Origin of the sequence: Brevundimonas sp. (genome assembly GCF_041919755.1) — a bacterium.
In the GTDB taxonomy this organism is placed as follows: Bacteria; Pseudomonadota; Alphaproteobacteria; order Caulobacterales; family Caulobacteraceae; genus Brevundimonas.
Window position 1 is genome coordinate 57,672 of record NZ_JAYRTD010000011.1, and the last position, 50,969, is coordinate 108,640.

Genomic DNA, 50,969 nt, shown 5'->3' on the forward strand with positions numbered 1-50,969 from the left:
CCTGCTGCTTGAGCCCCACATCGCCAACACTGGCGTCAATGACCTCGGACAGGTCTCCCGTGATCGGCTCCATGCTTATGAAGGCTCAACGCACCTCGTCCTCAGATCTGACGCGCCTTTCGAAATGGCCACCGTCGGGTTCGTTGGCACCTCCGACGCCCTGACTGACCTGAAGGCTCACTCGCGGATCAATAACGCCTATGCCTCGACTGGCACCAGCACCGGCAATCTGATGCTGGCGGGGGCCTTGCCCGCCATCCGCGCAGGCCAAACCCTGAGCCGCGACTTCATTGTCGGCTTCGGGGACAGCGAAGTGACAGCCAGCGCAGCCGGTGAAGCCACTGTGGTAACCGGCCTCGACACCGTCCTGGCCAACTTCAACGGCGAAGGCTCCGCTGTCGGCTGGGAGGACTATATCGCCTCGCTGACAGACCTGCCGCGCATCGCCGAACAGTCCACCGACGGTGGCAAGCTGGCCTACGCCTCGGCCCTGATGCTGAAGGTGCAGGAGGATCGCACCCATGCCGGGGCTCTGATCGCCAGCCTGTCCAACCCCTGGGGCGACACGGTCGACGCGACCAACCCCTCGACGGGCTACAAGGCCGTATGGCCGCGCGACTTCTATCAGGTGGCCATGGCCATGCTGGCGCTGGGCGACACCGAGACACCGCTCGCCGCCTTCCGCTACCTGCCGCAGGTGCAGGTCCGGGCCGACACACCTGGCAATACAGGGGCCACGGGCTGGTTCCTGCAGAAGACCTGGGTCGACGGCACCATCGAATGGGTTGCCGTCCAGCTGGATCAGACCGCCATGCCCATCATGCTGGGCTACAAGCTCTGGAAGGCCGGTCTGGTCTCCGACGCCGAAATGGCCGGCATGTACACCCGCATGATCAAGCCCGCCGCCGACTTCCTGGTCGAGGGGGGGCAGCTGGGGCTGAACTGGAACGACCGCACCGTCACCCCGCCCTGGACCCAGCAGGAGCGGTGGGAAGAGCAGGAAGGCTATTCTCCCTCCACCACCGCCGCCGTGGTCGCGGGTCTGGTCACCGCCGCCGAGATCGCGCGTGCGTCCGGCGACACCACATCCGCCGAACGCTATCTGGCCACGGCCGACGACTACGCGGGCAAGATCGAAAGCCGCATGTTCACGACCGAGGGCTCGCTCGGCGACGGCAAATACTTCGTGCGCATCACCCGAAACGAGGATCCCAACGACCGCGCCCCCATCGGCGAGGCCAATGCCCAGCAAGGATTGCCAGAGGATCAGATCGTCGACGGCGGCTTCCTGGAGCTGGTCCGCTATGGCGTGCGGCCGGCCGATGCGTCCTCAATCGACGCCACCCTACCCGAATATGACGACCAGACGCGCGAGGATCGGCTGCGCGTCCGCTATGACCTGAACGGCGTCCCGGCCTGGCGGCGTTACGGCAACGACGGCTATGGCGAGAATGTCGAGACCGGCAACGGCTATGGCGTCGGCGGCATGACCCCCGGCCAGCGCGGCCGGGTCTGGCCCTTCTTCACCGGCGAGCGCGGGCACTATGACCTGGCCCTCGCCCTGCAGTCTGGCGCGCAGGATACGACGGCCATCCGCGACACCTATGTCCGCGGCATGGAATCCTTCGCCAACGGCGGCCTCCTGCTACCGGAACAGGTTTGGGACGGCGTCGGCAATCCCACGGACTATGACTATCAGCCTGGTCAGGGCACCAACTCGGCCACGCCGCTGGCCTGGACCCATGCGGAATACATCAAGCTGCTGCGCTCGCTCGCCGACCGCAAGGTCTGGGACCGCTACGATCCCGTAGCCGAGCGCTACAGCGCGAAGTAAATCTCCCTCCCCTTCAAGGGGAGGGATGTCGGCGCAAAGCGACGACAGGGTGGGGTGTGTTCAGCCGGAGCAAGACCGTGCTGCGGCTCCCCACCCGCCTTCGCCTTCGCCTCAACCACGCTCGCCATAAGGGGAGGGACAGGCCGATCAGTGACTGTCGTGGCCGTGGGTGTCGCTCTCGGTCGCCGTCGCCGACACCGCCTCGCCGTCCGCGCCCGAGAACCAGAAGGGCTGACGCGGCCGCTGGCGCGGAGCGACCTCGTTCATGCCGCTGTCGTACACGCGCCCGTTGGCGATGGTGTAGGCGATGGCCGTGGTGTTGCGGATGTTGTCCAGCGGATTTTCGTTCAGCACCACCATGTCGGCCAGCTTGCCGACCTCCAGAGAGCCCAGGTCGCGGTCCAGACCCAGACCCTTCGCCCCGTTCAGCGTGCCGGCGCGGATGACCTCCAGCGGGGCCATGCCGCCCTGGGCGAGGCTCCACATCTCCCAGTGCGCGGCCAGGCCTTCGCGCTGGCCATGAGCCCCGATCTGGACGTTGACGCCCTCGTTGGCCAAGCGTGTCGCCTCGCGCGCCACGGAGATGTGGTTCCACTCATTGTCGGGAGCAGTCACCGGACGACGCGCCCGGGCGTCCAGCTGACGGCGCGGGACATACTGGGTCAGGATCGGATCGTTCCAGACCTGGCTTTCCTGATACCAGTAGTTTTCGCCATAGCTGCCGCCATAGGCCACGACGATGGTCGGGTTGTAGGAAACGTTCGTCTGACGCCACAGCTGGTGCACGTCGTCATACAGCCGGGCCAGCGGGATCGAATGCTCGATCGTGGTGTGGCCGTCGATGATCATCGACATATTGTGTTGGTACAGCGACCCGCCTTCCGGCACGACGGACATGTTCAGCTGGCGCGCCGCCTCGATGATCTGCTGGCGCTGATCGCGGCGGGGCTGGTTGTAGCTCTTGACGCTCCACGCCCCGGCCGCCTGCATGCGACGCAGCGTGGACAGGGCGTCGTCCAGGCTGTCGATCTTGGCCGTCGCTCCGCTGGTCGCGCCATAGAGGATAGTGCCGGTCGAAAAGATGCGCGGAGCTACCACCCGCCCGGCCCGCGCCAGTTCGCTGTGGGCGAAGATTTCGCTGGTGTCGGCCGAGGGGTTGTGGATCGTCGTCACTCCAAAGGCCAACGACGCATAGTTGATCCAGCTCTGCTCCGGGATGATCTCGTCGGTGCCCATGGCCCCGTGCCAGTGGCCGTCGATGATGCCGGGCATGATGGTCTTGCCCGCCATGTCCATGACCGGCACGCCCGCCGGGACGGGGGTAGAAGCCGCCGGGCCGATGGCCTCGATCCGGTTGCCGTCGACGATGACGACCCCGTTCTCGATCACCTCGGTGCCGTTCATGGTGATCAGTCGCGCCCCGGTCAGGGCCATCCGTCCTTGCGGTTTGTCGGCGTCGGCGGTGAAGCCGATGTCGATGCCGCGCTCGTCCGGCTTGGGCAGTTCGTCCGGTGCGCCGTCCACGAAGGTGAAGGCCTGGTTCAGGTCGCGGCTGAACAGCTCCGATCCCAGCGACCATTGCAGCCGCTGTGAATCGCCCGACCAGCTCAGCCACTCGCCGGAATCGCGCGTGACGCGCGCCTGGGGCAGTGCCTTGCCATCCGTGCTGACCGCGATCGGGCGGCCCGCCGCCACGAAGGGCGCAACATAGGCATTGAACCGCTCGGTCCAGCCGATCCAGCGACCGTCCGGCGAGATCGCGAACTCATTGGCCCATTCCGACGTCAGGTGGGTCCGCTGGTCGGCACCGTCCATATTGACGGAGATCAACGTGCGCTTGTCGCCGTCGCGCCCGGTTAGGACCAGCCGCTCGCCGTCCGCCCCGAACTGCGGGCCGACACCCTCGTCCGTGATGCGCACGGCCTCCCCGCCCGAGGTCGCCACGCGATAGATGCCCGGATCACGGCTCCACAGCGCGCTGGTCAGACCGCCGCCATCGACGGTGCGATAGACGATGGTGCGCCCGTCCGGAGAGAAGGTCGGCTCGACAAAGTGGCCGGGATTCTGCGTCACCACGCGCCCCTCGCCGCCATTGGCCGACACCACGCGAACCGTGCCCAGTTCCTGATCGTCCCAGGTCGTATAGACCACCGACCGCCCGTCGCGGGACCACGCCGGATAAAGCTCGAAATGGTCTGACTGGCGCGTCAAGCGACGCGGCGTGCCCGTCGGCAGGTCGCGGATCCACAGATTGCCCAGGGCCTCGAACACCACGCGCGAGCCGTCCGGCGACGGCTTGGCCCAGCGGATCATCTTCACATCGAACTGGTCGGGAGCCACGTCCACGACGGTGCGCACCGGCTCCTGGATGCGGCGCGTGTCAGCCACATGGAAGGGGATGTCTGACACGGTGCCCGAGGCGACCTCGACCCGCTGGATCCGGCCGTCAGCCCAGAAGACGATGGAGCGGTTGTCGGGCGTCCAGCTGATCGCCGGATAGACACCGTGGATGGCCCAGGTCTCCTGAAGATCGCGATCAAGGCCAGAGAAGACCGGCGTCTCTCGCCCGGACTCGATGTCCATCACGTACAGGACTGACTGGTACCGAACCCGCCGGATGAAGGCCAGCGAGCGACCGTCCGGCGACGGTGTCGGGCGGATCGAACCGCCGGGGCCGGTCACGTAGGGCTCGATCTCGCCCGTTTCGCGGTCCAGGCGACGGATGATGTAGATCTGGCCGTTGACGTCCTTGGAGTATTCGAAGGTGTTGCCCGGTGTGGCGTCGTCGCTGAAATAGACATAGCGGCCGTCCGGCGAGAAGGCGGGCTCGCCCGTGTCCTTCTGGGGCGTGCGGCGCTCGGTCATCTGGACGCCGCCACCGCCCGAGCGGTGATACATCCACAGCTCGCCGGCCCCCAACGACCGGGCCGAGGTAAAATGCTTGCGCCCGATGACGAACTCGCCGTCCGGCGACCACTCCGGCTGGTTCAACAGACGGAAAGTCTCCTTGGACACCTGGGTCGGGTTCGATCCGTCGGCGTCCATGATCCAGATGTTGTCACCGCCCGCCCGATCCGAGGTGAAGGCGATGTGACGCCCATCCGGCGACCATTTCGGCTGCATGTCCCAGGCGATGCCGCTGGCGATAGCTCGCGCCTCCCCGCCCCCGATCGGCATTACATAGATGTCGCCCAGCAGGTCAAAGACCACGGTCTGGCCATCCGGGCTGACGTCCAGCGACATCCAGGTGCCGCGCGTCACGTCGATGGAGATGTCGCGCGACGGTCCGGGCGGGGCCTGCACGTCCCACTTGGCGTCGTCAGCCTTGTCGACATCCGCCGTCGAAGCAGCGGCGGCCGTCGCGTCCTGGACCGGCTGCGCTTCAGCAGGGGGCGGGTTCTGAGCCCACGCCGGTGCGACAAAGGACAAGGAGGCCGCCGTGGCCAGGAGCAGGCGCTTCATTCTGGTTCTTCCCCATGGATCGGGGCGTCTCCGCTCGCAATGAAACGATGCCGCGCCCTCGAACGCACAAAAGAGCATCCTTGCCCGAATGGAGTCCAGTCGGAACACGGATGATGGCCGGCCGATCAGGGCTTGCTCCGGACATCGCGCGATGCCTAACTTCGCTCGCCAAAGCCAATCGTCGGAGTCGTTCGCGCGTGAAGTCCTGTCTGGGTATCCTTCTGGCCGGTCTGATCGCGGCCCCGGCCTGGGCGCAGTCTCCTCCCATCTTCAATCCAGGCGCACCCGGCGCGCCTTCACGCATCGTTAGCGCCGCCGAAGCCGTGGCCCTGAGCCGTACGACCTTCACGCCCGGCGACGTCCAGTTCATGCAGCACATGGTCGTCCACCACGGCCAGGCGGTCGAGATGGTGGGCCTGCTGCGCGAAAAGGGCACAAATGCCAAGGTCAAGCTGATCGGCGAACGTATCGCCCTCAGCCAGGAGGCCGAGATCGAGCTGATGCGCAACTGGCTGGCCGATCGCGGCCAGGCCCAGACCATGACCGACATGCATGCAGGCCATGCGGGCATGAACCACGCCGCTCATGCGGGACACGCGATGGCCGCGTCCGACACGCCGATCATGCCCGGCATGCTGTCGCCCGACCAAATGCAGACCCTGGCGGCCGCGAACGGCCCAGAGTTCGACCGCCTGTTTCTCCAAGGCATGATCCAGCACCATCAGGGTGCGCTGGATATGGTCGACGACCTGTTGGCCCAGCCGAATGCGGCCCAGGATCCGATGCTGTCGGACTTCGCCTCGTCCGTCGTCGCCGATCAGTCGGCGGAAATCCTGCGCATGCAATCCCTTCTGTCCGATCTCTGACGTCACCTGTTCGAAAGCGCCGCCATGACCCTCCGCCGCCCCCTGCTCTCCTCCGCCGCCGCCCTGTGTCTGTTGATGGGAGCTAGCGCGGCATCTGCACAGGCTCCGGCCGCTGCGTCTCCCCAGACGGTTCAGGCCGATGCGCGGACCGCACTGACCGGCGGGCTTCGCGACGCTGCCGAAGCCGCCTCCGGTCTGACGCTGGAACACAGCCTGGCCCCGCCGCCCGGCTTCTTCGATCCCGAGGCCCTCGTCGCCATGCCGGCCAACGAGGAAGAAGCCCGCGCCTTTGCCGCCCGCATGCGCGACAATCCCCCGCGCTACGGTCCTCTGTCGCTGGCCAACACCGACATGGCCATTTCCAACGGCAAGCTGTTCGTCGGCAATTTCAACGGCTTCAACGCCTACGATATTAGTCAGGGTGAGCCGAAACTGGTCATGTCCGTCGTCTGCCCCGGCGGTCAGGGCGACGTCTCCGTGCACGGCAATCTGCTGTTCATGTCGGTCGAACAGAATCGCGCCCGACTGGACTGCGGCACGACCGAGGCGACGGGCGACGTCAATGCCGAACGTTTCCGCGGCATCCGCATCTTCGACATCTCCGACCTGAACGCCCCGCGCCAGATCGCGGCGGTCCAGACCTGCCGCGGCTCGCACACCCACACCCTGGTACCGGACCCCAGCGACACCAATGTCCTGTACATCTACAACTCCGCGACTTCGGGCGTGCGCAAGACCGACGAGCTGGGCATCTGCACCGATGGTCAGCCGGACACCAATCCCGAAACGGCCCTCTATTCCATCGACGTCATCAAGGTGCCGCTGAACGCGCCCGAGACCGCGGCCATCGTCAACCGCCCGCGCATCTTCGCCGACCGCGAGACGGGGCGGATCGCCGGCCTGTGGCAGGGCGGACGCGCGGGCGTCTCCAGCCAGCGCACGGCCCAGACCAACCACTGCCATGACATCACCGTCTATCCCGAACTGGGCCTGGCGGCGGGGGCCTGCAGCGGCAACGGCATCCTGCTGGATATCTCCGATCCCCAGAACCCGGCCCGGATCGACGAGCTGTTCGATCCCGACATGGCTTATTGGCACTCGGCCAACTTCAGCAACAGCGGCGACAAGGTCGTCTTCACCGACGAATGGGGCGGTGGCACCAGCGCCCGCTGCCGGGCCGAAGACCCGGCCAACTGGGGGGCCAATCTGGTCGCCAATCTGAAGGATCGCCAGCTGGAGGGTCAGAGCTTTCACAAACTGCCCTCGGTGCAGGGCCGCACCGAGAATTGCGTCGCGCACAACGGTTCGCTGATTCCCGTTCCTGGCCGCGATCTGATGGTTCAGGCCTGGTACCAGGGCGGCATCTCGATCATGGACTTCACCGACGCCAGCCGGCCCGTCGAGATCGCCTATTTCGACCGCGGGCCGATCAACCCTGAGCGCCTGGTCGTCGGCGGTTCCTGGTCGGCCTACTGGTTCAACGGCCGTATCTATTCCAGCGAGATTGCGCGCGGCCTTGATGTCCTGAAACTGGTTCCCAGCGACCAGTTGTCTGCCGCCGAGATCGCCGTGGCCGAGGCCGTGATGATCGCCGAGAACAACCCCCAGACCCAGACCCGCATCACCTGGCAGGACAGCCCCGAGGTGGCTCAGGTCTATATCGACCAACTGGCCCGCTCTACGGCCGTTGACGCCGCCTTGCTGGCCCAGGCCCGCACCGCCGTCGATCAGTGGAAGGCCGGCGGCACCTCGGCATCATCGGCCGAAACGATCGCGGCCCTGACGGCTGCTGCCGAGAAGGCTTCGGCTCCCGATGCCGCGCGCATGACGGCCCTGGCTGGCCTGCTGCAACGGCGCAGCGCCTGAGGCCACACGACCGCTCACGCGGCGATGACGATATCGCGTTCGCGGCGCTGGAACCGACCGTTCCAGCGCCCGTTCTCCGCGCCTGTATCGGAGAAAGTGCGCGTGTTTTCATACTTCTGCATCGTCAACACCCCGGGTCGGCCGGACAGCGAGATCAGTGTCCTCGCCGCCGATGACGACACCTCTGCGCGTTTGGCCATGGCCGATCTGGCCGCCCAGTGGCCAGGTTACGAAACCATCTGCCTGTACCAGGGCGAGCGCCCCGTGGCCGTACTGGGTAACCCCCGCATGGGCCTGGCGGCCGACGGTCTGGAGCTCAGCGTCGCGGCCTAGAGCGGCCCTCTGAATATGAACCACGCCCCGGCGATGATCAGGGCAAACCCGACCGCATGGTTCATGGTCAGCTTTTCGCCAAGGAAGCTGACGGAAAAGACGGCGAAGACGATCAGGGTGATCACCTCCTGCATCGTCTTCAGCTCCGCCGTCGAATAGACCGCATGGCCGATGCGGTTGGCCGGCACCGCTAGACAGTATTCGAACAGCGCAATGCCCCAGCTGACGATGACCACCAGCCACAGGGGCTTCGACCCGAACTTCAAGTGTCCGTACCAGGCAAAGGTCATGAAGATGTTCGACGCGACCAGCATCAGGACCGGCGCGATGTGGGCGAATGACAGCGGCATGAAAACCCCGGCTTGCGTTAGAGCCCTTGCGCCATCATAAGGACCGCCGCGTCAAGCGGACGCCGGCTTAGCTCAGTTGGTAGAGCGCCAGTTTTGTAAACTGGATGTCGCGGGTTCGATTCCTGCAGCCGGCACCATCGCCCCCGCTTCGACGACCCGACCCTGAGGCCGGATCGTCGAAAGTCAGAAGCTTCAGCGTCTACTGAATCGACCGCTCCTCGACCGGCAGGCCCAGCGCCTCCAGCTGAGGCCGCACGACCGAGGCATCCCCCACGACGACCCAGACGAACTGATCGGGCTTGATGATCCGGCGCGCCTCGGCATCCAGCTGTTCAGCGGTCAAGGCACGGGTGCGGCTGGCCAGGGTGGCCTGATAGTCGTCCGGACGACCGTACAGAGCGTTGGAACGCAGAGCCCCCAGGATGGCGCCCGACGTCTCGAACCCGCCCGCCAGAGAACGGGTGTTGCCGTTGATCGTCCGCTCCAGCTCCGAAGGCGTGACGCCGTCGGTCTGCAGGAAGCGGTCGTACTGGGCGATCAGGGCCGCGATCGACTCGCCCGTGCGGTTGGCCTGAACCGGAGCGTTCACGATATAGGGCACGCGATGCTCCAGCGGCGTCACCCCGCCCCGTACGCCATAGGACCAGCCCTTGGTTTCGCGCAGGTCGGAGTTGATGCGGGATAGAAAGTCCGAACCCAGGGTTACATTGGCCGCATTGAGCGCCAGCAGATCGTCCGTCCCCGACACCGGCAGCACGGCCCCGCCATAGATCAGCGACTGAGGCGACTGCGGGCGGTCGATCAGGACCACGCGGCTGGTCGTGGCCGGAACGGTCGCGGCGAACTCCTTGGTGCCCTTCGGTGCCGAAGGGGCCCGCCAGTCGCCGAAGGCCGCTTCCAGCTGCGGCGTCACCTGCGAGAGCGGAAGATCCGATACGACGAAGATCGTCGCATTATCCGGCCGGACCCAGGCGGCATGTGTGGCGACCAGATCATCGCGCGTCAGGGCCGTCAGGCTGGCCTCATCGCCCGAGCCGGTGAAAGACCGACCATAGGGGCTGTCCGCGCCATAGATCAGCGGTGGCAGGGCGCGCGCAGCGATGGCCCCCGGGTTGGTCCGCTCGCTGGCCAGGCCCGACAGGCGTGACGCGCGGATTCGCTCCACTTCCGACGGGGCAAATGCCGGGTTACGCACGACATCGGCCAGCAGCGTCAGCGACGGCGTCAGATTGGCGGTGACGACGGACAGGTCCGCCGAAGTCCGGTCCATCGACGCCCCGACGTTGATCGAGGCTCCGAGACGCTCCTCCTCCTCGGCCAGCTGATTGGCGTCGCGGCTGGTGGTGCCTTCGTCCAGAAGGTCCAGCATCATGGCCTGGGCACCCAGACGATCGGCGCTGTCGGCCGCGTAGCCTGCGTCGAAGTCGATCCCCACGCGCGTCACAGGAACGGTATCGACCTGGGCGTAGACGACCTTGACCCCGTTCGACAGGGTTGTGCGCTCGACGGCCGGGAACTCCAGGTCGGGCACCTGGCCGATCGTCGGCATCGGATCGCGGGCCACGCGCTGGATTTCAGTGGCTGGTACGGGCGTCGCGCCTGAAGGCGTCGCGGCGGCCTCGACATAGGCTTCGCGCTCGCCGGGCGCGATGGTCATGTCGAAGACCGGACGCGTCAGCCAGCGCTGCATGGCCGTCTTCACCTCGGCCGGCGTGACCGATGCGTAGGTCGCCAGTTCTTTCTTGTAGAAGTCGGGATCGCCCGCATACAGCTGACCCTCGGCCAGGACGTTGGCCTTGCCGTTGACCTGTTCCAGGCCCTGAATGCGGCTGGAAACATAACGTGTGGCGACGCGCGCGACCTCTTCCTCGGTCGGACCGTTGGCGATGAAGTCGGCGACGATGGCGTCCAGACGACGTCCCACCTCGGCGGCATCCTGGCCCGGCTTCACATCCACGGAAATGTCGAAGATGCCGACCCGGTGGAACTCCGACATCGAAGCCGACGCCGAAACGGCCGACTGCTCGCCACGGACCAGTTGATTGTCCAGCCGCGAGGACGCCAGCCCGCCCAGCACGGACGCCGCGACCGACAGGGGCACGGCATCGTCACTCAGCATGCCGGGCACGGCCCAGCTGCGGGTCAGGCGGGTATTGGCCACACGGTCATGCATCGTGGCCACGATCGGCGCGGCCAGGGTCGGCACGTCGGCTTCAGCCGGCGTGTTCACCGGACCGCGCGGAATCTTGCCGAAGTACCGATCCACCAGGGTCCGCGCCGTGGCCTCGTCGATGTCACCTGACAGAACGACAATGGCATTGTTCGGGCCGTACTTGTCTCGAAACCAGTTGCGCACCGTCTCCAGGCTGGCTGCATCAAGATCGGCCATCGAGCCGATGGTGGAGTGGCGATACGGATGGCCCTCGGGGAACAGCGCTTCCAGCTGGGCATATTCGAAGAGGCCGTAGGGCTGGTTGTCGCCTTGGCGCTTCTCGTTCTGAACGACGCCGCGCTGAAGGTCGAGCACCTCCTGATCGACCTCGCCCAGCAGATAGCCCATGCGGTCGCTTTCCAGGAACAGGGCCTGTTCCAGCGCCGGGGTCGGCACGGTCTGGAAATAGTTGGTGCGGTCGAACCAGGTCGTGCCGTTCAGGTTCGACGGCCCCAGATTGCGCATCCGCCCAAGATAGCTGCCGGGTGCATTCTCCGACCCGCCGAACATCAGGTGTTCGAACAGATGGGCGAACCCGGTCGACCCGGCCGGCTCGTCTTTGGAGCCGACATTGTACCAGACCGACAGCGCCACCACCGGTGCCTTGCGGTCTTCGTGAACGATGACGGTCAGGCCATTGTCCAGCTGGAATCGCTTCCAAGGAATATCGACCTCCGACACCAGTTCGGTGACCGGAGCAGCACGCAGTTGTGCGGCTTGGCTCGCGGCGCTTTCCGCCGGTGCGGCTGCACTCTGGGCAATGGCTGCAGCAGGCGAAATAACGGCCAGAATGGCGGCGACGGAGACGGCACGAAGACGCATGGGACAGTCCTTCAAAAGCGGGTCAGGGACCTTACCCAGCCGAACGCGAGACGCAATCGCTTAGCGTCTGTTTTACCGACCGATGTTCAGCTTCAGGGCCTAACCGCCACCCAAGGCCAGCGCTACGCGATAGGTCACGAGAGCCGCGAGATAGGCCAAGGTGAACATGTAGACGATCATGGCCCAGGTCCATTTCAGCGAGTTGGTCTCGCGTCGCACCACGCCCAGGGTCGCCACGCACTGAGGCGCGAAGATGTACCAGGCCAGGAAGGCCAGGCCCGTGGCCAGCGACCACTGCGCCGCCAGGGTGACGCCCAGCAGGCTGGTCGCGCTCTCCGGATCGGCAACGGCATAGACGGTCCCCAGGGCGGCCACGGCTACCTCACGCGCGGCCATACCGGGGATCAGGGCGATGACCATCTGCCAGTTGAAGCCGATGGGGGCGAAGATGGGCTCCAGCGCCTTGCCGATCATCCCAGCGAAGGAATAGTCGATGGCCGGACCGGTCGCGCCCTCGGGCGGATAGGGGAAAGTCGACAGGGCCCAGACGATGATCATCAGCGGCAGGATGATCCGCCCCGCCCGCTCGATGAAGATGCGGGCGCGAAGCCACAGATTGAACATCACGCTCTTGATGTCCGGCAGCTTGTAGGCAGGCAGCTCCATCATGAAGGGCTCGACCGCGCCGCGCCAGAAGATGCGACGGATGACGAAGGACACGACCAGCGCGCTGAGAATCCCGGCCACATAGAGGCCGAACATGACCAGGCCTTGCAGGCTCAGGAAGCCCCACACCGTGTCGTTCGGAATGAAGGCCCCGATGATCAGGGTGTAGACCGGTATCCGCGCCGAACAGGTCATCAGCGGCGCGACCATGATGGTCGTCAGGCGGTCGCGCTTGTTGTCGATCACCCGCGCCGCCATCACGCCCGGAATGGCGCAGGCCACGCTGGACAGCAGGGGGATGAAGGCCCGGCCATGAAGGCCGGCAAATCCCATGATCCGGTCCAGCAGGAAGGCCGCCCGAGCCATATAGCCCAGGTCCTCCAGCACGATGATGAACAGGAACAGGATCAGGATCTGCGGCAGGAAGACCAGCACGCTGCCCACGCCGGAGATCAGTCCGTCAACGATCAGGCTCTGCCAGATGGTATCGGGCATGATGGTCGCGACCCAGGCCCCCAGTCCACCCAGCAAACCCTCGATCCCGTCCATCAACGGCGTGGCCCAGGTGAAGACTGCCTGGAACATCACGAACAGCAGGGCTGTCAGAATCACCAGGCCCGCCACGGGGTGCAGCAGGACGGTATCGATCCGGCCCGTCAGCGTATCCGGTTGCTCCGGCGGCCTGACATAGGCCTTCATGATACGCTCGGCCTCGCGGGCATTGGCGCGCAGGCCAGAGGCATCGGGCGCGGACCAGGCGTTCTGGCCGGGCGTGGCCTTGCCCAGCGTCTCCTCGATAGCCGCCACCAGTTCGGAAATGCCCCGGCGACGCGTGGCGGTCGTCGTCACCACCGGAACGCCCAGCTCTCGCGACAGACCTTTCAGATCGATCCGCAGGCCCTGACGTTGGGCGATGTCATACATGTTGACGGCCAGGATCATGGGCCGTCCCACGGCCTTCAGCTCCAGCGCCAGACGCAGGACCAGCCGCAGATTGGTCGCATCGGCGACGCAGACCACTACGTCCGGTTCGGCCTCCCCGACCAGCTTGCCCAGGACGGCGTCGCGCGTGACCTCCTCATCCGGGCTGCGTGCGCGCAGGGAATAGGTGCCGGGCAGGTCCAGCACGGACAGGGTCCGGCCGCTGGTCGCGCGGATCAGGCCTTCCTTGCGCTCGACCGTCACGCCCGCATAGTTGGCCACCTTCTGGTGCGCCCCGGTCAGGGCGTTGAACAGCGCCGTCTTGCCACTGTTGGGATTTCCGACCAGCGCGATCCGCGCCGCACGCACCGCCATATCCATCAGGCGGCCACCGCGTTGTCGAGCTGAACGGTAATGCTCGCGGCCTCGTGCCGACGCAGGGCGACACGCATGTCATCGACCTTCATGGCGATGGGGTCGCGTCCGAACAGGCCCTCGTGCAACAGCTCCACAGTCGCGCCCTCCACGAAGCCCAGCTCCAACAGACGACGCTCCAGCTCCAGCGCATGGTCCTGATGATGGCAATGTTCGCCGACCTTGATGATCACGCCGCGGTCGCCCGGACGGGCCTGACTGAGTCTTGAAGGTTGGGACATGAACGCTCTGATCGACGGGGACGCTGACGCGCCTTCAGTTGACAGTGATTATCAGGCGCGATGGGGCCACGTCCACCCCGACGCGGTGCCGCAGGTGCTTGTCGGTTCGCACGGTTGCGGTATCACCGACACATCGCCCCGGAGCCCGCCATGAACCGACCCCACACTGTCCTGATCATCAGCGGCTTGGCCCTCACGACTGTGATCCTCGGTGCCTGCGGGCAGGAGGCGTCCCAGGAAGCGCCTCGCCCTTCCCGCCCCGCTCTGACGGCGGAGCAGAAGACGGCCCTGCTCGCCACCCTGCCCGCGCCCTACAACGCTGCCGATCTCGCCAATGGCCAGCGCGTCTTCGCCCGCTGCCGCTCCTGCCACACGATCACCGAAGGCGGGCCGAACATGACGGGCCCGAACCTGTACGGCGTCTTCGGTCGAGCGGCCGGTGCGGCCGAAGGCTACAACTATTCCACCGCCGTCAAACAGGCGGGCTTCGTCTGGGACGCGGATCATCTGAACAACTGGCTGGAAAACCCGCGCACCTTCCTGAAGGGCACGAAGATGAGCTTTGCGGGCATTCCCGACGCCACCGACCGCCGTGACGTCATCGCCTTCCTGAAGGTGGAGACGGGCTATGCGCCCGCCCCCGCTTCGGTGACTGCGCCTACTCCGCCGGAGCCGGCGACGCGCCCCTGACCTCTTCCGCCTCCCACGCCTCAATCCGGCGGGCCGTATATTCCGGCGACTTGGTAAAGCGCGCCAACACCCCATAGATCACTGGCACGACGAACAGGGTCAGGACGGTGGCAAAGATGGCACCCGAGAAGATCACCACGCCGATAGTCTGACGGCTTCCCGCGCCCGCACCCTGCCACAGCGCCAGAGGCAGGGCGCCGAAGGCGGTGGCGATGGACGTCATGATGATGGGCCGCAGACGCAGGGTCGACGATTCTATGATCGCCTCCGCGATCGACCTCCCCTGATCGCGCAGCTGATTGGCGAACTCCACAATCAGAATGCCGTTCTTGGCCGCGATCCCGATCAGGATGATCAGCCCGATCTGGGAATAGATATTCAGGCTGGAGCCCGCCATCACCAGACCGAACAGACCGCCCGCCGCCGCCAGGGGCACGGTCAGCATGATTACCGCCGGCGTGATCCAGCTCTCGAACTGGGCCGCCAGCACCAGGAACACCAGCAACAGCGCCAGGCCAAAGGCCGCGGCGACGGCGCCGCCCGCCTCCTGCTGATCGCGTGCCGCCCCGCCCCACTGGGTCGCGACAACGCCCTGCGGCTGTTCGCTGGCGACGCGGTCGAGGAACTCGGTCGCATCCGCGATGGTGGTGCCGGGGTTCAGGTCCGCCGAGAGGCTGATGGAGCGCTGGCGGTCCAGGCGACGGCGGTCGGGCGTATCGCCCGAGGTCTGGGTCGTGACGACGGCGGACAGGGGCACCAACTGGCCACTGCCGGTCGCGACATACAGGCTTTCCAGATCCTCGACCGTCCGGCGGTTGTCGCGCTCGGTCTGAAGGATGACGTCATACTCCTGCCCGCCGCGCAGATAGGTGGTGGCGCGCCGCGAGCCGAACATGGTCTCGAGCGTGCGCCCGATCGCCTGGGACGACACGCCCAGCGCCGCCGCCTTCTCCGGATCGACGTCGACCAGCAGACGCGGCGAGTTCGGCTCATAGTTCAGGCGCGGGCGCGAGAAGCCTGGGTTTTCCAGCGACGCGGCCAGCACGGGCTGCAGCCAGTTGTAGATGTCCTGATATTCCGACCCCGTCACGATCATCTCGACCGAGTTGGAGTTGCCGCCGCCGCGCTGGAAGGCACCCGGCACGCTGGCGTTGACCTGGGCGTCGGTCTGGCTGCGCAGCTTGCCGTTCAGTTCCTGGGCGATCTCGTCGGCGGAGCGGTCGCGCTCGGACCAGTCGGCCAAGGTCAGGTTGGCGTTTCCGGAGTTGAAGCTGCCGCCACCAAAGCCGGGGGCGGAGATCAGATAGCTGTCCGCCTCGCCGTTCGCCCGGTACTCCGCCAGGATCGGCTCAAGGCCCAGCATGATGCGGCGGGTGTAGTCGAAACCGGCGCCTTCCGGGCCCTGCACGCGAATCTGCACCCGGCCCCGATCCTCCGGCGGCACCAGTTCATTCGGCAGGGTCAGGAACATGGCCGCGGCCCCACCGCCGACCAGCAAGATGACGCCCACCACGCCGACCACGGCGATCCGCTTGCCCAGCAGGGCCTGAAGCGAGTTGCCATAGGAATTCTTCAGCTTCTCCATGGCCCAGTCGACGCGCCGGGCCACCCAGCCGCCTGTCGTGACGGGCCGCAGGATCTTGGACGCCATCATCGGCGAAAGCGTCAGAGCCAGGAAGGCCGAGAAGGCCACGGCCGCGGCGATGGCGGCCGCCAGCTCCACAAACAGCCGCCCCACATACCCCGGCAGGAACAGCAGGGGCGCGAACACGGCCAGCAGCACGATGGTGGTGGCGATGACGGCAAAGAACACCTGACGCGCGCCACGCTCGGCCGCGACCAGCGGCGGCTCGCCATGGTCCAGGCGGCGCTGGATGTTCTCGGTCACCACGATGGCGTCATCGACCACCAGGCCGATGGCCAGCACCAAGGCCAGCAGGGTCAGCAGGTTCAGCGAGAAGCCCAGCGGGGCCAGAACGATGAAGGTGGCCAGCAGGCAGATCGGGGCCACCACCGAAGGGATCAACGCGGCCCGGAACGAGCCCAGGAAGACGAAGTTGACCAGGGCCACCAGCGCCATGGAGATGCCGATGGTGATCCACACCTCATCGATGGCGTGCGAGGTGAAGACCGAGTTGTCCGATCCGACGACCAACTCGGTGCCCTCAGGCAGGCTGGCGCGCACGCTGTCCAGCAGTTCGGTCACGCCGTCGGAAATGGCCAGGTCATTGGACTGCGCCTGACGGGTGATCGCCAGACCGATCTGGTCTAGACCGTTGCCGCGGAACAGGCGGCGATCCTCTTCGGGCGCTTCCTCTACACGAGCGATGTCGCCAAGGCGGGTGACATAGGCCCCCGTGCCCTGGATAGCCGTCGAGGCCCCGCTGGGCAGGGCCGTCGCGGTCGAGGCGGCGTTGGCCGTACCGCCCGTCGTCGTCCCCGTCCCGGTCGCGGATCCGCGCGTACCTATCGGCAGCTGACGGAAGTCCTCGGCCAGGGCATAGGTCCGCGCCACACGAACGGTATAATTCTTCTCGCCGGATTCCAGCGACCCGGCCGGCAGTTCGACGTTCTGCGTCGTCAGGGCGGTCTCGACATCGGTGACAGTAAGGCCACGGGCCGCCAGAGCCGCGGCATCCAGCCAGATGCGCATCGAATAGCGCTGCTCGCCATAGATCTGCACCTGGGCGACGCCGGGCACGGTCGCCAGCTGGTCGATCAGATAGCGGTCGGCATAGTCCGTCAGCTCCAGCCGGTTCATCGACGTGGAGCGCAGGAACAGGATCATGATCGGCTGGCTGTCCGAGTCGGCCTTGGCCACTTCCGGCGGCTCGGCCTGATCCGGCAGTTGCCCCACGACCCGGCTGACCCGGTCGCGCACATCGTTGGCGGCGTCATCGATGTTGCGATCCAGCGCGAACTCGATGGAGACGCTGGAACGCCCGTCGCGGCTGGTCGAGTTGATGCGTTCGACGCCCTGAAGGCCGGCGATCTGCTGCTCGATCGGCTCGGTGATGCGACTTTCTATGACCTCGGCCGACGCCCCGGCATAGCTGGTATTGACCGACACGATGGGCGGATCGACGTCCGGCAGTTCCCGCACGGGCAAAAAGAAGAAGGCCGCCGCTCCGATCACGCACAGCACGATCGCCGCCACCGCCGCGAAGACGGGGCGGCGGACCGCCATGTCGGACAACATCATCGCGCGGCTCCCTGCGGTGCGGCGGCGGCACCCTGACGCGCCCCTCCGCGCTGGCCTCCTGCCCCGGCCACCCGAATGGGAGCATTGGGCTGGATACGGTTCAGACCCGAGGCGACGATACGGTCGCCCGCATTCAGGCCGGACAGGATTTCGACGAAGCCACCCTCGACGGCCCCCGCCTCGACCTCGACCCGCTGGGCCGTGGAGCCGTTCTCGCCGCGCGCGATGCGATAGACGAAGGCCCCCTCGCCTTCATACTGAACGGCCGCTTCCGGCGCGGCGACCGAGGTGCGCTGGCCCTGCTGGACCGCGACCCTCACGGCCATGCCGGGGCGGATACGCCCGCCGGGATTGGGGATTTCCGCCCGCGCCGTCACCGAGCGGGTCTGCTCGTTCACCCGCGTGTCGATCAGGGCGATCCGGCCGTTGAAGGTCTCGTCGCCATAGGCGTCGATGGTGGCCGTGATCGGCACACCGGGTCGCAGGACAGACAGATACCGCTCCGGAATCGGGAAATCGACGCGGACCACGTCGATGTCGTCTAGCGTCGCGATGATCCCGCCCGGATTGACCAGGGTGCCCGCCGTCACCGTGCTGAGGCCCAGCACGCCGGCAAAGGGCGCGCGGATCGTCCGATCGCCCTGACGCGCCTGCGCCGCCGCCAGCGCCGCCTGTGCCGTGGCCAGTTCGGTCTCGTATTGCTCGACCATCATGGGCGAGGCGAAGCCGCGATCGCTGAGCGTCTTGTAGCGATTGTACATGGACCGCGCCTGATCGACCTGGGCGCGCGCCTCGCCGACGCCCGCATCTTCCTCGCGGGCCTGCAACTGGACCAGAGGGGTTCCCGCCGCGACCCGCTGGCCGTCGGTGAACAGGACGCGGGTGATCAGTTCGCTGGTGGAAGAGGTGATATTGACTGACCTCCGACCGCGGGCCACGCCCAGCACGCGGATCTGGTCGCTGAACGGACGCTGGGCCACGACGGCCTCGGACACCGTCTGACCTCGTCCACCGCCCGGACCGCCCGGCCCACCCGCCTTCTCGTCACCGGCAAAGGCCATGCGCAGGACGACGGCCAGAACCATCAGAGCCAGCAACACACCGGCGGCGATCAGGAAGAAGTGGCGTTTGATCACGCGTCAGGCTCTCCGGCGGTCAGTGGGCATGCCGACTTAGCGGCTTTCGCCGTCGACGCAACTCAATGAGATGTAACGCGGACTGTTCCGGTTTCCGTCGCAGAAATGACTGAGTAAAAACGCCGCGCTCAGAACCGCCGCCACAGCCCCACTATAGGGCCGCTCGCTGCAGGCGTCTCCCGGCCCAGCACCGTCTGACGCCAGCCCGCCTGCAGGCTCCACTGGCCCATGTCGCGGACGACCGAGGTTTCGACCGACAGCCACTGCGCCCCGTCGTCGTCAGTCCGGCCGCCGAAAGCCTGGGCCAGCAGCATCCAGTTGCGGCCATAGCGCGAACCCGCCGTGGCATCGATCCGCGTCTCGTCCGGCAGGCCCTGACGCATCCGCCGCGCCACCTGCACATCCACGAACGAACTGCGCGGGCTGAACCGCCTGCCGTTGCCGTCGAACGACCGACCGACCGAGGCCCGGACCTCCCAGTCCTGATCGCCTACGCCCGGCGCGGCATAGCCCGCGTTGCGCCCCTCGCCCCCATCGGCATAGCCGCCGTACAGGCTGACCGAGGTCCGGTCGTCGCGCCAGACGCGCCAGGTCACCCCGACCTCCAGCGGCCCGCGCCCTTCGTAGTCCACGAATGCGTCCTCGCCCGACTGCCAGTCGCCCTTGAACTGAAACGTCAGCGTGTCCGTCAGCCCATATTCGATGAAGGCGCCCAGGGCCGTGTCGCGCCGGTCCGCCGGCAGATCGACCGGGTTACCATCAGGGTCGAACCCCTGATCGGCCCGCATCTCCTCGAATTTGACGATGATCTGACCCTGGCCCTTCGGCTGGGTCCACGGACCGGCCAGACACGGCGTCGCCACCGCAAGGGCTGCGACCCCGATCCATAGCCCCCCGGCCGATGTCACGCGTCGTAGCCCGGCGACTTTCGATCCAGCATCCGCAGGGCTCCGGGCCAGGCCAGAGACGAGATGAAGCCGATCCCCTTGCCCTGTTCCTTCGTCTCTTCCTGCGCGGCGTCGGGGGCCATCAGGACATGGTCGCGTCCCCCCGATAGTGCCGCCACCTGCTGGGCGCAGGCCCGCTCCAGGAAGAACATCCCGACCCAGGCCGCCGCCGCCGTCTGGCCCACTGCCAGAGTGCCGTGGTTGCGCAGCAGCATCAGGGGCTTGTCGCCCAGGTCGGCGACCAGTCGCTCGCGCTCGTCGTGGTTCAGCGCCAGGCCTTCATAGCCGTGATAGGCCACCTGATGCTGCAACAGGCAGGCATTCTGGCCGATGGGCAGCAGCCCTTCCGCCTGCGCGGCCACGCCCACGCCCGCCACCGTATGCAGGTGGATGACGAACTTGGCATCGTCTCGCGCGCCGTGGATGGCCGAATGGATGGTGAAGCCCGCTGGATTGATGAAGCTGGTCGTGTCCTGAACGATGTTGCCGTCCAGATCGACCTTCACCAGCGACGAGGCCGTGATCTCCTCGAAATACCAGCCATATGGGTTGATCAGGAAGTGATGCTCCGGCCCGGGCACCCGCGCCGAAATGTGGGTGAAGATCATGTCGTCCCAGCCATGCAGGGCGACCAGACGATACAGCGCCGCCAGCTCGACGCGGGTCTGCCACTCCTCTGCGGACACCCGGGATTTCAGGGACTGGACGGCGGTTCCATCGGCCATGACAGCGTTTCCTTATCGACGTTCAACCCACGGTCGCCTTCATCCTGCGCGGCGTCAAGATTCAGCTCTCGTTAACCCTGTCTTAGCTTGGCCGGTCTAGGCTGGAGGGGCCGAATTGTCCGGCGTGACGGAGACGTGCGTGACCGTCCTGCCCCTCATGCGTACCGAGCCCGGTTCGCCCCTGCCCGACCTGGTGGCGCTTGCCCGCAACCCCAGCGTCGATGCGCGACAACGCCTGCTCATGGGCGTGCTGACCCTGTGCGAGACGCAAGGGGCCAGCGAGGAATCGGCCAAGGCCTTCGGCGACATCTTCCTGACCGTCGCCGGTCAGATCGAGCGCGACATCCGCAAGGTTCTGGCCACCCGCCTGGCCCAGGCCGACTGGGCCCCGCGTTCCGTCGTCAATGTGCTGATGATGGATGAGATCGACATCGCGCGCCCGCTACTGGCCGCCAGTCCCGTGCTTCAGGACGAAGACATGATGCGCGTCCTGCTTGAAGCCACGTTGGACCATCAGATCGAGGTCGCCCTTCGGCCCAGGCTGAGCGGCCGCGTGTCCGATGCCATCATCAACCGCGGCGAGCCTGCTACCCTGACCGCGCTCGCCTCCAACCGCACCGCCCAGATCAGTGGCGAGGGCGTGCGTCGTCTGGTCGAGCATTCCCGTCGCATCGCCGCCCTGCGTCTGCCGCTGACGCGCCACCCCGGCCTGACAGAGACCCTGGCTGAGCAGATGTACCAGTGGGTGGGCACGGCCCTGCGCCAGTCCATCGCGGCGCGGTTCGAGATCGACGAAGCGCGCTTGGCCGGTGTTGTCGACCAGGCGACGACCGAGGCCATGGCCCCCTCCCCGCCCGCCCCCGCGCCCGACAGTCCTGAGCGTAACGAGATGGAACGCCGCCTGATCGACAAGCTGCATGCGGCCGGACAGCTGAAGCCCGGCTATCTGGTGCGGGCCATACGCGAGAAGCGTCTGGGCCTCTTCCTGCACGGCCTGGCCGCACTCAGCGGCCTGCCCGCAGCCGACATCCGCAAGGCCTTGGCCGACAACAGTGCCGAGGCGCTCTACTATGCCTGTGCCGCCATCGGCATGGACCGCGCCGTCTTCCCCGCCATTTTGGCCGAAATCCGCCATCTGAACGACGGCATGCCGGCCGGCGACGGCGGTTCGGTCTGGCATCGCGGCCAGCTATCGCCTGCGTCCGCCCTGCGGTCGTTCCGCGTTCTGATCCCGGCCTGACGGTTTGAGCGTTTGACTCGCGCGTCCCGCTCGGCTTGCGTAGGGTCGTGAGCCAGCCCGACCTCCAGATCGCCTTCACCGCCTCCGACCGCCCGGAGGCCCAGGCCGCATGTGAGCGGCTGAAAGGACTGTATGGCGGCGTCGATCCCGCCGTGGCCGACGTCATCGTGGCCCTGGGCGGCGACGGCTTCATGCTGGAGACCCTGCACGCCAATCTGGAGCGTCGCACTCCCGTGTTCGGCATGAACCGCGGCTCAGTCGGCTTTCTTATGAACGACTATGAGGAGTCGGGCCTGCGCGAACGGCTGGCCATGGCCGGTCGCGCCGTCATCCACCCGCTTCAGATGGACGCCTGGACCGAAGCCGGTCAGGTCCACAGCGGCCTGGCCATCAACGAGGTGTCCCTGCTGCGTCAGACCCGCCAGAGCGCCAAGCTGCGCATCAGCGTGGACGGTCGCGTCCGGCTGGACGAACTGGCCTGCGACGGTTGTCTTGTGGCCACAGCCGCAGGATCGACGGCCTACAACCTGTCCGCCCATGGTCCCATCATCCCTCTGGACGCGCCCATTCTGGCCCTGACGCCGATCAGCGCCTTTCGCCCCCGCCGCTGGCGCGGTGCCCTGCTGCCGCACACCGCCAAGGTCCGCTTCGAGGTGCTGGAGCCGGACAAGCGGCCAGTCAGCGCCACCGCGGACAGTTTCGAGGTCCGGCGCGTGGCGGCGGTCGAGGTGCGCGAACGCCGCGACATCGCCCTGACCATGCTGTTCGACGCCGGGCGGTCCTTCGAGGAACGGGTTCTGGCCGAGCAGTTCACGGCCTGAGCCGCCCGTGCACGGGTTCTTAAACCTGTCCGGCGACACTGGGATTTCCTCCCAGGAGTTTCGATGTGTCCAATCCGGCCCAGATTTTCACCCCACCCAATACGCTGCGCATGAAGGTCGGCGGCGGATTCGGCGGCATCGACGCGGGAGCCATCGCCAAGGCCGAAGAAGCGCTGAAAGCCATGTCGGCACAGTTCGGCCAGTGGCTGCAGGACGAAATCGTCAAGCTGGACGCGGCCCAGGCCGCCATCCGCACCCAGGGCCTAACCCAGGAAACGGCCGAGGGGCTGTATTTCCGCGCCCATGACCTGAAGGGGCTGGGCTCGACCTATCAGTATCCGATCGTGACCCGCATGGCCGGCTCGCTGTGCAAGCTGCTGGACGATCCGACGAAGCGGACCGAGGCCCCCATCGTCCTGCTGGACGCCCACATCGACGCCATCAAGGCCGTGGTTCGCGACGAAATCCAGACCGACGAGCATCCAGTCGGGCGCGAACTGGCCGAAACGCTGGAAGCGCGCGTCGCCGAGCTTCAGGGCTAGTCAGCTTCGGCGCGACTCAGGCCGCCGCCGCACCCTTGGGCTGTACCGTAGCCGGCGTCTGATCCAGTCGCTCCAGCAGATAGGCCATGTCCTCGCGCGGGGCATGCGGACGCTGGGTCAGGTATCGCTCCAGCATCTGCTGGCGGAACAGGTCGCCGGATGTATCGACGCCTTCGGCCTGCACGGTCCGCCACGTATCGACACCGGCCCGGAACGCCTGGAACAGACGCGGCGGCAGGCCCGCCCGGTCGTAGATGGCCTTTAGCCCCAGCGGCCCGGCATCGTGGATCATAAGGGCCGCCCGGGAATGCGGCGCACCAGCCAGCTCGGCAATGCCATGCTCGAACAGCGCCATCTGACCCCTTGCCAAGGCCCGCAGCAACAGTGACGCCGTCAGCACCCTCCGTGCGTTCAGCCCGGCGACGAATGCGCCCAGGTCCGCCTGCCCCATCGCCTGATCGACCAGATCGATGGTGGCCCGCTCGCGCGCGAAATTCGCAAGGCGGATCGCCGTCTCCGGGGCTACGGCGTGGCGTGCGACCAGATGCTCGCGCACGGCATCCGAGGCCAGCTCGACCAGACGCTCGGTCACGCTGAGCGGCAGCACCTGACGATAGGCCAGGGCCGTCACGATCTCCGGTGATCCGCTGAACCGATCGACGCAGCGCCCCAGGGCGGCCTCGGCGATGTCGGCATTGTCGTTGGACGCCAGGGCCCGCACCGCCTGTTCGCTGCCGGTCTCAGCCAGAACGGAAGCCACGTCACGGCCGACGCGCGGGCGTGACGCCACCGCCACCTGCCGCACCGACGATCCGGCCCGCACGATCTCGATCAGGTCATCGTCGGTAAAGGCGGGCGAGAAGTGGATGATCGGCAGGGCCACGCTGTCGACGTCCGCCGCCAGCCGCCGCGCCACATCGTGCGGAATCAGGTCCGAGGCCTTCAGCGTCACCGCCATGGCTCGACGCACCAGCTCTGCGGCATCTTCGGCCAGCAGCCGCAGGATCTTCTGGGCCGCCGCCCGCCCCTCGTCATCCAGCTCGGCCTTGTCCATGCTGCGGCACAGCTTGTGCGCGGCGGCGGCGCGTTCGTCCTCGTCCGTCGCCTTGATCAGGCGGCGGATGTCGACTTCGGTCAGGCGGGCGCGATAGGCGGTCATGGGATTGCGCTTTGCATGCAGGCGTTCGCGGCGAGCATCAACCCATTACGGTTAATACCGGTTTACCATCGCCGGATGGCCGATCAGGCGCGCTTGCCTTCGGGACTGAAGGCCCCGCCGAAGCCCGTGCTGGCCCCGCCCTGCCCGTCCTGGCCCAGCAGCAGGGCCAGCAGGCTCTGATCCTGCTTCAGCCGGTCCAGCCGCGCCGCCAGCATCTGGTCGCGCTCGGACAGGTCCGGCACCTTCTGGCTCGAGGAGACCGAGCCGGCGTCGGCGGCGGGTGCGCCCGATCCGGCCGACCGCTGCAGATTGGCATGGACCTCGGCCACCGTCGTCGGGCGACCGCCGCGATAGAAGAGCGAGCGATTGGCGGCCGCCGCCTGCGGAAAGATCGAGGCTGCACTGGCCCCCGGTCGCGTCGCCATGGCCTCCATCAGCTGCGCCGCGCCCGCTGGCCCCAAAAAGTGGGCCGCATACAGATCCCCCGCCCCCGGCTCGCGTCCCGTGCGGCCGCGCAGATAGGCGGCGTTCTGGGCCGTCAGTTCCGCCGCCATGGTCGATGCCGCCTGGGCATCGAACCGCAGGTCCAGCACGACATTGCGCGCCGAGCCCCGCACCTGCCAGCGCCCGTCGTTGCCGCGGTAGATCAGGTCGGCATACTGGCCATATCCATGCTTGGCCCCATGCTGCTTCACCGTGGCCAGCCAGGTCTGCTCGATGAACTGGAACAGCCCTGATGCCGTCGAGGTCGGTGCCTTCGCCGCCGGGTTCATGGAGCTTTCGCGCCGCGCCGTGCGCAGCAGGAAATCCGCGTCCACGCCGGTCGCACTGGAGGCACGGCGAATGGCCGCCTCCACACCGCCGGATGAGGGAATCGCTCCTACCGTCATGGATATCAGGCTGGGGTTTCGTGGTTAATCAAACCCTAATGTGTCGCCCGCGCTCCACAGGCGAACATTGTTCGAGGCCCAGCGATCTTCGCCGTAAACTTGCCGCAAGGTCAGCGCTGCATTCGCTCGTGGGTTGCTGTGGGGACGGCGATAGACAGGGAGTTACGGCCATGATGATCAGAACCGCGGGCGGCCCACACGGTGTCAGCCCCCTCGACTTCAACGAACGACGCAGGCCGGGCCTGTCCCGGACCAGCTGGATGGTGATCGGCGTCGTCGCCCTGGCCCACATCGGGGTCGGAGTGGCGCTCTATAATCAGCGTTTCGAGCTGCAGCTGGCTCCGACACCGGAGACGCCCCCGACAGTCATCACCTTGGAAAACCTGCCCAAGCCCAAGCCGGTCGAGCCGCCAAAGCCACAGCCCAATCCAGCGGCCCCCAACCCGGTCGTCAACAAGACGCCGCTGCCGACGCAGCCGACGGAGACCATCACGGTTCCGGCGATAGATCCCAAGCCGACCACCGGGACCACCCTGACCTTCAATGAGCCGGTGATTGACCCAAGCCCTAACCAGCCCCCAGCCATCCAGCCTCAGCCGGAGCCCCCGGCCGTCATCTCGCGCCCGAACTGGATCCGCCAGCCGACGGGCGAACAGCTTGCCCGTGCCTTCCCGGACCGGGCGCTGCAACGCGGTGTAGCGGGATCGGCATCCCTGAACTGCCTGGTGGAGAGCAGCGGGCGGGTCACCGATTGCCGGATCACGGGTGAAACGCCGGGGGGCTATGGCTTCGGCCGCGCCGCGCAGAGCGTGTCACGCTACTTCCAGATCAGTCCGCAAACCGTGAACGGCGCCGCGCAAGGCTCTCGCGTCGCGATCAACATGCGGTTCAACCTGCCGCAGGACTAATCAAAGCGGGCGGGGTCGAGGGCAGCGGCATCCGGCACGGGTGTCATGCCCTCGATCCCGTCGGCCACCACCCGCGCCACCATAGGCCCCAGCAGCCAGCCGTTGCGGCGTGGAGCCAGGGCCAGGTGCAGACCTTCGGCTTCTGTTGGTCCCGCCAGTGGCAGGCCATCCGGCGTCGCGCCACGAATGCCGACGCGCGCAACACCCTCACGGGTTTCCAGCCCCAGAAGGCCCAACCCCTTCGAAGTCTGACCTTGAGCCGCGTCCATATCCGGGGCGAGGTCCCGCTCACCCGGCTGCATCGTAGCGCCGATGACCACGCCGCCCTCGGCAGGCGCGACATAGGCACCTTCGGCCCGGATGACGGCGGGTGCGCTCAGCCCGGCAAAATAGCTCAGTTGCCCCTTGATGGGCTGGATAGCCGCGATGCGCGCGGCGACGTCAAGCGGCAAGCCCTCGATAGCTGTCGCAGCACCCGTTGCGACCACCAGGGACGGCGTGAACCAGACCCGGCCGTCCGCCGCCTCGACCCGCCAGCGCCGGCTGTCGCCACTGACCCGCGCGACCGTCGCCCTCACCACCGAAACGCCCGGCACCCGCGCCAGGGCCGTCAGCCCCGGGCCAACCTCGACCCGCCAGTCCTCGGAAGTGCGCACGCCGCCGTCGATGGCCTCCGCTTCAAAGCCCAGCGCGGTCAGACGATCCAGGGCCGCGCCGGCATCGTCGCCTCGCCAGTCGGCTCCCTCGCGCCGCAGCTTCAGCCCGTGCGTCTCGGCAAAGCTGGGCCACAGATCGCGCGCACGGCGTAGCAGGGCCGCGCGTTCCGGCGTCGTTTCGTCAAGAAGCGATTCCATGGCCGGCGCGATCATGCCCGCCGCCACCGCGCTGGCATTGGCACCGCCGGGATCGATCACCGTCACCGCATGGCCGCGCGCAGCCAACTCCGCCGCCGAGCAAAGGCCCAGCACGCCGGCACCGATCACGATCACATCAGGGGAGGACGCCACCCGGATCAGATCGACCGGACGCCGTCCTTTTGCAAGAGCGAAGCCCTATTCCGCCGCGATGGCGGCCGCCCGGTTCTGCTCGATCCGCGTCGTCAGGGCCTCATGCTGCTGCCACAGGGCCTGGGGCAGACGATCGCCGAACTGGGCATAGAATTCGGGGATCAACGCCGCTTCTTCGGCCCAGACCTCGGCATCGACATCCAGCAGGGTCGACAGATCGGCTTCGCTGAGCTCCAGACCAGACAGGTCCAGGCTGGCCCGCGTCGGCACCCGACCAACCGGCGTATCGACGGCGTCCGCCTCGCCATCCAGCCGCTCGGCGATCCACTTCAGGACGCGGGCATTGTCGCCGAACCCGGGCCAGACGAACCGGCCCTCGTCGTCTTTGCGGAACCAGTTGACGAAATACAGGCGCGGCAGCTTGCCCGCCTCGGCCTTGCCGCCCATCGACAGCCAGTGCGCGAAATAGTCACCCATGTTGTAGCCGCAGAAGGGCAGCATGGCGAAGGGATCGCGGCGCAGGGTACCGATGGCGTTCTCCGCCGCCGCCGTGCCTTCCGACGCCACGGTCGAGCCCATGAAGACCCCGTGCTCCCAGTCGAAGGCCTCGGTCACCAGCGGCACGGCGCTGGCCCTGCGACCGCCGAACAGAATGGCATCAATGGGCACGCCCCTGGGGTCCTCCCACTCCGGCGCGATGGTCGGGCACTGGCTGGCCGGGGCCGCGAAACGGGCATTGGCATGGGCCGCGGGCTCGCCGGACGCCGGGTCGTGCGGCACACCCTTCCAGTTGGTCAGGCCTTCGGGCGCGGGCTTGGACAACCCTTCCCACCAGACGTCGTTGTCATGCGTCAGGGCCGTATTGGTGAACACCGTATTGGTCGCCATGGTCGCCAGGGCGTTGCCGTTGGTGTTGCGGCTCGTCCCCGGCGCGACGCCGAAGAATCCGGCCTCGGGATTCACCGCATACAGACGGCCGTCCTCGCCGAACCGCATCCAGGCGATGTCGTCGCCGATCGTCTCGGCTGTCCAGCCCGGAATGGTCGGCTGCAACATGGCGAGATTCGTCTTGCCGCAGGCACTGGGGAAGGCGGCGGCCACGTACTTGGCGCGGCCCTTCGGATCCGTCAGCTTGAGGATCAGCATGTGCTCGGCCAGCCAGCCCTCGTCGCGGGCCATGACCGAGGCGATGCGCAGGGCATAGCATTTCTTGCCCAGCAGGGCGTTGCCGCCATAGCCCGAGCCATAGGACCAGATCTCGCGCGTTTCGGGATAGTGGACGATCCACTTGTCCTCATTACATGGCCAGGCGACGTCGGCCTGCCCCTCGGCCAGGGGCGCACCCAGCGTATGCACGGCGGGCACGAACACGCCGTCGTCGCCCAGCACCTCCAGCGCGGGCTGGCCCATGCGGGTCATGATGCCCATGGAGACGGCTACATAGCCGCTGTCGGTGATCTCGACGCCCAGGGCCGAAATGTGCGAACCCAGCGGCCCCATGGAAAACGGCACGACATACATGGTCCGCCCGGCCATGCAGCCGTCGAACAGCCCCTGCATCCGCGCCCGCATCTCGACTGGATCGGCCCAGTTGTTGGTCGGGCCGGCATCGATCTGATTGGCCGAGCAGATGAAGGTCCGGCTCTCGACCCGGGCGACGTCCTTGGGGTCCGAGGCGGCATAGTAGCAGCCGGGGCGTTTCGTCTGGTCCAGTTCGCGCAGCGTGCCCTTGGCGATCAGGTCGGCGACGATTTCGGCCTTCTCGGTCTCCGAGCCGTCGCACCAGTGGACCCGGTCGGGCTTGGTCAGGGCGGCGATCTGCTCGACCCAGGCGATCAGCCCGGCGTGCGCGGTCGGGGCCGGGTGCAGCCCGGGGATGGTGGATGCGGTCATGCTTACTCTCCTGAACGTGGTCGGCCCGGCGATCTGACGTCCCCGTGACCCCTCCCGATGCGTCTATGATCACGCATTGTTACGCGCGGAATGACACCTCCGGTGCCCCTGCGTCAACCGGCGCAAATTTCATTCCCTGATGAGCGTCGGCAGGCCCCTTCCCGGCATCTTTCCGGTCGCGGATCGACACTGGGCAGGCTATCGGAACGGCCATGCAGACGATGGACACCCTCACCACCCTGCCCGACGGAGCCGCCGCCTCGCCCGCCGTGGCGCGGAACACCGCACCGATCCTGGCGGTTCTGCAAGCCCATCTGCCTGCGCGCGGTCGCGTGTTGGAAGTCGCCGCCGGATCTGGCGAGCACGCCATGGCCTTTGCCCGCGCCCTGCCCGGCCTGACCTGGACGCCCAGCGATCCTTCGCCTGATGCCCGCACCAGCATCGCCGCCTGGGCCGGAGCCGCAGCCCTGCCCAATCTGGCTGTTCCACTCGCGCTCGACGTGTTGGACGATACGACCTGGCCGACCGAGGCGGTTCACGCCGTGGTTTGCATCAACATGATCCACATCAGCCCTTGGCCCGCGACGATCGGCCTAATGCGTCTGGCCGGTCAGCGCCTGATCCAGCCCGGCGGCCTGCTGGTCCTCTATGGCCCGTTCCGCGAAGCCGATGTGTCCCTGGCCCCCTCCAACGCCGCCTTCGACGACAGCTTGAAGGCCCGCAACCCGGACTGGGGCCTGCGCGATCTGGACGCGGTGGTGGAGGCGGCGCGGACCGAGGGCCTGCGCCTGACCCTCAGGCGTGAGATGCCGGCCAACAATCTGATGCTGCTGTTCCGGCGCGTTCCATGAGCTTTTCGCGCACCTATGACGGCACCGAGCCTGTCCGCATCAACAAATGGCTGGGCCAGACCGGCGTCTGCTCGCGGCGCGAGGCCGATGCACTGATCGCCGACGGTCTGGTGTCCATCGACGGCGCGGTCGTCACCGACGCGGGCCGCAAGCTGGAGCCCGGCCAGACCCTGACCCTGAACGATCGGGCCACCGCCACCCTCGCCGAGGGCATCACCATCGTGATGAACAAGCCGGTCGGCTATGTCTCCGGCCAGCCGGAGCCGGACAAGATCCCGGCCGTCCGCCTGCTGACCGCCGCCAATCTGATCGGACCGGGTGATGCCCCGCCCGAGGATATGTCCCTTCCCCCCATCGGTCGACTGGACGAGGATTCGCGTGGCCTGCTGCTGCTGTCGTCGGACGGCGTGGTGGCCAAGGCGGTGATCGGGCCGCAGTCCGATCTGGACAAGGAGTATCTGGTCCGCGTGCGTGGTGACGTCACCGAGAACAAGCTGAAGCAGCTTCGCTATGGCCTGCGCCTCGATGGGCGCCAACTCAAGCCCGCCCGCGTCAGCCGGATGGACCCGCACCGCCTGAGGTTCATCCTGCGCGAGGGCCGCAACCGCCAGATCCGCCGCATGTGCGAACTTCTGGATCTGGAGGTCACCGACCTGATCCGAATCCGCATCGGCCCCCTGCGTCTGGACAACATGCCCGAGGGTCGCTGGCGCATGCTGACGCCCGAGGAGCGAGTTGCCCTGGTCGGATAGCGACGGCTGATCCCGGGGAACCGCTAGGGCCACACAGACTTATCGCCTCCGCCTGCGGAGACGATGATGACCGACACCCTGCCCCCCGAAACCTTCCAGTGGCCAGCCATTCTTCTGGCCGGCGACGTGGACTACAATCTGTACCAGCGGTTCCGCACTCAGCTGGTCGCTGCCCCGCGCGAGGGCATCGTCGTGACCGAACTGTCGACCCTCGGCGGCGATCCGGAGGTGGCGCGGATGATGGGCGAGGATATCCGCTTCCACTCCGACACCAACACAGCCTGCCGCTATGTCTTTCTAGGCAAGGCCACCGTCTATTCGGCAGGCGCGACCTTCATGAGCTTCTTTGCGCGCGAGAACCGCTATCTGACCCGCGGCACACGGCTGATGATCCACGAGCGCAAGATGGACAAATCGCTTCACGTCGTGGGGCCGCTGACGAACTGCGTCGCCTCGGTGAAGGCACTCCTGCACGAGCTCGAGCACTCCATCCGCATTCAGAACGAAGGCTTCGACGCACTGGCCATCGGCTCATCCCTGACCGGCGACGACCTCAAGGCTCGCGCCCCGGAGAACTGGTATCTGGAAGCGCAAGAAGCGAGGGATCTGGGCCTGATCGAAGGCGTGATCTGACGCCCCCGTTGGCCCAGACCCCTCCCCTGGCCTCAACCTACCTTGCCGGCGGCCGATGCGACCGCCGCAATATCCTCCAGGGGCTGGACCGTCTGACCACTGACCATGATGGCCGGGGCCTCCGCCAGATCCTCGCGAGTCTGGTCCAGCGCCCGCAAGGTCGCCACCACCCCTTCGCCGAAGGCGAAGATGGGCGTGCCCTTGGCATTGGCGCGCAGAATGGCGTCATTCAGGGCGTTGACGGCATCGGGATCAGCCGATCCGGCCGGCACGACCAGCGCCTTCAACGCCCCGCTGTCGATGTCCGATACCTGCGCCGTGGCCAGCACGCTGGTGCCGCCGATGTTCATCCCGGCCTCGCCCACCGACATCGGTGCCAATGACAGACCATTGGCCCGCAGCACGGCCTCGGCGTCCGGCATGGGGCCGAATGTCATGGCCCGGCGCATGGCCAGGCCAACACGGGCACGGATCGGAGCAGGGCGATAGCCATAGCGCGAACCGGGGTTGGAGCGGGGGGTGAACGGGGCTTTGCGTTGAGCGAACAAGACGTCTCCTGGGCTGGTCCTCGGGTTACGACATCGACGGCCAAATAGACGACGACCACCCGTCGAGGACGCGGGCGGCGGAATGGCTGGATGTCTGGGAAAGACCGAGATGGGAACTTCCTCCAATGATTTCAAGGCTCGGCGCGCCGGCGAACCCGCCGCCGTGACAGAGGCTTCCCTCTGAAGCCGCCTTGCGTAAGGTGATCGCCGGAGGGCCGCGCATGAACGCCATGAAGATCCTGCAGTCCGTCGAGGAACTGCTCTACGAGGTCATGTCGTGGCTGCTGTTCTATCCACGCACACTGGCGATGACGCTGCGCCATCCCCTGCGGACCATGCACTATTCGGACGCCGAACAGCGCGACAAGCCCGAGAAACAGTATCTGGAAACCCTCAGCCCGCCGCTGTTTCTGGTGCTCAGCATCCTTCTGGCTCATGGACTGGAACTGCTGTTCGGCGTGCCCGTCACCGACGAACCCAATCCCGTCAGCCGTTTCATCACCGCCAACGAGCAGAACCTGCTGGCCTTCCGCGCCCTGATGTTCAGCCTGCACCCTCTGGTCTTCGCGTGGGCCTTTCTGAAACTGTCGAAGCACAAGGTCGATCGCGACAGCCTGCGCACCCCTTTCTTCGCCTAGTGCTATCTGGCGGGCGCGACCTCCATCCTGGTCAGTGTCGGCACCCTGGGCGTCAACGATCCGCTGATCTGGACCACCTTGGCGGGCATGGCGATCGTGGTGGCCATCACCGTCTGGTATATCGCCATCCAGCGGCTGTGGCTGATGGCGATCCCCGGCATGGTCCAGTGGAAGGCCTGGGCCTGGGCCTTCGGTCTGTATCTGATGACCACCAGTCTGGTGGTCGCGGCCAATGCGCTGGTCGAATAGCGCGCTACTCGTCGCGAAAAACTTGGCCGCCCTTCATCACGAACCGGACCCGCTCCAGTTCCGTGATATCAACCAGCGGGTCGCCCGATACCGCGATCAGGTCCGCCGGCATCCCCACCGCGATCCGCCCGGCCTGATCGGCGATCCGCAGATGCTCGGCCGCGCCCACCGTCGCTGCCTGCATGGCCTCCAGCGGCGTCAGCCCAGCCCGCACCAGCAGGGCGAACTCCTGGGCGTTGTCGCCGTGGGCCGAGACGCCGCTGTCGGTGCCAAAGGCGATCCGCACCCCGCCGTCATGGGCTCGCGTGACCATGTCCAGCATCTTCGGCCCCGCCTCCAGGGCCTTGGCCGTCTGCGCCGGGGTGAAGAAGTTGTCCGGCCCCGAGGCGATGCGCGCCACATAGTCTCCGGCCAGCAGGGTCGGCACCAGCCAGACTCCCTGGCGCCGCATCAGCCGGATCGACTCGGCGTCCAGATAGGTGCCGTGTTCGATCGAATCGCCGCCCGCCCTCAGGAAGCTGTTGATTCCGTCCGCACCATGGGCATGCGCTGTGACCTGACGCCCCATCCGGTGCCCGGCCGCGACGATGGCGGCCAGTTCCTCGTCCGAGAACTGCTGGCCCAGGCCGGCCGCCGTATTGGACAGCACCCCGCCTGTCGCCGTGATTTTGATGATGTCGGCCCCGGACCGGACCTGGGTGCGCACCGCCCGCTGGCAGTCCTCGACGCCCGAGCAGACACTCTCCGGCGACAGGATGTGCATGACGTCCTCGCGATAGCCATTGATGTCGCCATGCCCGCCGTGGATCGAGACCGCCGATCCCGAGGCGATCACACGCGGCCCCGGCACGTCGCCCCGCCGGATCGCGTCGCGCAGGGCGAACACGGCCTCGTTCGATCCGCCCAGATCCGCTACGGTCGTAAAGCCCGCCATCAGGGTGCGCCGGGCATAGCGCGCGCCGACGAAGGCTTGCTCGGCATTGGACTGGGTCACCTCTTCCAGCCGCCCGTTCGGGTTCTGCTGGCCCGTCAGATGCACATGGCTGTCGATCAGTCCGGGCAGCACGAATGAGTCGCGCAAATCCACGATCCGACCCTCGCCGACAAATCCGTCGCGGACTTCGACGACTTGGTTCCCTCTGATCACGATAGTTTTATCGCGCTGCACAACACCGTTCGATGGATCGGCCAGCAGTCGCCCGACCTGGACGAAGGTCGTCGCCTCTTCGCTCGATACGGGAGCGGGCACGGGGCTTTGCGCCGCAACGCTTGTGCCGATCGCCAAAGCGACCGCCGTTATCACCGACGCCAGAATACGCATGAAACCCCTCCCAAGGACGGCGGCCACCATAGCCTGCGTCAGCTTTTCGCCAAGGCCGAGGTTGAACGCCCCGACACAATTTGAAACAAACCGGCCCTCAGTTGAAACCGCACGAAGGGCGTCGCATGCGGCTGGCGAGACGAGGATTCATTCTGGGCGGTGCCGCCCTGCTGTCGGGTTGCGCAACGGCGGGTGCCGTCCAGCAGCCTCAGACGGCGGCCATCCCGACCCCGACCGTCGTTCCGCCCCAGCCCGCCGCCCAGCCCATCGTCGTCGCGGCCAGTCAGGTCGCCCCGCCCCTCGATCCCCGCAGCATCGTCCGCAAGGACCTGATGGACCGCGCCATGGCCGCGCTGGACATCCACCATCACAAGGTGCCGCTGCGCGACCGCATGTATCTGGTCGACTTCCAGAAGTTCTCGGGCGAGGAGCGGTTGTTCGAGGTCGATCTGGTCGCGGGTCACGTCACCCCCCTGCGCACAAGCCACGGCCGCGGTTCCGACCCCAGCCACACCGGCTATGCCCGCCGCTTCTCCAACGAGCCCGACAGCCACATGTCCTCGCTGGGTGCCTATGCCACCGCCGGTGCCAGCTATGGCGCGCAGCAGGGGCCGAACGTCCTGCTGGACGGGCTGGAATATTCCAACAACCTGGCCCGCGACCGCGCCATCATCATCCACGGTGCCGACTACGCCGATCCGGGCTTCCTGGCGCGCGAAGGCAAGCTGGGTCGCTCCTACGGCTGCTTCTCGGTCGCCCACGCCGACCTGCCGCGCTTGCGCGAGCGCATGGGCACAGGCCGCCTGCTGTTCGCCTACACCTGAGCCTCTAGAGAGGGCCTAGTCCCGCTCCACCGCCCGCCAGCCGATGTCGGTGCGATGAAAACCGCCGGGCCAGTCGATCTTGCGCACCGCCGCATAGGCTCGCTCGCGCGCCTCGACGATGTCGCGGCCGCGCGCACAGACGTTCAGCACACGCCCGCCCGCCGCGGCCAACTGGCCGTCCGGACGGCGTTTGGTACCCGCGTGGAACACCTGCACATGCGGCCCGAAATCCTGCTCGGCACCCCGGATGATCGACCCCTCCAGCGGACTGTCGGGATAGCCCTTGGCCGCCAGCACGACACAGATCACCGTATCGGTGGAGAACGTCGGCAGACGCGCCTGGGTCAGATCACCTTTCGCACAGGCCAGCAGCAGGGGCACGATATCCCCGTCCATCCGCATCATCAGGACCTGGCATTCCGGATCGCCGAAGCGGGCATTGAACTCCACCACCCTGGGGCCATCGGCCGTCGCCATCAGCCCGGCGTACAGCACCCCGCGATAAGGGGCCCCCTCCGCCGCCATCGCTGCGACCACCGGCTGCACGATCAGCCGCTCGGCCGCCTCGACCAGCTCGGGCGTAAAGACCGGTGCCGGCGAATAGCTGCCCATGCCGCCCGTGTTGGGACCCAAGTCGCCATCGAAGGCCCGCTTGTGATCCTGCGCACCGCCCAGCAACAGGGCGCTTTGCCCGTCACAGACGGCGAACAGCGAGCCCTCTTCGCCGTCCATGAACTCCTCGATCACGACGCGGGCTCCGGCGGTGCCGAAGCGGCCGCTCAGCATCCGCTCGATCTCGGCCTCTGCGTCGCGCTTGTCGGGGCTGATGGCCACGCCCTTGCCCGCCGCCAGTCCGTCGGCCTTGATCACATAGGGTGGCTTGAACACCGTCAGCGCCTGCCGCGCTTCGTGCAGCCGCTCATAGACGCCATAGCCGGCCGTCGGAATTTCGTGGCGCTCCATGAACGCCTTGGAAAACGCCTTGGAGGTCTCCAGCCGCGCCGCCCTGGCACTGGGTCCGAAACACGGAATCCCCGCCGCCGCCAGCCGGTCCGCCAGACCGGCCTCCAGCGCCGTCTCCGGCCCCACGACAACCAAATCGGCTCGCATCTCGCGCGCCAGGATCGTCAAGGCATCCGCATCGGTGACTTTCAGATCGACCCGCTCGCCCAACGCATCCATGCCGGGATTACCCGGCGCGATGACCAGCCGACGCACCAGCGGGGACTGGGCGATCTTCCAGGCCAGGGCGTGCTCGCGCCCTCCCGATCCGACGAGCAGAATATTCATGCCCGCGACATGACCGCACCTGCGAACACGGTCAAGCCGCAGGCGCGGTTAGCGAGGTCTTATCGTTCGCTCAGCGGGCGGGTGGCGTCCAGCGCGGCATGGCCGCCAGTTGCGCCGCCGTCAGATCGGTCATCAGGTCGCGGTCGTCCGATCCATTAGTCGGAACCGGCGCGGCCCGCACATCACTGACAGGCACCACGACCTTGACGTCGCCCGCCCCTTCCAGCTCGACGACCAGCTGCGTCAGCTGACCCCCGGCATCCAGAACCAGCGTCTCGACATCGCCCAGATCGGTCCCGTCCGCCGCCTGCAGGTCGGCATCCTCCAGTTGGTAGCGGCTCATGTCGAAGGCGATGGCGGCGCGCGCCGTCGCCGTATCGGCGGCCTGTTCCGTGACAGGCGCAGGTGCCGCACCGGGTGCCGACGGCTGGACAACGTCGTCCGTGCTGTCCGAACACGCTGAGATCGTGAAGGCCCCGAACGTGGCGACGACGGCGATGGCGAAACGGTTCATGGTGTCTCCTGGGGTCAAAGCATGGCGGACAGAACATAGACCCCGACACCAATCAGCAGGATCACGCCGACCACCAGCCAAAGACTGACAGCCGGCGCGGCGCTGCGGCGACCCAGCTCCCGCTCGCTGGGGTTCTGGTCGACGGGATCGGTATCCTGGGGGTCTGCGGGCATGGTGACGCTAACGACCTGTGCCGAAAGCCGTTCCCGGCGTCCCGATCTGGCGCTAAGACCGGCATATGACTGACGACTACGTCTTTGGCGGACCGACCGAAACTGCCGCCCCGCCGCGCGACAACAACCCGCCGCAGTCGGTGTCGGAGCTGTCCTTCGCCCTGAAACGCACGCTGGAGGACCGGTTTGGCCACGTCCGCCTGCGGGGCGAGGTGTCCAAGGTCAACCACCACGCCTCGGGCCATGTCTATCTGACGCTGAAGGACGACAAGGCCGCCATCGACGGCGTGATCTGGAAGGGCTCCGTCCGGGGCCTGGGCGTCCGACCCGAGACGGGGCTGGAGGTCATCGTCACAGGCAAGATCACCTCTTACCCGGCCCGTTCCTCCTACCAGATCGTCATCGAAAGCATGGAGGCCGCCGGTGCCGGTGCGCTTCTGGCCCAGCTGGAGCGGCTGAAGGTCAGGCTGCAGGGCGAGGGCCTTTTTGATTCGGCCCGCAAGAAGCCCATCCCCGCCTTCCCGGCCACCATCGGCGTGATCACCAGCCCGACGGGGGCGGTCATCCGCGACATCCTGCACCGCATCGCAGAACGCTGGCCCTGTCGGGTCATCGTCTGGCCGGTGGTGGTGCAGGGGGATGCCGCCTGTGGCCAGGTGTCCGCCGCCATCGGGGGGTTCGATGCCCTGACGCACGATGGCCCGATCCCTCGTCCCGACCTGCTGATCGTCGCCCGCGGGGGCGGCTCGGTCGAGGATCTGTGGTGCTTCAACGACGAAGGCCTGGCCCGCACCGTCGCGGCGGCGGCTATCCCAATCATCTCGGCCGTGGGGCACGAGACCGACACCACCCTGATCGACTTCGTCTCCGACCGCCGGGCCCCGACCCCGACCGGGGCCGCCGAAATCGCCACGCCTGTCCTGGCCGACCTGCGCTATGGGCTGGCCGATCTGGAGCGGAGGCTGGACCGCGCCGGTGGCCGTCTGATCGAGGAACGCCGCACCCTCCTGCGCGCCGCCGCACGCGGGCTGCCGACCCGCCCCGAAGACCTTCTGGCCCTGCCCCAGCAGCGGCTCGACCTGGCCAGCAACCGCCTCAGCTCGGGCCTGCAGCGCAACGTCTCGATCCATGGCCAGCAGCTGGTCTCCGCCTCGGCGCGTCTCGGTCTGCACCTCCTGAACCAGCGCCTGACCCGCGCGGAAGAGCGCCTGGTCGCGGCCGACCGCCGCCTGCAGGGCGGTTTGACTGCCAATGTCGCCGCCCATCAGCATCGCCTGCTGCGGGTTTCGGCCCGCCTGTCGCCCGCCCCCCTGCACCGCCGCCTCGACCAGCGTGCCTCGCGCCTGTCCGCCGCCTCGGATCGGCTGACACCCACCCTGCCCCGCCGTCTGGACCGCGACCAGGCCCGCCTGGCCGCCCTGTCGCGCGCCTTGCTCAGCCTCGACCCCAAACGCCCCAAGCCCGGCTTCGCTCGCGTCGAAAGCCGTGACGGCACCATGATCGCCAGCGCCGCCGCCCTGACCGCCGGCCAGGCCGTCAATCTGGTCTTCGCCGACGGTTCGCGGAGGGCCCATATCGATGCCGACGAGGGCACCCCCACGCCGCGCAGCCGACCCGCCCCCACCGCCGCCAGGCCCAGACCGCCGCTGGCCCAGGGCGATCTTTTCTGAAACGATAGCTTTGCCGTTCTCATCCCATCTGCGCTAATGGACGCCATGACCCAGACCGCACCCGGACAGGCCACCCTGCATTACGGCGACGGCGAATTCGCTGTCCTCGAGCCCGGCCGCTACGTCACCTGCGCCGTGTCGGGTCGCGGCATCCCTCTGGAAATCCTACGCTACTGGTCCGTCAGCCTGCAGGAGGCCTACGCCGGCCCGGACGAAGCCTTCAAGCGGCTGGCCCAGGGCGACTGAACTCGCGCGTGGCATGTGGATGATGGACGGCGATTCCGTTCCCGCCTAGGTATTGGTCCATAAGCGATACCCGGTGATTCAAGCTTTCGATGTCCTCGTACAAATCCGTCAAGATTCTGCTGGTCGACGACAACCAGCATATGAGGGCCATTACCTCTGCCGTGCTGCAATCCGCCGGCGTGCGCGACGTGCATGAGGCGGGCGACGGCCCGCTGGCGCTGGAAATCCTGAAGGGCCACGACATCGACGTCGCCATCGTCGATTTCAACATGTCGCCCATGGACGGCGTGGAGTTTACACGCCTGGTCCGCAACAGTCCGGGCAGCGCCAACCCCTATCTGCCCATCATCATGATGACCGGGCATTCGGAAAAGAGCCGGGTGTTCGAGGCACGCGACGCGGGCGTCACCGAGTTCGTGACCAAGCCGCTGACGGCCAAGGCCTTGCTGGACCGGCTGCATGCCGTGATCTTCCGGCCCCGTCCCTATGTAAAGACCGACAGCTATTTTGGCCCCGACCGCCGTCGTCGCAACGACCTCAACTATCGCGGCGCGAAACGCCGCGTAGCGGATCATCAGGTCGCCTGATCGGCCTCGCGCAGCGCGGCATAGACCTTGTCCGGCCAGCGTTTGTGCACCCAGAACCAGTCTACGGGATGTGCCCTGACGCAGTCCTCGACAAAGGCGTTCGCCGCCTGGATGCCCGCCAAGATGTCGGCGGCCTTGTCGCCCGTATCCGGCACCCGGATCGGCTCGTGCGCCGTCACCCGGAACCGCACGCCCGGCAGCCGCACCACCGACAGCGGCTGCATGATCGTATCGAACTTCTGCGCCAGCCGCGCCGCGCCCGGCGAGGCATTCACCGGCTGACCGAAGAAGGTCACCTCCGGCCCCTGATTGTATTTCTGATCGACCAGCAGAGCGATGGAATCGCCACGCTTCATCCCCGCCATCAGCTCGCGCGTTCCGTCTCCCTTGGGCGCGAACAGCCGGATGCCGTACCGCTCGCGGCTCTCGCGGATCAGGGCATCGACATAGGGATTGTTGGCTGCGCGATAGGTCACCTGACACGGTACGCCCGAGGCCATGATCACCGCCGCCATCACCTCGAAATTGGCCAGGTGGCCCGAGATCAGCACCGCCGGCACACCGCTGTCGCGGATCGCATGCAGCCGCTCCATCCCGACCACCTCGACCCGCCCACCCTCGGGCGTCAGCCGGTCCATGACCGCCAGCTCGGCGAAGGTGCGCCCCGTCTGGTCCCACTGTTCCAGTGCCAGCCGCTCACGCTCGGCGACCGGCATGTGGGGAAAAGCAATTCGCAGATTGCGCATCACCGTCTTCTGCGTGCCCGTATGCGGCCCCAGTGTCCGTAAGAGCCAGCCCCCCAGACCCGACGCCCGCTCCACTCCCAGCAGGCGCAGAAAAGCGAATAGCGTCGAGAAAGCGAAGGCTTCGAGCCGCCAGATCAGGTCTTGTTTGAACCCGACTTCGGTTTTGCCCTCACCAGGCAATCGTCAGCCCGCCGTCCACCACCAAGGTCTGGCCGTTCACATAGGACCCGGCCTTGGAGCACAGATAGACGGCCGTGCCCGCGATCTCGTCCGGCTGGCCGATGCGCTTCATCGGGTTGGGCTCGACCGTCACCTTCAGCACCTCCTCGTTCTCCCACAGATAGCGGGCGAAGTCGGTCTGGATCAGACCCGGCGCGATACAGTTGACCCGCACGTTCGACGGCCCCCACTCCACCGCCAGATTGCGCGCCAGCTGCATGTCCGCCGCCTTTGAGACGTTATAGGCCCCGATCAGGGCATTGCCGCGCAGCCCCCCGACCGACGAGATGATCACGATGGCCCCGTCCTTGCGCTCGATCATCTGCGGCGCGACCATCTGCGTCAGCCAGTGATTGGCCAGCACATTGTTGTGGAAGATCTTCTCGAACTGCTCGTCCGCAATCCCCGCCATCGGCCCGGCATAGGGGTTGGACGCGGCATTGCAGACCAGGATGTCGATCTGGCCGAAGGCGGCATTGGTCTCGTCCACCAGCCGCTGCAGCTCTTCCTTGGAGGAAATGCTGGCCGGGATGGCGATGGCCGTACCCTCGCCGTGCTTTTCGTTGATCGCCGCCGCCACCTCGTCGCACGGCCCGGCCTTGCGCGAGGAGATCACGACCTTCGCGCCGTGTTCGGCCATCCGCTCGGCGATGGCCCGACCGATTCCCCGCGACGAGCCCGTGATGACGGCGACCTTGCCGCTCAGATCGAACAATTCCATGCCTATCCCCGTATTCCGTGTGTTTCGCCTATAGGCGTCAGTCTCTGATACCCTGATACTCCAGCGATTCCATTTGGGAAGGCGGAACAACCGTTTCCATGCGCGCACTGACCCAGGGCTTCCTGTTCTTCAGCTATCTGCTCGTGTCCATGACCCTGGGCACATGGCTGTGGAGTGCCAACCTGGGCCTGGGCGCGGCCGTGGCCGGTTTCGTCGGCGCGGCGGGCCTGCTGATCGCCATCCACGTCCTGATCGCCACCCGCGCCGACAAGGCTGCCCTGCGCAAGGAGATCGACACCGTCCGTCAGGCCCACCGCCTTCTGGCCGATGCGATGGAATCGACCCAGTCCGCCCTCACCGACTTGGCCGGGGCCATCGAGGCCGGATCGCTCACCTCGACCGAGAGCCTGACCGGCGAGGTCCGCATGCTGGAAAGCCTGATCCAGCAGATGAGCGAATCGATCGATCAGCGCATGGCGGCCCAGATTCCCGCCTCCGGCCCGTTCGAGGCGCGCTGGCAGCATCAGTCCAACGTCCTGCTCCACACCATCCACGACGCCCTGACTGAGAATCGCGTCGACCTGTATCTGCAGCCCGTCGTCTCCCTGCCCCAGCGCCGGACGATGTTCTACGAGAGCTTCACCCGCCTGCGCGCCGCCGACGACCGGGTCATGATGCCGGCCGAATATCTGTCGATCGCCGAGGGTGAGGGTCTGGTTCCCGCCATCGACAACCTTCTGCTGTTCCGCTGCGCCCAGATCGTGCGTCGCCTCGCGCGTCAGGACCGCAAGGTCGGAGTCTTCTGCAACGTCGCCCTGACATCGCTGGCCGACGAGGCCTTCTTCCCGCAGTTCCTGGATTTCCTCAGCGAGAACCGCGACCTCAACCAGGCCCTGATCTTCGAACTGGGTCAGGCGACCTTCGACGCCCGCGGCGCGACCGAGGCCCGCAACATGGCCAAGCTGGCCGACCTGGGCTTCCGCTTCTCCATCGACAAGGTCCAGACGCTGGATCTCGATTTCGCCGATCTCCAGCGTTCAGACGTCAAATTCATGAAGGTCTCGGCCGAGCTGCTGATCGAACAGCTGCTGGACCTCGACACCGCCTCGCCCCTGCCCGGCCGCCCGGACATCTCGGCCGTCGATTTCGCCGACCTGACCCGCCGCTACGGCATCGAACTGATCGCCGAAAAATGCGAGACCGAGCGACAGATCGTCGACATCCTCGAACTCGACATCGGCATGGCCCAGGGCCACCTGTTCGGCGAGCCCCGCGCTATCAAGGAGGCGGTCCTGGCCGAAACCGATCCGCCCGCCGAGTTCCTGCGCTCCACCCTGCGCAGCGCCGATCATCGCCGCCGGGTGCATTAGGGACTGCGACAAAGCTAACAAATCACCCAAAACGCCTTGCGCTAGGGAAATATCGCCTCTATGTCCGCTCGCTCTGTCCTGCACATGTTTGCGCAGGCTGCTGAGACGAGGCTTGCTGGTCCGTTTTAGACGACATGGTTCGGGTGATTAGCTCAGTTGGTAGAGCAGCTGACTCTTAATCAGCGGGTCGTAGGTTCGAACCCTACATCACCCACCATATTGTTCTTTCTTTTCGACGCAGACCACGACACGACGCTCATGAGCGGAGATGGCTCGTGAATATTGACGAATCTAGCCGCCAAGATGTCTCTTTGCTTAAGCTTGCTGTCTGGCAAAGCATGGCTGATCGGTCGATACCGCAACTTCATCAGCGAGCGCACGTCTCTGCCTAAAAGACGATCGGCTAACAATGCTGTTTGCATCCAGGCTGTGTTTAAGGCCATTGAAGCCGAATGCGCCCTGCCGAAGTTAGTAGCGACGATAGCCGTCACGCCTATACTCATTCTGCCAGTAGATGCGCTCTCGACCGTAACGGTATTCGCGGTTGTAGCCACCGAAGCCATAGCCGCAGGGGTCATCCTCGGCTGACAGTTGGTTGCCGAGCAGCGCACCTGCCACCGCACCGATGGCCGCTCCGGCCTCGCGATCACCCCGACCCGCTACTGCGGCCCCGACCGCCGCGCCCAGCGCCGCACCGGACGCCGTCGCAAGTTCACGATTGCGAGCGTAGTCGCGCTCGCATGCCGAAGCATAGCCATCAGTCGTCGCGCAAGATGCGCTTATTAGGCCGCACCCTACCACGAAAGCCGTTGTCAGCATTCTGTTCATGAAGCCATCTCCCTCGACCAGTTGAAATCGCAACGCTCAGTGCTTCGCGGCAGTTCCTTCACGACTTGCCCACACCCTTCTCCCGCTGCCTCGAACCAGCTATCAGCCGCTCATGACCCTGCCCCACGCGCCTTTCGGCCTCGGCGAGATCGCCGGGGACTATGACATCCTGCTATGCGACGTATGGGGTGTGATCCACAACGGGCGCGAGAGCTGGCCCGAGGCGTGCGAGGCCTTGATCCGGTTCAATCGCGATCACGGGGCGGTCGTGCTGATCTCCAACTCCCCGCGCCCCGCACACGATGTGGTGGCCCAACTCGACGGTCTGGGTGTGCCGCGCGAAGCCTGGAAGGCCTTCGTCACCTCCGGCGACGCGACGCGGGCAGAATTGGCGAAACGCGCGCCAGGCCCGGTCTGGATCATCGGCCCCGATCGCGACTGGCCATTATATGACGGCCTTGGTCTGACCACAGCCGAGGGTGCCGCCGACGCCGCCTTCATCTCCGTCACAGGACCAGTCGACGACAATGTCGAGACGCCCGAGGACTACCGCGAGCGGCTGGCCGAGGGCGTGGCGCGCGATCTGGAGCTGATCTGCGCCAATCCGGACCGCGTAGTGCAACGCGGCGACAAGCTGATTTACTGTGGCGGGGCGTTGGCGGATCTTTACGAGGCGCTGGGTGGCCGCGTGACCATGGCTGGCAAGCCGTTCTCGCCCATCTATGGCCTGGCGCTGAGGGAGGCCGAGGCACTGCTGGGTCGCCCCGTGGACCGCTCGCGCGTGCTGTGCATCGGCGACGGCGTGGTCACCGACGTGCTGGGAGCCGACCGTCAGGCGCTGGATTGTCTGTTCATCGCGCAGGGCATCCATGGCGACGCCGCACGTGGCCCTGACGGCCGGATCGACCCCGCCCGTGCCGCCGATCTGCTGAAGGCCGAGACCACCCATGCGCGGTATGCCATGCTCGATCTGACGTGGTGACATGCGACAATTCACGCTAAGGCCCCCGTCCATGGTTGATCTGGTCACGACACACGCCTCGGGCGGCTACATCCTGGACGAGCTCCACGTCGGCATGGCCGCCGAGAAAAGCATCTTCGTTACCGAGCAGCGCATTCAGCTCTTCGCCGAGGCGTCGGACGACTTCAATCCGGTGCATCTGGACGAGGCCTTTGCCTCCAAGACCGCCTATCGCGGGCGCATCGCCCATGGCCTGCTGTCGGCGTCTTTCGGCTCGGCCGTGGTCGGGACCATCCTGCCAGGAGCCGGCTCCATCTATGTCTCCCAGACGCTGCAATTCCACTATCCGGTGCGGATCAGCGACACGGTTCTGATCCGCATCACGGTTCTGTCGGTCGATCCGGAAACGGCGCGGGTCGAGCTGAACTGCGAGGGCTTCGTCGAGGACAGGCTGATCATGGACGGCATCGCCGTGGTGCGCGTGCCTCGCCGTCGGCGACCCGGCAAGGGCTGATCTTGGTCCAGGTCGTCACAGACTGGCGCGACCTGCCCGAGGATCTGCGCGGAGCTGCCGTCGCCATCGGAGCCTTCGACGGCGTTCATCGCGGACATCAGGCCGTCATCGCCGCCGCGCGTCAGGCTGCGGACAGCTTGGGTGCCCCCCTCGCCGTCGTCAGCTTTGCCCCGCATCCCCGCCGCTGGTTTCAGCCGGATTCGGCCCCTTTCCGCCTGATGACCACAGACCAGATGGTTCGGGCTCTCGCTCCTCTGGGTGTCGAGCGTCTGTATCTGCTTCCGTTCGACGCCGACATGGCGGCCATGACGGACGAGCAATTTGCCGTGGAAGTTCTGGCCGGGCCTCAAGCAGCGCAAGGCGCGTTAGGCCACCAGAATGGCCTGGGCATCCGCCACGCCGCCGTCGGCTTCGACTTCACCTATGGCAAGGGCCGGACCGGGTCTCCGGAGGGCTTGCGCCGCCACGGCGAGCAACTCGGCTTCACGGTCAGCGTCATCGACCGTCTCGACGACCCAGACGGGCTGAAGCTGTCGTCGTCTGCCGTGCGAGAGGCGCTGAAGGCCGGCGACATGGCCCGTGCCGCCGCCATTCTGGGCCGCCCCTTCGCCATCCAGGGCGAGGTCGTACACGGCGAAAAACGCGGCCGCACCATCGGCGTGCCGACCGCCAATGTGCGCCTCGGCGACTACATGCGCCCGGCCTACGGCGTCTATGCCACGCGCACGCGCCTGGCGGATGGCCGCATCATCAACGGTGTCGCCAACCTGGGCATCCGCCCCATGTTCGAAATCGAGGAGCCCCTGCTGGAGGTCTGGCTGCTCGACTTCTCCGGCGACCTTTATAGGCAGACCATCGAAACCGAACTGGTCGCCCTGCTGCGCGGCGAGATGAATTTCGACAGCCTTGATGGCCTCAAGGCCCAGATCGACGCTGACGCTGCGGCCGCGCGTGCGGTGCTGTCCGCCTAGCCTCGCGCGTACCGCCCTGCTAGACCGATCCCATCATGACCGTCCGCCTGTTTCGCCCGATTTCGATTAGCCGCCCGGCGTAGCGCCGCAGGGCCCTCGCCCCGTGCTCGCCGGGATCGAAACACCACCGCGAACGATCACCCAAAGATACGCCTGGACGACTGATATGGCCGACGCCACACCCGACACCCCGACCGACGCCGCGACGGGCCGCGACTATCGCGAGACCGTCTTCCTGCCCGAGACGCCCTTCCCCATGCGGGGCGGCCTGCCGCAGAAGGAGCCGCTGATCCTGGAGCAGTGGGGCGACCTGTATTCGACCCTGCGCAAGACGCGCCAGGCCCAGGGCGCGCCCCTGTATGTCCTTCACGACGGCCCACCCTATGCTAATGGCGACATCCACATCGGCCACGCCCTCAACAAAACGCTGAAGGATTTCGTGGTCCGCAGCCAGTTCCTGCTGGGCAAGGACGTCGACTTCGTTCCCGGTTGGGACTGCCACGGCCTGCCGATCGAATGGAAGATCGAGGAACAGTATCGCGCCAAGGGCCGCCGCAAGGATGAGGTGTCAAAGGCCGAGTTCCGTGCCGCCTGCCGCGAATACGCCGCCGGCTGGATCGACGTGCAGCGCGACCAGTTCAAGCGCCTGGGCATCCTGGGCGACTGGGACAACCGCTATGCGACCATGGACTTCACGACCGAGGCGGCGATCGTCGCGGAGTTCCACAAGTTCAAGAACTCCGGCCAGCTGTATCGTGGGTCCAAACCTGTCATGTGGTCGCCGGTCGAGCGCACGGCCCTGGCCGAGGCCGAGATCGAATACCACGACCATGTCAGCCCCACGATCTGGGTGAAGTTTCCCGTCGTCGGCACGTCCGACAGCCATCCGGACGATCTGCTGGCCTTCCGCACCCAGACGCCGTCGGTCGTGATCTGGACCACCACGCCCTGGACCATCCCGGCCAACCGGGCGATCAGCTACGGCCCGGACATCGCCTATGGCCTGTACGAGGTCACGGCCCTGGAAACCGGGCTGGAGTTCGAGCCCTGGGCCAAGCCCGGCGACCGTTTCATCATCGCCGACAAGCTAACCGAGGACGTATTCAAGGCGGCGAAGATCGCCAGCTGGACACGCGTCTATGACATCGACCCGTCGGGACTGGAGTGCGCCCATCCCCTGGCCGCGCTGGACAGCGGTTACGGCTTCTCCGTGCCCCTGCTGTCTGGCGACCACGTCACCGACGACGCCGGAACCGGCTTCGTCCACACCGCGCCCGGCCACGGGGCGGACGACTATGAGGTTTGGAAGGCGCACGGCCACAAGGAGGTGCCGGACACGGTCGATCCGGACGGTGCCTACTATCCGCACGTTCCGCTGTTCGCGGGGCTGAAAGTGCTGGAGACCGAGGGCAAGAAGACCGGCAAGTTCGGCTCGGCCAACCCCGCCGTCATCGAAAAACTCATCGAGGCGGGCACCCTGCTAGCGCGCGGGCGGCTGGAGCATTCCTATCCCCACAGCTGGCGCTCCAAGGCGCCGATCATCTTTCGCAACACGCCGCAGTGGTTCATCCGCATGGACCAGACGCTGAAGTCCGGTGACACCCTGCGCGAGACGGCCCTGAACGCCATCGACGCCACCGCCTTCCACCCGGCGGCGGGCAAGAACCGCATCCGCACCATGGTCGAGGGTCGCCCCGACTGGCTGATCAGCCGCCAGCGCGCCTGGGGCACGCCCTTGGCTATGTATGTCGACAAGCACACCGGCCATCCGCTTCATGACTCAGAGGTGGATGCCCGCATCCTGACGGCCATCGCAGAGGGCGGGGCCGACGCATGGTTCGACCGGCCCGATGCCGACTTCCTGGGGGCCCATGATCCCTCGCGCTACGAGAAGATCACCGACATCCTGGACGTCTGGTTCGACAGCGGCTGCACCCATGCCTTCACGCTGGAGGCGCGCGATCCCGCCCACGGCTATACCGGCGACCGCCCTTCGCACTGGCCGGCGAACCTGTACCTCGAAGGCTCGGACCAGCATCGCGGCTGGTTCCAGTCCAACCTGCTCGAAGGCTCCGGCACCCGCGGCCGCGCCCCCTATGAGGCCGTCCTGACCCACGGCTTCACCCAGGACGAGAACGGGGAGAAGATGTCCAAGTCCAAGGGTAACACCACGGACCCGGCTGTCGTCATCAAGGAGAGCGGTGCCGACATCCTGCGCCTGTGGGTGGCGCTGGTGGACTATGCCGAGGACCAGCGGATCGGAAAGCAGATCCTGCAGACCACGGTCGACGCCTATCGCAAGCTGAGGAACACCGTCCGCTATCTGCTGGGCGCGCTGGACGGCTTCGACGAGGCCGAGCGCCTGACCGACTATGCGCAGATGCCGCCGCTGGAGAAGTTCATCCTGCACCGCCTGTACGAACTGGATGGCCAGGTGCGTCAGGCCTATGCCGAATACCGCTTTCAGGACGTCGTGCGCCCGGTGCTGGAGTTCTGCTCCGGCGACCTGTCGGCCCTGTATTTCGACATCCGCAAGGACAGCCTCTACTGCGACCGCCCCGACGCGATCCGCCGCCGCGCCGCCCGCACCGTGATGGACGAAGTCTTCATCCGCCTGACGGCCTGGCTCGCTCCGCTGACGCCGTTCACGATGGAAGAAGCCTGGGGGACGCGTTTCCCCGATGGCGGCTCGAACTGCGCGCGGGTGATCCCGGACACTCCGGGGGCGTGGGAAAACGTCGAAGAAGCATCACGCTGGAGCTACGTTCAAACTGTCTTGGAAGTCGTCAACGATGCCTTGGAGGAGGCCCGGCGGCAGAAGATCATCGGTGGCGCGCTTGATGCGTGGCCGTCCGTCACAAGCCCGAACGACGTGATCAATGCCTTCCGAGACCTCGATCCCGCTGAAGTATTCCGCACCTCTGGAGCCACCTTGGTTCCGGGCAATGCCATCGAGGTTACTGTCGCGCTGGCCGAGTATCCCAAATGCGCCCGCTCCTGGCGGCGCGTCCCTGATGTCGGTTCCGACCCTGACTACCCCGACCTCAGCGCCCGCGATGCTGACGCCGTCCGGGCCTGGGACGCGGCGCAAGCCTGACCCCCATGATGGACCTGCAGACATCGGAACCGGCTCTGACGCCGCTCGACGCTTGGGCCCTGGTTCCGATGGGTCTGCATTTCGGCCTGATCGTCGGCCTATACGTTGTCCTGACCTGGACACGGCTGATCGTCGTCAGACGCGGACAGGCCATCAAGACTGACTTCGCCCGGGCTGACGGAGACCCGCGTCTGTCCGCCCGCATCCAGCGCAATCTGGCCAATCAGTTCGAGGCACCCGTGTTTGCCTGGATCGGCCTCGGCCTGCTGATCCTGACCGGGCAAATCAACACGCTCGACGTCGCCGCCGCCTGGCTGTTCCTGATCGGCCGTCTAATCCACAGCGCGGTTCAATGCACCGGCGACAATGTCGCCCTGCGCGGTCAGGTCTTCACCCTCAACTTCGTGGCCATCCTCTGGCTGATGGCCCACGCGGCCTGGGTCGTCGTGCTCAGCCTCTAACGCTTAGCTGAAGCTGTATCCCGTCTTCGTCTGGGTAAAGAAATCCGCCGCCGAAAAGCCCTGCTCGCGCGGGCCATAGCTGGACTTCTTCGTCCCGCCGAACGGTACATGATAGTCCACGCCCGCGGTCGGCAGATTGACCATGACCATCCCTGCCCTAACCCGCCGCTGGAAATCGCGTGCATGCTTCAGCGAGGTCGTGACGATGCCCGCCGACAAGCCGAACTCGACGCCGTTGGCGATCTCGAGGGCCTGTTCGTAGGTACTCACCCGGATCACGGAGGCCACCGGCCCGAACACCTCCTCGGTATTGATCCGCATGTCCGGGGTCGTATCGACTATCAGGGTCGGATCGACGTACCAGCCGGGCGTTTCCAGCGTCAGACGCCGCCCGCCCTGGGCCACCCGCCCGCCCTCGCCGGTCGCGATGTCGATATAGCGATATGAGGTTTCCATCTGCGCCTCGGTAACCGCCGGGCCGATGTTGGTCGCCGGGTCGAGTGCATGGCCGACCTTCAGCGCCGCCAGCTTCTCCGACAGCGCTGCCACGAAGCGATCATGGATGCCGTCCTGCACGATCAACCGGCTCGACGCCGTGCACCGCTGGCCCGTCGCAAAGAAACAGCCATCCAGCGCCACCGCCACGGCCCGCTCCAGATCGGCGTCATCCAGCACGATCAGCGGGTTCTTCCCCCCCATCTCCAGTTGAACCCGCGCCTGGCGCTTGGCCGCCCCCATCGCCACGCCAGCCCCGACGCCCTGCGAACCGGTGAAGCTGATCCCATCCACCTCCGGATGATCCACAATCGCCTGCCCCACCCCGCCACGCCCGATGACCAGGTTCAGCACGCCGTCGGGCAGACCCGCCTCATGCAGGATGGCGACCAGCGCCTCGGCCGTGGCCGGCGTCGGCCCTGCCGCCTTCATCACGACGGTATTGCCGAACGCCAGGGCGGGTGCCGCCTTCCAGGCTGGGATGGCGATGGGGAAGTTCCAGGGTGTGATCAGGCCGAACACGCCAACCGGCTGCCGCCAGGTCTGCACCTCTACGCCCTGCCGTACCGACGCCAGGTTCTGGCCGTGCAGCCGCAGCGCCTCGCCCGCGAAATACTTCAGGATCCGCGCCGCCCGTGCCGTTTCGCCGATGCCCTCGGCCAGGGTCTTGCCCTCCTCGCGCGACAGCAGCCGCCCGACTGTCTCGCGCCGCTCCATCAGCAGCGTGCCGGCCCGATCCAGCACATCGGACCGCACTTCCGGTGACGCCTCGGCCCAGGCCGGGAAGGCCCGGCGTGCGGCATCCACCGCCGCATCCACCTCCGCGACGCTGCCGTCCGGCGTCCGCGCCACGACCTCGCGCGTATCGGACGGGTTCAACCCCTCTGCGGGCCTTTGCGCCTCGACCTTTTGGCCATTGATCCAGTGGGAGAGCGCCAGGATATCGGTCATGGTGATGGTCTAGCCGAGATCGGAGGGTCGAGAAATGCCCTTGAGACCATGGACCCGGACAGCGAAAAGCCCCGCTGGTGGTCCATGCGGGGCTTTGAGGATGTTTGGGTGCGGGAGCAGGATTTGAACCTGCGACCTTCAGGTTATGAGCCTGACGAGCTACCGGGCTGCTCCATCCCGCGGCAAACGGT

General features: G+C 66.6%; 46 protein-coding genes and 3 tRNA genes (1 of these 49 only partly in view). 26 read left to right on the plus strand and 23 right to left on the minus strand.

All coding sequences use genetic code 11. The annotated features are described in order from the left end of the window. On the plus strand, positions 1 to 1,834 hold the 3' portion of the coding sequence (locus ACE3TH_RS12610; RefSeq protein WP_374600140.1) for a glucan 1,4-alpha-glucosidase. It extends 524 nt beyond the left edge of the window; only the last 1,834 of its 2,358 coding nucleotides appear in the window; its start codon lies off the left edge, out of view; its stop codon occupies positions 1,832 to 1,834. A 147-nt stretch (positions 1,835 to 1,981) separates the two neighbouring features. Here ACE3TH_RS12610 and ACE3TH_RS12615 read toward each other — a convergent pair whose 3' ends face one another. Then, positions 1,982 to 5,296 carry an amidohydrolase family protein gene (locus ACE3TH_RS12615; RefSeq protein WP_374600142.1) on the minus strand — a complete coding sequence of 1,105 codons (3,315 nt, stop codon included), beginning with the start codon at positions 5,294 to 5,296 and terminating at the stop codon, positions 1,982 to 1,984. Between the two features lie 197 nt (positions 5,297 to 5,493). Here ACE3TH_RS12615 and ACE3TH_RS12620 point away from each other — a divergent pair, with 197 nt between their 5' ends. The 3 genes from ACE3TH_RS12620 (at position 5,494) to ACE3TH_RS12630 (ending at position 8,361) form a co-directional block, all read left to right on the plus strand. Further along, positions 5,494 to 6,162, plus strand: coding sequence for a DUF305 domain-containing protein (locus ACE3TH_RS12620; RefSeq protein ID WP_374600144.1), 669 nt, complete (start codon positions 5,494 to 5,496; stop codon positions 6,160 to 6,162). A gap of 24 nt (positions 6,163 to 6,186) precedes the next feature. Further along, the gene (locus tag ACE3TH_RS12625; RefSeq protein ID WP_374600145.1) at positions 6,187 to 8,028 is read left to right on the plus strand and encodes an LVIVD repeat-containing protein; all 1,842 of its coding nucleotides are present in this window, start codon (positions 6,187 to 6,189) and stop codon (positions 8,026 to 8,028) included. 102 nt (positions 8,029 to 8,130) lie between these two features. Continuing rightward, positions 8,131 to 8,361, plus strand: a complete 231-nt coding sequence (locus ACE3TH_RS12630; RefSeq protein WP_374600147.1) for a hypothetical protein — start codon at positions 8,131 to 8,133, stop codon at positions 8,359 to 8,361. Here ACE3TH_RS12630 and ACE3TH_RS12635 read toward each other — a convergent pair. Further along, positions 8,358 to 8,711: a DMT family protein gene (locus ACE3TH_RS12635; protein ID WP_374600149.1), complete on the minus strand. Its 354-nt coding sequence runs from the start codon at positions 8,709 to 8,711 to the stop codon at positions 8,358 to 8,360. The two genes, ACE3TH_RS12630 and ACE3TH_RS12635, sit on opposite strands and share 4 nt — an antisense overlap. Positions 8,712 to 8,772: 61 nt before the next feature. On the opposite strand from ACE3TH_RS12635, the gene ACE3TH_RS12640 reads away from it, so the two are divergent. Next, positions 8,773 to 8,848 (plus strand) — tRNA-Thr (locus ACE3TH_RS12640). 62 nt (positions 8,849 to 8,910) lie between these two features. On the opposite strand, the gene ACE3TH_RS12645 is transcribed toward ACE3TH_RS12640, so the two are convergent. The 3 genes from ACE3TH_RS12645 to ACE3TH_RS12655 form a co-directional block, all read right to left on the minus strand. Then, positions 8,911 to 11,745, minus strand: coding sequence for a M16 family metallopeptidase (locus tag ACE3TH_RS12645; RefSeq protein WP_374600150.1), 2,835 nt, complete (start codon positions 11,743 to 11,745; stop codon positions 8,911 to 8,913). Between the two features lie 99 nt (positions 11,746 to 11,844). Then, complete coding sequence (locus tag ACE3TH_RS12650) at positions 11,845 to 13,713, minus strand: ferrous iron transporter B (RefSeq protein WP_374600152.1); 1,869 nt, start codon at positions 13,711 to 13,713, stop codon at positions 11,845 to 11,847. Continuing rightward, a complete protein-coding gene (locus ACE3TH_RS12655; protein WP_374600154.1) occupies positions 13,713 to 13,988 on the minus strand; it encodes a ferrous iron transport protein A in 276 nt (91 codons plus the stop codon). Before ACE3TH_RS12655 ends, ACE3TH_RS12650 begins: the two co-directional genes overlap by 1 nt. A 150-nt stretch (positions 13,989 to 14,138) precedes the next feature. On the opposite strand from ACE3TH_RS12655, the gene ACE3TH_RS12660 reads away from it, so the two are divergent. Beyond that, a complete protein-coding gene (locus tag ACE3TH_RS12660; protein ID WP_374600156.1) occupies positions 14,139 to 14,678 on the plus strand; it encodes a cytochrome c family protein in 540 nt (179 codons plus the stop codon). Here the strand turns inward: ACE3TH_RS12660 and ACE3TH_RS12665 are convergent. From ACE3TH_RS12665 to ACE3TH_RS12680, 4 genes are all read right to left on the minus strand, one after another. Next, positions 14,647 to 17,877, minus strand: coding sequence for an efflux RND transporter permease subunit (locus ACE3TH_RS12665; RefSeq protein ID WP_374600224.1), 3,231 nt, complete (start codon positions 17,875 to 17,877; stop codon positions 14,647 to 14,649). The two genes, ACE3TH_RS12660 and ACE3TH_RS12665, sit on opposite strands and share 32 nt — an antisense overlap. Beyond that, a complete protein-coding gene (locus ACE3TH_RS12670) occupies positions 17,877 to 19,016 on the minus strand; it encodes an efflux RND transporter periplasmic adaptor subunit (RefSeq protein ID WP_374600158.1) in 1,140 nt (379 codons plus the stop codon). Before ACE3TH_RS12670 ends, ACE3TH_RS12665 begins: the two co-directional genes overlap by 1 nt. 128 nt (positions 19,017 to 19,144) lie before the next feature. Continuing rightward, the gene (locus tag ACE3TH_RS12675; RefSeq protein WP_374600160.1) at positions 19,145 to 19,924 is read right to left on the minus strand and encodes a hypothetical protein; all 780 of its coding nucleotides are present in this window, start codon (positions 19,922 to 19,924) and stop codon (positions 19,145 to 19,147) included. After that, complete coding sequence (locus ACE3TH_RS12680; RefSeq protein ID WP_374600162.1) at positions 19,921 to 20,688, minus strand: class II aldolase/adducin family protein; 768 nt, start codon at positions 20,686 to 20,688, stop codon at positions 19,921 to 19,923. Before ACE3TH_RS12680 ends, ACE3TH_RS12675 begins: the two co-directional genes overlap by 4 nt. Positions 20,689 to 20,827: 139 nt before the next feature. Here ACE3TH_RS12680 and ACE3TH_RS12685 point away from each other — a divergent pair, with 139 nt between their 5' ends. The 3 genes from ACE3TH_RS12685 to ACE3TH_RS12695 all read left to right on the plus strand — a co-directional run bounded on the left by ACE3TH_RS12685 (position 20,828) and on the right by ACE3TH_RS12695 (position 23,291). Next, the gene (locus ACE3TH_RS12685) at positions 20,828 to 21,928 is read left to right on the plus strand and encodes a DUF2336 domain-containing protein (protein ID WP_374600164.1); all 1,101 of its coding nucleotides are present in this window, start codon (positions 20,828 to 20,830) and stop codon (positions 21,926 to 21,928) included. Positions 21,929 to 21,975: 47 nt separating this feature from the next. Next, positions 21,976 to 22,749, plus strand: coding sequence for an NAD kinase (locus tag ACE3TH_RS12690; protein WP_374600165.1), 774 nt, complete (start codon positions 21,976 to 21,978; stop codon positions 22,747 to 22,749). 110 nt (positions 22,750 to 22,859) lie between these two features. Continuing rightward, positions 22,860 to 23,291 (plus strand): Hpt domain-containing protein, encoded by a 432-nt coding sequence (locus tag ACE3TH_RS12695; RefSeq protein ID WP_374600226.1) that lies wholly within the window; start codon positions 22,860 to 22,862, stop codon positions 23,289 to 23,291. Positions 23,292 to 23,307: 16 nt separating this feature from the next. On the opposite strand, the gene ACE3TH_RS12700 is transcribed toward ACE3TH_RS12695, so the two are convergent. Further along, complete coding sequence (locus ACE3TH_RS12700) at positions 23,308 to 24,450, minus strand: DUF2336 domain-containing protein (protein WP_374600167.1); 1,143 nt, start codon at positions 24,448 to 24,450, stop codon at positions 23,308 to 23,310. 83 nt (positions 24,451 to 24,533) lie between these two features. Beyond that, positions 24,534 to 25,340 (minus strand): transglycosylase SLT domain-containing protein, encoded by an 807-nt coding sequence (locus ACE3TH_RS12705; protein ID WP_374600169.1) that lies wholly within the window; start codon positions 25,338 to 25,340, stop codon positions 24,534 to 24,536. Positions 25,341 to 25,510: 170 nt separating this feature from the next. Here ACE3TH_RS12705 and ACE3TH_RS12710 point away from each other — a divergent pair, with 170 nt between their 5' ends. Beyond that, entirely contained in the window at positions 25,511 to 26,248 is a 738-nt protein-coding gene (locus ACE3TH_RS12710; protein WP_374600171.1) for an energy transducer TonB, read from the plus strand. Here ACE3TH_RS12710 and ACE3TH_RS12715 read toward each other — a convergent pair. Further along, a complete protein-coding gene (locus ACE3TH_RS12715; RefSeq protein WP_374600173.1) occupies positions 26,245 to 27,255 on the minus strand; it encodes an NAD(P)/FAD-dependent oxidoreductase in 1,011 nt (336 codons plus the stop codon). The two genes, ACE3TH_RS12710 and ACE3TH_RS12715, sit on opposite strands and share 4 nt — an antisense overlap. 45 nt (positions 27,256 to 27,300) lie before the next feature. After that, positions 27,301 to 29,148, minus strand: coding sequence for a phosphoenolpyruvate carboxykinase (GTP) (locus ACE3TH_RS12720; RefSeq protein WP_374600175.1), 1,848 nt, complete (start codon positions 29,146 to 29,148; stop codon positions 27,301 to 27,303). 212 nt (positions 29,149 to 29,360) lie between these two features. On the opposite strand from ACE3TH_RS12720, the gene ACE3TH_RS12725 reads away from it, so the two are divergent. From ACE3TH_RS12725 to ACE3TH_RS12735, 3 genes are all read left to right on the plus strand, one after another. Then, entirely contained in the window at positions 29,361 to 29,999 is a 639-nt protein-coding gene (locus ACE3TH_RS12725) for a DUF938 domain-containing protein (protein WP_374600177.1), read from the plus strand. After that, the gene (locus ACE3TH_RS12730; protein WP_374600179.1) at positions 29,996 to 30,751 is read left to right on the plus strand and encodes a pseudouridine synthase; all 756 of its coding nucleotides are present in this window, start codon (positions 29,996 to 29,998) and stop codon (positions 30,749 to 30,751) included. Before ACE3TH_RS12725 ends, ACE3TH_RS12730 begins: the two co-directional genes overlap by 4 nt. Before the next feature lie 66 nt (positions 30,752 to 30,817). After that, entirely contained in the window at positions 30,818 to 31,384 is a 567-nt protein-coding gene (locus tag ACE3TH_RS12735; RefSeq protein ID WP_374600181.1) for an ATP-dependent Clp protease proteolytic subunit, read from the plus strand. A 32-nt stretch (positions 31,385 to 31,416) separates the two neighbouring features. Here ACE3TH_RS12735 and ACE3TH_RS12740 read toward each other — a convergent pair whose 3' ends face one another. Beyond that, positions 31,417 to 31,932 (minus strand): hypothetical protein, encoded by a 516-nt coding sequence (locus ACE3TH_RS12740; protein ID WP_374600183.1) that lies wholly within the window; start codon positions 31,930 to 31,932, stop codon positions 31,417 to 31,419. Between the two features lie 221 nt (positions 31,933 to 32,153). Between ACE3TH_RS12740 and ACE3TH_RS12745 the strand changes: the two genes are divergently transcribed. Further along, complete coding sequence (locus ACE3TH_RS12745) at positions 32,154 to 32,570, plus strand: hypothetical protein (RefSeq protein ID WP_374600185.1); 417 nt, start codon at positions 32,154 to 32,156, stop codon at positions 32,568 to 32,570. Between the two features lie 87 nt (positions 32,571 to 32,657). After that, a complete protein-coding gene (locus tag ACE3TH_RS12750) occupies positions 32,658 to 32,819 on the plus strand; it encodes a hypothetical protein (protein WP_374600187.1) in 162 nt (53 codons plus the stop codon). Between the two features lie 4 nt (positions 32,820 to 32,823). On the opposite strand, the gene ACE3TH_RS12755 is transcribed toward ACE3TH_RS12750, so the two are convergent. Then, a complete protein-coding gene (locus ACE3TH_RS12755) occupies positions 32,824 to 34,140 on the minus strand; it encodes an amidohydrolase family protein (protein WP_374600189.1) in 1,317 nt (438 codons plus the stop codon). A gap of 125 nt (positions 34,141 to 34,265) precedes the next feature. On the opposite strand from ACE3TH_RS12755, the gene ACE3TH_RS12760 reads away from it, so the two are divergent. Next, positions 34,266 to 34,964, plus strand: a complete 699-nt coding sequence (locus ACE3TH_RS12760) for a murein L,D-transpeptidase catalytic domain-containing protein (protein WP_374600191.1) — start codon at positions 34,266 to 34,268, stop codon at positions 34,962 to 34,964. Positions 34,965 to 34,979: 15 nt separating this feature from the next. Here ACE3TH_RS12760 and purD read toward each other — a convergent pair whose 3' ends face one another. The 3 genes from purD to ACE3TH_RS12775 form a co-directional block, all read right to left on the minus strand. After that, positions 34,980 to 36,254, minus strand: coding sequence for a phosphoribosylamine--glycine ligase (gene purD, locus ACE3TH_RS12765; protein ID WP_374600193.1), 1,275 nt, complete (start codon positions 36,252 to 36,254; stop codon positions 34,980 to 34,982). A 70-nt stretch (positions 36,255 to 36,324) separates the two neighbouring features. Next, positions 36,325 to 36,768, minus strand: coding sequence for a hypothetical protein (locus tag ACE3TH_RS12770; protein ID WP_374600195.1), 444 nt, complete (start codon positions 36,766 to 36,768; stop codon positions 36,325 to 36,327). A gap of 14 nt (positions 36,769 to 36,782) precedes the next feature. Next, positions 36,783 to 36,941, minus strand: coding sequence for a hypothetical protein (locus ACE3TH_RS12775; protein WP_292173997.1), 159 nt, complete (start codon positions 36,939 to 36,941; stop codon positions 36,783 to 36,785). 65 nt (positions 36,942 to 37,006) lie between these two features. Here ACE3TH_RS12775 and xseA point away from each other — a divergent pair, with 65 nt between their 5' ends. The 3 genes from xseA to ACE3TH_RS12790 all read left to right on the plus strand — a co-directional run bounded on the left by xseA (position 37,007) and on the right by ACE3TH_RS12790 (position 39,444). Beyond that, a complete protein-coding gene (gene xseA / locus ACE3TH_RS12780) occupies positions 37,007 to 38,611 on the plus strand; it encodes an exodeoxyribonuclease VII large subunit (RefSeq protein WP_374600196.1) in 1,605 nt (534 codons plus the stop codon). A gap of 45 nt (positions 38,612 to 38,656) precedes the next feature. Then, the gene (locus ACE3TH_RS12785) at positions 38,657 to 38,857 is read left to right on the plus strand and encodes a DUF2093 domain-containing protein (RefSeq protein WP_374600198.1); all 201 of its coding nucleotides are present in this window, start codon (positions 38,657 to 38,659) and stop codon (positions 38,855 to 38,857) included. An 89-nt stretch (positions 38,858 to 38,946) separates the two neighbouring features. Beyond that, positions 38,947 to 39,444 carry a response regulator gene (locus tag ACE3TH_RS12790; protein ID WP_374600199.1) on the plus strand — a complete coding sequence of 166 codons (498 nt, stop codon included), beginning with the start codon at positions 38,947 to 38,949 and terminating at the stop codon, positions 39,442 to 39,444. Here the strand turns inward: ACE3TH_RS12790 and ACE3TH_RS12795 are convergent. Both ACE3TH_RS12795 and ACE3TH_RS12800 read right to left on the minus strand, forming a co-directional pair. Beyond that, positions 39,432 to 40,370 carry a lysophospholipid acyltransferase family protein gene (locus tag ACE3TH_RS12795; RefSeq protein WP_374600201.1) on the minus strand — a complete coding sequence of 313 codons (939 nt, stop codon included), beginning with the start codon at positions 40,368 to 40,370 and terminating at the stop codon, positions 39,432 to 39,434. The two genes, ACE3TH_RS12790 and ACE3TH_RS12795, sit on opposite strands and share 13 nt — an antisense overlap. Then, the gene (locus ACE3TH_RS12800) at positions 40,360 to 41,130 is read right to left on the minus strand and encodes an SDR family NAD(P)-dependent oxidoreductase (protein ID WP_374600203.1); all 771 of its coding nucleotides are present in this window, start codon (positions 41,128 to 41,130) and stop codon (positions 40,360 to 40,362) included. The genes ACE3TH_RS12795 and ACE3TH_RS12800 overlap by 11 nt, the downstream gene beginning before the upstream one ends. A gap of 98 nt (positions 41,131 to 41,228) precedes the next feature. On the opposite strand from ACE3TH_RS12800, the gene ACE3TH_RS12805 reads away from it, so the two are divergent. Beyond that, complete coding sequence (locus ACE3TH_RS12805) at positions 41,229 to 42,500, plus strand: EAL domain-containing protein (protein WP_374600205.1); 1,272 nt, start codon at positions 41,229 to 41,231, stop codon at positions 42,498 to 42,500. Positions 42,501 to 42,641: 141 nt separating this feature from the next. Further along, positions 42,642 to 42,717, plus strand: a tRNA-Lys gene (locus ACE3TH_RS12810). 251 nt (positions 42,718 to 42,968) lie between these two features. Here the strand turns inward: ACE3TH_RS12810 and ACE3TH_RS12815 are convergent. Then, entirely contained in the window at positions 42,969 to 43,328 is a 360-nt protein-coding gene (locus ACE3TH_RS12815) for a glycine zipper domain-containing protein (protein WP_374600207.1), read from the minus strand. Between the two features lie 112 nt (positions 43,329 to 43,440). On the opposite strand from ACE3TH_RS12815, the gene ACE3TH_RS12820 reads away from it, so the two are divergent. The 5 genes from ACE3TH_RS12820 to ACE3TH_RS12840 all read left to right on the plus strand — a co-directional run bounded on the left by ACE3TH_RS12820 (position 43,441) and on the right by ACE3TH_RS12840 (position 49,332). Next, positions 43,441 to 44,310: a TIGR01459 family HAD-type hydrolase gene (locus tag ACE3TH_RS12820; RefSeq protein WP_374600209.1), complete on the plus strand. Its 870-nt coding sequence runs from the start codon at positions 43,441 to 43,443 to the stop codon at positions 44,308 to 44,310. A gap of 31 nt (positions 44,311 to 44,341) precedes the next feature. Further along, positions 44,342 to 44,803, plus strand: a complete 462-nt coding sequence (locus ACE3TH_RS12825) for a MaoC family dehydratase (RefSeq protein ID WP_374600211.1) — start codon at positions 44,342 to 44,344, stop codon at positions 44,801 to 44,803. Between the two features lie 2 nt (positions 44,804 to 44,805). Then, entirely contained in the window at positions 44,806 to 45,774 is a 969-nt protein-coding gene (locus ACE3TH_RS12830) for a bifunctional riboflavin kinase/FAD synthetase (RefSeq protein WP_374600213.1), read from the plus strand. Positions 45,775 to 45,940: 166 nt separating this feature from the next. Beyond that, entirely contained in the window at positions 45,941 to 48,871 is a 2,931-nt protein-coding gene (ileS, locus tag ACE3TH_RS12835) for an isoleucine--tRNA ligase (RefSeq protein WP_374600214.1), read from the plus strand. Positions 48,872 to 48,879: 8 nt separating this feature from the next. Continuing rightward, positions 48,880 to 49,332 carry an MAPEG family protein gene (locus tag ACE3TH_RS12840; protein ID WP_374600216.1) on the plus strand — a complete coding sequence of 151 codons (453 nt, stop codon included), beginning with the start codon at positions 48,880 to 48,882 and terminating at the stop codon, positions 49,330 to 49,332. Between the two features lie 3 nt (positions 49,333 to 49,335). Here ACE3TH_RS12840 and ACE3TH_RS12845 read toward each other — a convergent pair whose 3' ends face one another. Together ACE3TH_RS12845 and ACE3TH_RS12850 are read right to left on the minus strand one after the other, a co-directional pair. Continuing rightward, complete coding sequence (locus tag ACE3TH_RS12845; protein ID WP_374600218.1) at positions 49,336 to 50,778, minus strand: aldehyde dehydrogenase family protein; 1,443 nt, start codon at positions 50,776 to 50,778, stop codon at positions 49,336 to 49,338. Between the two features lie 105 nt (positions 50,779 to 50,883). Continuing rightward, positions 50,884 to 50,960: transfer RNA gene (locus tag ACE3TH_RS12850), tRNA-Met, on the minus strand. Positions 50,961 to 50,969: the final 9 nt, after the last annotated feature.

What these genes read in the sequence shown, in the direction of transcription:
- ACE3TH_RS12615 (WP_374600142.1), bottom strand. Translation starts at nt 5,296, where the DNA reads ATGAAGCGCCTGCTCCTGGCCACGGCGGCCTCCTTGTCCTTTGTCGCA.
- ACE3TH_RS12625 (WP_374600145.1), top strand. Translation starts at nt 6,187, where the DNA reads ATGACCCTCCGCCGCCCCCTGCTCTCCTCCGCCGCCGCCCTGTGTCTG.
- ACE3TH_RS12635 (WP_374600149.1), bottom strand. Translation starts at nt 8,711, where the DNA reads ATGCCGCTGTCATTCGCCCACATCGCGCCGGTCCTGATGCTGGTCGCG.
- ACE3TH_RS12645 (WP_374600150.1), bottom strand. Translation starts at nt 11,745, where the DNA reads ATGCGTCTTCGTGCCGTCTCCGTCGCCGCCATTCTGGCCGTTATTTCG.
- ACE3TH_RS12650 (WP_374600152.1), bottom strand. Translation starts at nt 13,713, where the DNA reads ATGGATATGGCGGTGCGTGCGGCGCGGATCGCGCTGGTCGGAAATCCC.
- ACE3TH_RS12655 (WP_374600154.1), bottom strand. Translation starts at nt 13,988, where the DNA reads ATGTCCCAACCTTCAAGACTCAGTCAGGCCCGTCCGGGCGACCGCGGC.
- ACE3TH_RS12660 (WP_374600156.1), top strand. Translation starts at nt 14,139, where the DNA reads ATGAACCGACCCCACACTGTCCTGATCATCAGCGGCTTGGCCCTCACG.
- ACE3TH_RS12665 (WP_374600224.1), bottom strand. Translation starts at nt 17,877, where the DNA reads ATGTTGTCCGACATGGCGGTCCGCCGCCCCGTCTTCGCGGCGGTGGCG.
- ACE3TH_RS12680 (WP_374600162.1), bottom strand. Translation starts at nt 20,688, where the DNA reads ATGGCCGATGGAACCGCCGTCCAGTCCCTGAAATCCCGGGTGTCCGCA.
- ACE3TH_RS12695 (WP_374600226.1), top strand. Translation starts at nt 22,860, where the DNA reads ATGAAGGTCGGCGGCGGATTCGGCGGCATCGACGCGGGAGCCATCGCC.
- ACE3TH_RS12700 (WP_374600167.1), bottom strand. Translation starts at nt 24,450, where the DNA reads ATGACCGCCTATCGCGCCCGCCTGACCGAAGTCGACATCCGCCGCCTG.
- ACE3TH_RS12705 (WP_374600169.1), bottom strand. Translation starts at nt 25,340, where the DNA reads ATGACGGTAGGAGCGATTCCCTCATCCGGCGGTGTGGAGGCGGCCATT.
- ACE3TH_RS12710 (WP_374600171.1), top strand. Translation starts at nt 25,511, where the DNA reads ATGATGATCAGAACCGCGGGCGGCCCACACGGTGTCAGCCCCCTCGAC.
- ACE3TH_RS12720 (WP_374600175.1), bottom strand. Translation starts at nt 29,148, where the DNA reads ATGACCGCATCCACCATCCCCGGGCTGCACCCGGCCCCGACCGCGCAC.
- ACE3TH_RS12725 (WP_374600177.1), top strand. Translation starts at nt 29,361, where the DNA reads ATGCAGACGATGGACACCCTCACCACCCTGCCCGACGGAGCCGCCGCC.
- ACE3TH_RS12730 (WP_374600179.1), top strand. Translation starts at nt 29,996, where the DNA reads ATGAGCTTTTCGCGCACCTATGACGGCACCGAGCCTGTCCGCATCAAC.
- ACE3TH_RS12735 (WP_374600181.1), top strand. Translation starts at nt 30,818, where the DNA reads ATGACCGACACCCTGCCCCCCGAAACCTTCCAGTGGCCAGCCATTCTT.
- ACE3TH_RS12745 (WP_374600185.1), top strand. Translation starts at nt 32,154, where the DNA reads ATGAACGCCATGAAGATCCTGCAGTCCGTCGAGGAACTGCTCTACGAG.
- ACE3TH_RS12750 (WP_374600187.1), top strand. Translation starts at nt 32,658, where the DNA reads ATGGCGATCGTGGTGGCCATCACCGTCTGGTATATCGCCATCCAGCGG.
- ACE3TH_RS12755 (WP_374600189.1), bottom strand. Translation starts at nt 34,140, where the DNA reads ATGCGTATTCTGGCGTCGGTGATAACGGCGGTCGCTTTGGCGATCGGC.
- ACE3TH_RS12760 (WP_374600191.1), top strand. Translation starts at nt 34,266, where the DNA reads ATGCGGCTGGCGAGACGAGGATTCATTCTGGGCGGTGCCGCCCTGCTG.
- purD (WP_374600193.1), bottom strand. Translation starts at nt 36,254, where the DNA reads ATGAATATTCTGCTCGTCGGATCGGGAGGGCGCGAGCACGCCCTGGCC.
- ACE3TH_RS12770 (WP_374600195.1), bottom strand. Translation starts at nt 36,768, where the DNA reads ATGAACCGTTTCGCCATCGCCGTCGTCGCCACGTTCGGGGCCTTCACG.
- ACE3TH_RS12775 (WP_292173997.1), bottom strand. Translation starts at nt 36,941, where the DNA reads ATGCCCGCAGACCCCCAGGATACCGATCCCGTCGACCAGAACCCCAGC.
- xseA (WP_374600196.1), top strand. Translation starts at nt 37,007, where the DNA reads ATGACTGACGACTACGTCTTTGGCGGACCGACCGAAACTGCCGCCCCG.
- ACE3TH_RS12785 (WP_374600198.1), top strand. Translation starts at nt 38,657, where the DNA reads ATGACCCAGACCGCACCCGGACAGGCCACCCTGCATTACGGCGACGGC.
- ACE3TH_RS12790 (WP_374600199.1), top strand. Translation starts at nt 38,947, where the DNA reads ATGTCCTCGTACAAATCCGTCAAGATTCTGCTGGTCGACGACAACCAG.
- ACE3TH_RS12800 (WP_374600203.1), bottom strand. Translation starts at nt 41,130, where the DNA reads ATGGAATTGTTCGATCTGAGCGGCAAGGTCGCCGTCATCACGGGCTCG.
- ACE3TH_RS12805 (WP_374600205.1), top strand. Translation starts at nt 41,229, where the DNA reads ATGCGCGCACTGACCCAGGGCTTCCTGTTCTTCAGCTATCTGCTCGTG.
- ACE3TH_RS12815 (WP_374600207.1), bottom strand. Translation starts at nt 43,328, where the DNA reads ATGAACAGAATGCTGACAACGGCTTTCGTGGTAGGGTGCGGCCTAATA.
- ACE3TH_RS12820 (WP_374600209.1), top strand. Translation starts at nt 43,441, where the DNA reads ATGACCCTGCCCCACGCGCCTTTCGGCCTCGGCGAGATCGCCGGGGAC.
- ACE3TH_RS12825 (WP_374600211.1), top strand. Translation starts at nt 44,342, where the DNA reads ATGGTTGATCTGGTCACGACACACGCCTCGGGCGGCTACATCCTGGAC.
- ileS (WP_374600214.1), top strand. Translation starts at nt 45,941, where the DNA reads ATGGCCGACGCCACACCCGACACCCCGACCGACGCCGCGACGGGCCGC.
- ACE3TH_RS12840 (WP_374600216.1), top strand. Translation starts at nt 48,880, where the DNA reads ATGGACCTGCAGACATCGGAACCGGCTCTGACGCCGCTCGACGCTTGG.
- ACE3TH_RS12845 (WP_374600218.1), bottom strand. Translation starts at nt 50,778, where the DNA reads ATGACCGATATCCTGGCGCTCTCCCACTGGATCAATGGCCAAAAGGTC.